47 protein-coding genes and 2 pseudogenes (2 of these 49 running past the window's edge) are annotated in these 57,671 nt (G+C 60.7%); 22 read left to right on the top strand and 27 right to left on the bottom strand.

The genetic code is table 11. The features are described from left to right. Both J3P76_RS11145 and J3P76_RS11150 read right to left on the bottom strand, forming a co-directional pair. Window positions 1-1,162, bottom strand: the 5' portion of a protein-coding gene (locus J3P76_RS11145; RefSeq protein ID WP_434701935.1) for an MFS transporter. It extends 137 nt beyond the left edge of the window; 1,162 of the gene's 1,299 nt are visible here — the first part of the coding sequence; its start codon is at window positions 1,160-1,162; the stop codon falls past the left edge of the window. 99 nt (window positions 1,163-1,261) lie between these two features. After that, window positions 1,262-2,011, bottom strand: coding sequence for an SDR family NAD(P)-dependent oxidoreductase (locus J3P76_RS11150; RefSeq protein WP_420763654.1), 750 nt, complete (start codon window positions 2,009-2,011; stop codon window positions 1,262-1,264). Between the two features lie 195 nt (window positions 2,012-2,206). Here J3P76_RS11150 and J3P76_RS11155 point away from each other — a divergent pair, with 195 nt between their 5' ends. Continuing rightward, window positions 2,207-3,124 (top strand): LysR substrate-binding domain-containing protein, encoded by a 918-nt coding sequence (locus tag J3P76_RS11155; RefSeq protein ID WP_420763655.1) that lies wholly within the window; start codon window positions 2,207-2,209, stop codon window positions 3,122-3,124. Window positions 3,125-3,190: 66 nt separating this feature from the next. On the opposite strand, the gene J3P76_RS11160 is transcribed toward J3P76_RS11155, so the two are convergent. The 10 genes from J3P76_RS11160 to J3P76_RS11205 all read right to left on the bottom strand — a co-directional run bounded on the left by J3P76_RS11160 (window position 3,191) and on the right by J3P76_RS11205 (window position 16,493). Then, entirely contained in the window at window positions 3,191-4,318 is a 1,128-nt protein-coding gene (locus tag J3P76_RS11160; RefSeq protein WP_434701936.1) for a glycosyl transferase, read from the bottom strand. Then, window positions 4,309-5,418 carry a non-hydrolyzing UDP-N-acetylglucosamine 2-epimerase gene (gene wecB / locus J3P76_RS11165; RefSeq protein WP_434701937.1) on the bottom strand — a complete coding sequence of 370 codons (1,110 nt, stop codon included), beginning with the start codon at window positions 5,416-5,418 and terminating at the stop codon, window positions 4,309-4,311. The genes J3P76_RS11160 and wecB overlap by 10 nt, the downstream gene beginning before the upstream one ends. Continuing rightward, window positions 5,415-7,001 (bottom strand): FAD-dependent oxidoreductase, encoded by a 1,587-nt coding sequence (locus J3P76_RS11170; protein WP_434701938.1) that lies wholly within the window; start codon window positions 6,999-7,001, stop codon window positions 5,415-5,417. The genes wecB and J3P76_RS11170 overlap by 4 nt, the downstream gene beginning before the upstream one ends. Then, window positions 6,991-8,265: an SDR family oxidoreductase gene (locus tag J3P76_RS11175; protein ID WP_434701939.1), complete on the bottom strand. Its 1,275-nt coding sequence runs from the start codon at window positions 8,263-8,265 to the stop codon at window positions 6,991-6,993. The genes J3P76_RS11170 and J3P76_RS11175 overlap by 11 nt, the downstream gene beginning before the upstream one ends. Before the next feature lie 3 nt (window positions 8,266-8,268). Then, window positions 8,269-8,670, bottom strand: coding sequence for a GtrA family protein (locus tag J3P76_RS11180; RefSeq protein ID WP_434701940.1), 402 nt, complete (start codon window positions 8,668-8,670; stop codon window positions 8,269-8,271). Beyond that, window positions 8,667-9,440, bottom strand: coding sequence for a class I SAM-dependent methyltransferase (locus J3P76_RS11185; RefSeq protein ID WP_434701941.1), 774 nt, complete (start codon window positions 9,438-9,440; stop codon window positions 8,667-8,669). Before J3P76_RS11185 ends, J3P76_RS11180 begins: the two co-directional genes overlap by 4 nt. A gap of 5 nt (window positions 9,441-9,445) precedes the next feature. Further along, window positions 9,446-10,468 carry a glycosyltransferase family 2 protein gene (locus J3P76_RS11190; protein ID WP_434701942.1) on the bottom strand — a complete coding sequence of 341 codons (1,023 nt, stop codon included), beginning with the start codon at window positions 10,466-10,468 and terminating at the stop codon, window positions 9,446-9,448. A 12-nt stretch (window positions 10,469-10,480) separates the two neighbouring features. Beyond that, window positions 10,481-12,790 (bottom strand): phospholipid carrier-dependent glycosyltransferase, encoded by a 2,310-nt coding sequence (locus J3P76_RS11195; RefSeq protein WP_434676399.1) that lies wholly within the window; start codon window positions 12,788-12,790, stop codon window positions 10,481-10,483. Between the two features lie 287 nt (window positions 12,791-13,077). Then, window positions 13,078-15,552 carry a glycosyltransferase gene (locus J3P76_RS11200; RefSeq protein ID WP_434701943.1) on the bottom strand — a complete coding sequence of 825 codons (2,475 nt, stop codon included), beginning with the start codon at window positions 15,550-15,552 and terminating at the stop codon, window positions 13,078-13,080. Between the two features lie 122 nt (window positions 15,553-15,674). Further along, the gene (locus J3P76_RS11205; RefSeq protein WP_434676401.1) at window positions 15,675-16,493 is read right to left on the bottom strand and encodes an ABC transporter permease; all 819 of its coding nucleotides are present in this window, start codon (window positions 16,491-16,493) and stop codon (window positions 15,675-15,677) included. A 181-nt stretch (window positions 16,494-16,674) separates the two neighbouring features. Here J3P76_RS11205 and J3P76_RS11210 point away from each other — a divergent pair. From J3P76_RS11210 to J3P76_RS11225, 4 genes and pseudogenes are all read left to right on the top strand, one after another. Then, a pseudogene (locus J3P76_RS11210) lies at window positions 16,675-17,931 on the top strand (ABC transporter ATP-binding protein); the annotation flags it as partial. Between the two features lie 153 nt (window positions 17,932-18,084). After that, window positions 18,085-19,398 (top strand): annotated as a pseudogene (locus tag J3P76_RS11215) (polysaccharide pyruvyl transferase family protein); the annotation flags it as partial. Next, window positions 19,392-20,078 carry a 2OG-Fe(II) oxygenase gene (locus J3P76_RS11220; RefSeq protein ID WP_434647836.1) on the top strand — a complete coding sequence of 229 codons (687 nt, stop codon included), beginning with the start codon at window positions 19,392-19,394 and terminating at the stop codon, window positions 20,076-20,078. The pseudogene J3P76_RS11215 and the gene J3P76_RS11220, both read left to right, overlap by 7 nt. After that, on the top strand, window positions 20,071-22,230 hold the full coding sequence (locus tag J3P76_RS11225; RefSeq protein ID WP_434701944.1) for a glycosyltransferase: 2,160 nt from the start codon (window positions 20,071-20,073) through the stop codon (window positions 22,228-22,230). Before J3P76_RS11220 ends, J3P76_RS11225 begins: the two co-directional genes overlap by 8 nt. On the opposite strand, the gene J3P76_RS11230 is transcribed toward J3P76_RS11225, so the two are convergent. From J3P76_RS11230 to J3P76_RS11240, 3 genes are all read right to left on the bottom strand, one after another. After that, complete coding sequence (locus J3P76_RS11230) at window positions 22,197-23,033, bottom strand: NAD-dependent epimerase/dehydratase family protein (RefSeq protein WP_434647831.1); 837 nt, start codon at window positions 23,031-23,033, stop codon at window positions 22,197-22,199. The genes J3P76_RS11225 and J3P76_RS11230 overlap by 34 nt on opposite strands. A 25-nt stretch (window positions 23,034-23,058) precedes the next feature. Continuing rightward, on the bottom strand, window positions 23,059-24,006 hold the full coding sequence (locus tag J3P76_RS11235; RefSeq protein WP_434701945.1) for a glycosyltransferase family 2 protein: 948 nt from the start codon (window positions 24,004-24,006) through the stop codon (window positions 23,059-23,061). A gap of 72 nt (window positions 24,007-24,078) precedes the next feature. Continuing rightward, the gene (locus J3P76_RS11240) at window positions 24,079-24,648 is read right to left on the bottom strand and encodes a hypothetical protein (RefSeq protein WP_434701946.1); all 570 of its coding nucleotides are present in this window, start codon (window positions 24,646-24,648) and stop codon (window positions 24,079-24,081) included. Between the two features lie 52 nt (window positions 24,649-24,700). Here J3P76_RS11240 and J3P76_RS11245 point away from each other — a divergent pair, with 52 nt between their 5' ends. Then, window positions 24,701-25,126 carry a YciI family protein gene (locus tag J3P76_RS11245; RefSeq protein ID WP_434559249.1) on the top strand — a complete coding sequence of 142 codons (426 nt, stop codon included), beginning with the start codon at window positions 24,701-24,703 and terminating at the stop codon, window positions 25,124-25,126. A gap of 23 nt (window positions 25,127-25,149) precedes the next feature. Continuing rightward, window positions 25,150-25,557 (top strand): VOC family protein, encoded by a 408-nt coding sequence (locus tag J3P76_RS11250; protein ID WP_434676406.1) that lies wholly within the window; start codon window positions 25,150-25,152, stop codon window positions 25,555-25,557. A 101-nt stretch (window positions 25,558-25,658) separates the two neighbouring features. Here J3P76_RS11250 and J3P76_RS11255 read toward each other — a convergent pair whose 3' ends face one another. Further along, entirely contained in the window at window positions 25,659-27,095 is a 1,437-nt protein-coding gene (locus tag J3P76_RS11255) for an amidase (RefSeq protein ID WP_434701947.1), read from the bottom strand. Between the two features lie 116 nt (window positions 27,096-27,211). Between J3P76_RS11255 and J3P76_RS11260 the strand changes: the two genes are divergently transcribed. Next, window positions 27,212-27,784 carry a TetR/AcrR family transcriptional regulator gene (locus J3P76_RS11260; protein WP_434701948.1) on the top strand — a complete coding sequence of 191 codons (573 nt, stop codon included), beginning with the start codon at window positions 27,212-27,214 and terminating at the stop codon, window positions 27,782-27,784. A gap of 27 nt (window positions 27,785-27,811) precedes the next feature. Next, entirely contained in the window at window positions 27,812-28,714 is a 903-nt protein-coding gene (locus J3P76_RS11265; RefSeq protein ID WP_434702033.1) for a LysR substrate-binding domain-containing protein, read from the top strand. Window positions 28,715-28,807: 93 nt separating this feature from the next. On the opposite strand, the gene J3P76_RS11270 is transcribed toward J3P76_RS11265, so the two are convergent. The 3 genes from J3P76_RS11270 to J3P76_RS11280 form a co-directional block, all read right to left on the bottom strand. Continuing rightward, window positions 28,808-30,364, bottom strand: coding sequence for a TerC family protein (locus tag J3P76_RS11270; protein ID WP_434701949.1), 1,557 nt, complete (start codon window positions 30,362-30,364; stop codon window positions 28,808-28,810). Between the two features lie 271 nt (window positions 30,365-30,635). Further along, entirely contained in the window at window positions 30,636-31,997 is a 1,362-nt protein-coding gene (gene chrA, locus J3P76_RS11275; RefSeq protein WP_434701950.1) for a chromate efflux transporter, read from the bottom strand. A 113-nt stretch (window positions 31,998-32,110) separates the two neighbouring features. After that, window positions 32,111-32,980, bottom strand: a complete 870-nt coding sequence (locus J3P76_RS11280) for an NmrA/HSCARG family protein (RefSeq protein WP_434559239.1) — start codon at window positions 32,978-32,980, stop codon at window positions 32,111-32,113. A gap of 117 nt (window positions 32,981-33,097) precedes the next feature. On the opposite strand from J3P76_RS11280, the gene J3P76_RS11285 reads away from it, so the two are divergent. After that, entirely contained in the window at window positions 33,098-33,973 is an 876-nt protein-coding gene (locus J3P76_RS11285) for a LysR family transcriptional regulator (RefSeq protein ID WP_434606115.1), read from the top strand. A gap of 19 nt (window positions 33,974-33,992) precedes the next feature. Here the strand turns inward: J3P76_RS11285 and J3P76_RS11290 are convergent, their stop codons facing one another. Then, window positions 33,993-34,346: a hypothetical protein gene (locus J3P76_RS11290; protein ID WP_420763678.1), complete on the bottom strand. Its 354-nt coding sequence runs from the start codon at window positions 34,344-34,346 to the stop codon at window positions 33,993-33,995. Between the two features lie 405 nt (window positions 34,347-34,751). Between J3P76_RS11290 and J3P76_RS11295 the strand changes: the two genes are divergently transcribed. The 3 genes from J3P76_RS11295 (at window position 34,752) to J3P76_RS11305 (ending at window position 37,921) form a co-directional block, all read left to right on the top strand. After that, entirely contained in the window at window positions 34,752-36,167 is a 1,416-nt protein-coding gene (locus tag J3P76_RS11295; protein ID WP_434606112.1) for an acyclic terpene utilization AtuA family protein, read from the top strand. Next, window positions 36,164-36,472 carry a DUF4387 domain-containing protein gene (locus J3P76_RS11300; protein ID WP_420763680.1) on the top strand — a complete coding sequence of 103 codons (309 nt, stop codon included), beginning with the start codon at window positions 36,164-36,166 and terminating at the stop codon, window positions 36,470-36,472. The genes J3P76_RS11295 and J3P76_RS11300 overlap by 4 nt, the downstream gene beginning before the upstream one ends. Before the next feature lie 75 nt (window positions 36,473-36,547). Next, window positions 36,548-37,921, top strand: coding sequence for an MmgE/PrpD family protein (locus tag J3P76_RS11305; RefSeq protein WP_434559233.1), 1,374 nt, complete (start codon window positions 36,548-36,550; stop codon window positions 37,919-37,921). Window positions 37,922-37,962: 41 nt separating this feature from the next. On the opposite strand, the gene J3P76_RS11310 is transcribed toward J3P76_RS11305, so the two are convergent. Further along, window positions 37,963-39,168 carry a citrate synthase gene (locus J3P76_RS11310; protein ID WP_434701951.1) on the bottom strand — a complete coding sequence of 402 codons (1,206 nt, stop codon included), beginning with the start codon at window positions 39,166-39,168 and terminating at the stop codon, window positions 37,963-37,965. 259 nt (window positions 39,169-39,427) lie between these two features. Here J3P76_RS11310 and J3P76_RS11315 point away from each other — a divergent pair, with 259 nt between their 5' ends. The 8 genes from J3P76_RS11315 to J3P76_RS11350 all read left to right on the top strand — a co-directional run bounded on the left by J3P76_RS11315 (window position 39,428) and on the right by J3P76_RS11350 (window position 49,453). Then, window positions 39,428-40,717 (top strand): CitMHS family transporter, encoded by a 1,290-nt coding sequence (locus J3P76_RS11315; protein ID WP_420763683.1) that lies wholly within the window; start codon window positions 39,428-39,430, stop codon window positions 40,715-40,717. Window positions 40,718-40,800: 83 nt separating this feature from the next. After that, on the top strand, window positions 40,801-42,198 hold the full coding sequence (locus J3P76_RS11320) for an OprD family outer membrane porin (RefSeq protein ID WP_434701952.1): 1,398 nt from the start codon (window positions 40,801-40,803) through the stop codon (window positions 42,196-42,198). A 30-nt stretch (window positions 42,199-42,228) separates the two neighbouring features. Further along, complete coding sequence (locus tag J3P76_RS11325) at window positions 42,229-43,257, top strand: phosphoglycerate dehydrogenase (RefSeq protein WP_434701953.1); 1,029 nt, start codon at window positions 42,229-42,231, stop codon at window positions 43,255-43,257. After that, the gene (locus tag J3P76_RS11330; protein ID WP_434701954.1) at window positions 43,254-44,237 is read left to right on the top strand and encodes an alpha/beta hydrolase fold domain-containing protein; all 984 of its coding nucleotides are present in this window, start codon (window positions 43,254-43,256) and stop codon (window positions 44,235-44,237) included. The genes J3P76_RS11325 and J3P76_RS11330 overlap by 4 nt, the downstream gene beginning before the upstream one ends. After that, window positions 44,234-45,487, top strand: coding sequence for a lipase family protein (locus J3P76_RS11335; protein ID WP_434701955.1), 1,254 nt, complete (start codon window positions 44,234-44,236; stop codon window positions 45,485-45,487). Before J3P76_RS11330 ends, J3P76_RS11335 begins: the two co-directional genes overlap by 4 nt. A gap of 178 nt (window positions 45,488-45,665) precedes the next feature. Further along, window positions 45,666-47,732, top strand: coding sequence for a maltose alpha-D-glucosyltransferase (gene treS, locus J3P76_RS11340; RefSeq protein WP_434647797.1), 2,067 nt, complete (start codon window positions 45,666-45,668; stop codon window positions 47,730-47,732). Window positions 47,733-47,852: 120 nt separating this feature from the next. Continuing rightward, a complete protein-coding gene (locus J3P76_RS11345; RefSeq protein ID WP_434701956.1) occupies window positions 47,853-48,548 on the top strand; it encodes a hypothetical protein in 696 nt (231 codons plus the stop codon). Further along, on the top strand, window positions 48,545-49,453 hold the full coding sequence (locus J3P76_RS11350) for a hypothetical protein (RefSeq protein WP_434627443.1): 909 nt from the start codon (window positions 48,545-48,547) through the stop codon (window positions 49,451-49,453). Before J3P76_RS11345 ends, J3P76_RS11350 begins: the two co-directional genes overlap by 4 nt. A 23-nt stretch (window positions 49,454-49,476) precedes the next feature. Here J3P76_RS11350 and J3P76_RS11355 read toward each other — a convergent pair whose 3' ends face one another. From J3P76_RS11355 to J3P76_RS11370, 4 genes are all read right to left on the bottom strand, one after another. Further along, window positions 49,477-50,007 carry a cupin domain-containing protein gene (locus tag J3P76_RS11355; protein ID WP_434647789.1) on the bottom strand — a complete coding sequence of 177 codons (531 nt, stop codon included), beginning with the start codon at window positions 50,005-50,007 and terminating at the stop codon, window positions 49,477-49,479. An 83-nt stretch (window positions 50,008-50,090) separates the two neighbouring features. Further along, window positions 50,091-50,825, bottom strand: coding sequence for a substrate-binding periplasmic protein (locus J3P76_RS11360; RefSeq protein WP_434647786.1), 735 nt, complete (start codon window positions 50,823-50,825; stop codon window positions 50,091-50,093). A gap of 23 nt (window positions 50,826-50,848) precedes the next feature. Further along, on the bottom strand, window positions 50,849-52,192 hold the full coding sequence (locus J3P76_RS11365) for a GGDEF domain-containing protein (RefSeq protein ID WP_434676572.1): 1,344 nt from the start codon (window positions 52,190-52,192) through the stop codon (window positions 50,849-50,851). Between the two features lies 1 nt (window position 52,193). Next, on the bottom strand, window positions 52,194-52,964 hold the full coding sequence (locus tag J3P76_RS11370; RefSeq protein WP_434701957.1) for a substrate-binding periplasmic protein: 771 nt from the start codon (window positions 52,962-52,964) through the stop codon (window positions 52,194-52,196). A gap of 229 nt (window positions 52,965-53,193) precedes the next feature. On the opposite strand from J3P76_RS11370, the gene J3P76_RS11375 reads away from it, so the two are divergent. Continuing rightward, window positions 53,194-54,930, top strand: coding sequence for an OPT family oligopeptide transporter (locus tag J3P76_RS11375; protein WP_434606085.1), 1,737 nt, complete (start codon window positions 53,194-53,196; stop codon window positions 54,928-54,930). Window positions 54,931-54,988: 58 nt separating this feature from the next. Here the strand turns inward: J3P76_RS11375 and J3P76_RS11380 are convergent, their stop codons facing one another. Continuing rightward, window positions 54,989-56,773: an IlvD/Edd family dehydratase gene (locus J3P76_RS11380; RefSeq protein ID WP_434559209.1), complete on the bottom strand. Its 1,785-nt coding sequence runs from the start codon at window positions 56,771-56,773 to the stop codon at window positions 54,989-54,991. 46 nt (window positions 56,774-56,819) lie between these two features. Next, window positions 56,820-57,671: the 3' portion of a fumarylacetoacetate hydrolase family protein gene (locus J3P76_RS11385; RefSeq protein WP_434559207.1), read on the bottom strand. It continues 330 nt past the right edge of the window; only the last 852 of its 1,182 coding nucleotides appear in the window; the start codon falls outside the window, past its right edge; the stop codon is at window positions 56,820-56,822.

The following is a 57,671-nucleotide window of genomic DNA, read 5'->3' on the forward strand; positions in this document are numbered from 1 at the left end:
AGCCGGCGAGGTTGGCGAAGCTGTTGACCGCCGCGATGCCTGCGGCGGCGGACACCCCGCCGAGCAGGGTCGTGGGCAGCATCCAGAACATCGAGGAGGCGGACAGGATGCCGGACGCCGCCAGGCACAGGCTCAGGATGGACAACAAGATGTTGCCTCCCAGCAGCGCGGCGAGCGTCAGGCCGATGGCACCGGCAATCATTGGTGCAATCAGGTGCCAGCGTCGCTCGCGGTGTTTGTCGCCGCTGCGGCCGATCAACAACATGGCCGCAATCGCGCAAAGGTAGGGCAGGCTGGTCAGGAAACCAATGTGCAGCGGATCGGAAACCCCGGCGTTGCGCACCAGCGTCGGCAGCCAGAAAGTAATGGCGTATTGGCCCATGACCACGCAGAAGTAAATACCGGCCAACAGCCACAGGCGGCGGTCCCGGACGAACTCGCCCACCGAGGCATGGGTGACCTTCTGCTGGTTGTCCTCGGCCAGCTCACGGCTGACCAGCGCTTTCTCTTCGTCGTCCAGCCAATGGGCCTGATGCACGCCATCCTTGAGGTAACTCAGCACCAGCAACCCGACAACGACGGTGGGAATGGCCTCGAGCACGAACATCCACTGCCAACCGGCCCAGCCGTGCACGCCGGCGAAATGGTTCATGATCCAGCCCGACAGCGGGCCGCCCACCATGCCCGACAACGGGATGGCGATAAACCAGAGCACGGTCATGCGCGCACGCCGGTAGGACGGGAACCAGTAGGTGAGGTACAGCAGCAAACCCGGTGCCAGCCCTGCTTCGGCGACCCCGAGCAGAAAGCGCAAGGCATAGAACTGCCAAGCGGTCTCAACGAAGGCGAACATCGCGGAAATGATGCCCCAGGTGATCATGATTCGCGCGATCCAGACGCGAGCGCCGACCTTGTGCAGGATGACGTTGCTGGGTACTTCGCAGAGGAAGTAGCCGATGAAAAACATCCCCGCGCCCAGTCCGTAGACGGTTTCGCTGAGCGCCAGGTCGTTCATCATCTGCAGCTTGGCAAAGCCGACGTTGACCCGATCCAGATAGGCGCACAAATAGCACAGCATCAGGAAGGGCATCAGCCGCCAGGCCGTTTTCCGGTAGGCATTGGAGCGCACGGTCGAAACCGCTTCGAGCGACAAAGTAGTCATGATGGCCTGATCTCTTGTTTTTATTGACCGCCAGGCAAACAGCCCGGCAGGGGTCTTCGATCCAGAACCGCACGGGCCGCACTGGCCCGCCCAGATACATCAGTGAATCAGCATTCCGCCGTTCACATCCAAGGTGATGCCAGTCAGGTACGAGGATAAATCGCTGGCCAGGAACAGGGCCGCGTTCGCGACGTCCTGGGCCTCGCCCAGGCGACCCAACGGAATGCCGTCGATGATGGCGTGGCGACGCTCATCCTGCATGAGGCCGCCGGTGATGTCGGTGTGGATCAGGCCCGGGGCGATGGAATTGACCCGCACCTTGTCCGGACCCAATTCGCGGGCCATTGCCTTGGCCAGGCCCAGCACACCGGCCTTGGCGGCGCTGTAGTGCGGCCCACCAAAGATGCCGCCACCACGTTGGGCAGACACCGAAGACATGCAGACGATGCTGCCGCCTTGCTGCTCGCGCATCAGTGGGATCACGGCTTGCGACATGAGCAGGGTGCCGCGCAGGCTGACGTCCAATACCTTGTCGTAGTCCGACCCGCGAATGTCGAGGGTTTTGAGGGGTTGGGTGATGCCAGCGTTGTTGACGAGAATATCGATGCGGCCGAAATGTTCGATGGCCCGTGAGACGGCCCGTTGGACCTGCGCTTCATCGGCGACGTTGGCCGCAAGGCCGAGATGGCCTTCGCCCAGAGCGTTGGCGGCATCGCGTGCGGCGGATTCGTCCAGGTCCAGAATCACGACGCGGGCGCCGTGCTGCGCGAACGTCGTAGCGGTGGCGCGGCCAATGCCACGGGCGGATGCGGCGCCAGTAATGATCGCGACTTTGCCTTGGAGAAGCATGGGGAGATACCTCGTATTTGTTTTTATTGGGTCGATTCGGAAAAACCGATGACTTAGCTTCGTCTTGGTCCCCTGGCTGAGCAATGGCCTAAAAGTCATTCAGTGCTGAAAAAAATTCAGCGCTCGTTTGCTTGCGGTTGGAAGGTTTCACGGCGAAGCTCAACAATCATTAGAACTATTGTCGAGTGATCTGCCATGCGTACCGACGCCGATGCACCCTTGATTCTCCCACCGCTGAAAGCCATTCAGGCTTTTGAGCAGGCGGCCCGGTTCAGCAACGTCGCCAGGGCAGCGGAAGTGCTGGACCTGACGCCCTCCGCGGTCAGCCATCAATTGGCGAAACTTGAAGCGATGATTGGCCGGCAGTTGTTTGTGCGTGCCGCGCGAGGCGTAACGCTCACGCCCGTGGGAGAGCAATACCTGAAGGAGGTTTCAGGGATCCTCCATAGCCTGGCCGTCGCCACCGAGCGCGCGGCCAGCGACGTGAGCCTGGATTGTTTGCGTCTGCACTCGGCGCCCAGCTTCGGGTTGTTGTGGTTGATGCCGAGGCTGGAAGCGTTCCGCGCCTGCAACCCTGACATCCAGATCAATCTTTCGTGCTCTTACGAATCGCTGCATTTCAGTCGGGACAAGATTGACGTGGATATCCGCCACGGCACTGCAAACTGGCCCAGTTATGAAGTGCGCACCGTCCAGAACGAAACCTTCGCGGTATTGGCTTCGCCGAAACTGCTCGCACAATGTCCGATCCGCAGCGCGTCCGATTTATTGAATTGCGACCTGGTGCTGTCCGAAGCCACTTTGCTCAAATGGCCGCAATGGTTTGCGCAACATGGCCTGGCGCGCCCGGAGAAGCCTTACGCCTTGAGTTTCGATCGGTCGTACATGTCGCTGGAGGCCGCCAGTCATGGATTGGGCTTCGCCTTGGAAAGCACATTGCTGGCGCAAAAATATCTGGCGACCGGCAGCCTGGTCGAGGTGGCGCCCGAGGCGCTCAGCGCGCCTGTGGCTGCCCACCACCTGGTATTCCCGAAAGCCCACTCGAGCTTCCCCCGCGTCCGGCGTTTCCTGGAGTGGATGGAAAGTGAGCTGGGGCAGGGCTTCGCGTATTAACGGGTCAGGGAGACTGCCCCTGGGCGGTGGCGGTCGACGGCTTTAGGGCAGTAACAGTCGGATCATTTAGGGTGCTTGCGGCGTTTCCAATGCGCAACCGGTGAGGTTTATCGAAGAAAAACGAACCGCCCAACGATGCGCCTCACGAAACTGTTGAATGGCTGATCGGTCGCTTCGACTGGCAAGCGCGTCAGTGGCGGCTTTTCGCAGGTCCGTGTCCTCATCCACGATCCAGACCCCCGGTTCCTTGTCTCGCAAGGCCATTTCACCGAAGCGGGTGGTGAGGACGGGCAGGCCGAGGGCGCGGTACTCGTAGTATTTGATCGGGTCGACCGAAGCGGTCAGGCGGTTGAGCTTGAACGGGATCAAACCCACCGAAAACGTGGCCATGGCGGCGATCGCACCGGCATGGGCACACTCGGGGAGTAGTTCGATGTTGGCGGGCAAGACGCGACGCGGTGGAGTGAACAGGGGGCCGATCAGTTTGATCCGGTTTCCAGGGTTGGCCTGGGCCAGCGCGATCACCAGATCCCAATCGAACCAATGACCCAGCGTGCCGACGTAGCCGATCACTTGTTGTTTGGGGCCCAGGTCGAGGCTTTCGACCGGTGCCAGTCGCTGCATGTCGCAGGCGTTGAGGGCCAGTTCTATCTGGTCGGTCATGCCCAGGAGCTTGTCGCGAAGGGGGCTGGACGATGCCAGCACTTTATCCACCCGTTGGATGAGCTGCGTCTGGCGACGTGCCATCGACCTGCGTGACAGGCCCTGGTAGAAGGCCGGAAAATCGTCCATGGCATCGTAGACGGCACGGCTTGCGGGTATGCGCGCCAACAGTTGCAAGGCCAGTTCCGAAGGCTTTGCAATACACATCATGCAGGGCTTTTCTGCGGAAAATGCCATGACCTCCCTGAACAGGTTGCGCCACAGCCGCTTGAGCACCAGCGCCGAGCCGGGAAGGGGTTCGATGGGAAGACTGTGGGGTTTGCAGACCCGCAACCAGGCAGGGGCGTTGGTGTTTTGCGGGTTGGCAACAGGTGGCTTGCGCCTGAAATCATCGAGTGTTGGCAAGCGCGTCGGATACGGATCGATCCAAAGCACCGTTGCCCCGGTCCGGTGGTGATACCAGTCGACGAAGTGATGGGGGCGCTGGCTGAAGCTGGCCCATGGCACCGGCGACAGGTAGATCATCCGCATGACTGCAAGTGCTGCCTCAAGACTTCGACGATGCGGGCTGCGGCCTTGCCGTCGCCATAGGGAGAAACCCCGCGTGCCATGCTCTGATAGGCCTGGGGATCATCGAGCAGGCGCTGTGCCTGTTCGACGATGGTGGTCCGGTTGGCGCCCACCAGCTTGACCACGCCGAGGTCGACCGCCTCCGGGCGCTCGGTTTCCTCTCGCAGCACCAGCACCGGTTTGCCCAGGGCCGGGGCTTCTTCCTGCACTCCCCCCGAATCACTGATGATCAAGTACGAGCGCTTCATCGCCGCGATGAACGGCGCGTAGTCCAAAGGCGCGCAGAGGAGGATGTTCGGGGTCTGGCCGAGCAGGCGGTGCGCGACATCCTTGACGTTTGGATTGGGGTGGACGGGATAGAGTATTTGAATGCCTGGATTGCGTTCGGCCAGGCGCTTGAGGGCCTGGCAGATATCCTGGAACGGCTCGCCGAAGTTCTCCCGGCGATGGGAGGTGACCAGTACCAGGCGTTTGCCGGGGTCCACTGGGACGTCCAAGTCGCAGTCTTGTGCCGCGGTCATCAGCAAGGCATCGATCACGGTGTTGCCCGTCAGGGTGACGGCGCTGGCGTCGACGCCTTCGCATAGCAGATTGTCGACGGCGCGCTGGGTTGGCGCGAAATGCCAGCGGGTCAGTTTGCCGGCGATCACCCGGTTGGCTTCTTCGGGGAACGGATTGAAGATGTCCCCGGTCCGCAGGCCCGCTTCGACATGGCCAAAGGGAATGCGCAAGTAGAAGCACGCCAGTGCGGCGGACATGACCGTGGTCGTGTCACCTTGCGCCAACACGATATCCGGCTTTTCCGATTGCAGCACGCCGTCGAGTTCAAGCAGCAAGCGTGAGGTCAATGTCGCTAATGACTGATCGGGCCGCATGATGTCCAGGTCCAGGTCGGCTGTGATTGCGAAGCCCTCCAGTACCTGGTCCAACAGCGCTCGGTGCTGGGCGGTGGCGAGCACCCGGCAAACGATATTCCTTTCGGCTTGCAGCGCCTTGATCACGGGAGCCATCTTGATCGCTTCCGGGCGCGTACCGACGATGCAAAGTACCTTACGAGTCATGCCTTCTGATTTCCTATCGTTGTGGCAAGTGAGCGGGCTATCCGGTCCGCGTTGGCCATGAGCGTCAGCGTGTGGGATTTTTCCGTCAGACTGGGCAGGCAGGCCCCGTCGACAATATGCACGCCGCCAAGGCCCGCGACTTCGCCCAGGTTATCGGTCTGTCCGATCTTGGGCACCGAGTGCATGGGCAGGGTTCCCGCGTAATGAATATCGGCCCCGGGCCCGCCGGGGGTAAAGCTCATGGGCATCAACAGCGCGCCCATTTTCCAGTAGATCCGCCGCAGCTTTGCTTCGGCAGCCTTCATGAGCCGGGGCAGCTCGGGGTGGATTTGGCCGGTGACGCTCAACGAACCATCGGGGCGCAAGCGCGCTGTGTTGTGGGACAAGTGCCCCGGCAGGAAAAGGTTCCCCACCAGGCAGGCGCTGAGCAGGTTCTTCAGCAGTTCGATGCTGTGGCGTTTGTCCAGGGGTATCCGGCTGACGAACTCGCTCATCGGCAAGCCTGTGGTGCTGAACGTCGAGCCAAAGGCTGTGGCATTGGCCGATAGCTCCAGGGCGAACGAAAGCTGCCCCAGGCCAAAGGTCGGCCCCCTTGGAGTGCCGAGCATTCTGGGCAGCCATAGCACAAAGGCCGCCGTTGGCGATGAGAGCAATGGTATCGGGGCCAAATGGTTCAGGCGCTTGAGGGCGAGCCGGGTCGAGGCCAGGGTGCCGGCCGCCAGCAGCAGGCGTGTTGCGCAGAAACGCCGGGCGGAACGACGATCACTGATCACCCATGAACCGTCCTGCCCCAGCAGGTCGTCCACCAGAAAGCCCTGGACATGCTGGAAGCCGGGGTACTGCTTGAGCTTTCCCAACTCTTGCGAGGCGCTGTACAGGGCCTGGTTGTGACAGCCCCACAAACAGTTTCCAGACAAGTCGCAGGCCCTGCGCTCGTCCAGGGGCTGGCTCAGCACGGCGACCCTGGAGCGGCCAAGGCGAAACCCCAGTTCAGGAAACGCCGGTCGGCGCCGCGCGTATCGATCGAGCAGGCGTTGGTGCAAAGCGTCCAGCGGCAGGGGCGGTTGCGACCACTCATCGAGGCCGAAGTAGTTCGACAGGTCATCGTCGATTCGGCCACTGATACCGATCCGGCGCGCGACCGTTTCGTAGGACGCCTGCATCTCGGAATAATCGATGGGCAGCCCGGCAAAGTCGCTGGCGCCAAGCGTCGCCACGCCGCAGCCCCAGGCATTGGACAGGCCACCCGTTGCCAGTGAGCCGACGCCGATGAAGTGGTCGGTCTGAATGCGGTTGCCGGCGCTGAATCCATCGAAGACATGGGCGTGGGTCGGTGTCTTCAGCTTGGGCGACACAGCCTCCTGTTGGTTCAGGGCGTGGAAGTTTTCGCCGATCATCCATTTCCATTGATGCTCGTCGTTTGCCCGTGCGTCGAGGAATGGGCGACTCGGTAGTACCGGTGAGCCGATGTCGGCCTGGGCATCGACCATGAGGACCTTCAGGCCCGCCTTGACCAACGGGTAGGCAGCCGAAGTCCCGGCCGGGCCGCTGCCGACGATGATCACATCGAATTCAGGCGTCACGGTGGGCTTCACTTTCACGCAGCAGTTGGCGGGCCAGGGGACGGCACGCCAGCGCCGCCAGTTTCCACGCCAGGGCCTTGAGCACGGCCACGCCCAGCGCAACCAGCGTCCCGACCAGTCGGCCCGGTGGCTGGGCGCCGAGAAACACCTGCGCGCCCCGGGGGCTGGCTTCGGCGATACCCAGTGCCACCTGCAGGCGCCAGGCCAGCTCCTGGCCATCGGATGACTGCTGGGGGCCAGGGTCGTCCAGCAGGGCCAGTAGAATCGGCCAGCGCATCAACAAGCGGGAGTGGACGACGGGTCGGGTTTTGCCAGCGTGCTCCAGTGCCCTGGCGTAGCGAATGACCAAGCTTGTTGGCGGGGGCCGTTTGAGCAGATAGCTCAAGAGCACCCCGGCTTCCCGAAGAAGGCCCCGACGTTGTCCATGGCCGGAGCGGTGCATGCCATGGGCAAGGGGACGCAACCGGATGCCTATTTCTTGCAGGGAGCGCTCGCTGTCCATGGGTGGCAGCTGGACCAGGGAGAAAATTCGCGTCAGGCCCAGTTTCGTACTCAAGGATTGCCCCAGTGACCGGCGCAACAGCCTGAGCAATGCCACCGGTACGGGGATGGGCAGGCGCATGGCACGGACCCGGTGCGTCGCGGTCGACATCAGGAAGTGGCCAAAGGTAATCGGTCGCGCGGCGCCCAGGTTAAGGATTTCGGCACGAATGTCGTCCCGCTCGACAACGGCCAGAATGGAGGCCGCGAGGTCGTCGACATGAATGGGTTGCACCCGAGGCGCCGGCAGGAGGACCGGTATGAACGGGCTTCGGCGAACCAGCCCGCACAACAGGCCGAAGAGCCCACGTTCGGGCCCGCCATAGACTTGGCCGGGGCGGACCACGGTGCCGCCGGCGGCGAGCACGTCTTGTTCAATGCGCCATTTCGTCCGGCCATAAACGCTGGGAGCCGCGGCCTCGGCGGTTTGACTGGAAATGAAAACAAACTTGGCCGAGCCTTGTCGGGCACAACGAATCAGCGCCTGGGCCGCCCTGAGTTCTTCGTCCGGGTCGGTGTGGGCAGTGTCGGCAGCCAGGTGGATCAGCGCCTGGGTACCGGCGGGGCATTCGGGGGCTGGGCCCCGCAGGTCATAGGGAAGCCAGGCATGAGCGGCGGCGCACGGCCGGCGGGTGGCGCAAATGACCTCGTGCCCGCTTGCCGCCGCAAGGGCTGACAAACGTTGTCCGATGTAGCCGGTCGCGCCGGTGATCACCAGTTTCATGCCTCAAATGCCCTCGGCTCGGTCAGCGGGCGTGCGCGTATTGGAATGAAAAACGAACAGTTTGCTGATCCAATAGGTCAAGGCCACGCAGACCACGTCGCAGACAAATTTCACCGGGGCCGGGCTGTCGACGAAATACAGCCCCACGCTGAACAGCACCGAAGCGACCGGGATATTGATGGCCAGCAAAGAGAAATAACGCACCGCTTGGGCCTTGGCGCTGCCATGGGACGACTGGAACGTGAAGTGCCGATGCAAGAAAAACGCGAACACGCCGGCGATGCCTTTGCCAGCGATGTTGGCCAGGATGGGGTGATATTCGAATAGCGCGACCAACAGCACGAAAGCGCCCATGTCCAAGGCATAGGCGATGAGTTGGATGGCGCCGTACTTGATAAAGGTCAAGACGATCTCCTGAGCACCACAATGTGATGCAGCGCCAGTAGCCGTCGCAACGGATGCAGTAGTTTCTCCATGACTTTGAGCGCGGGGATCAGTGCGTCAGGCAATAACTGGCGGAAGTTCAGGCCTCCGGAAATCAAATAGCGCAGGTAATTGCCGCATATCTCCTGATGGACGATTTCCAGGCCAGGGTACTTGCGTTCGAATGCTTGCCTGTCGCGTACGAAGATGATGTAGCTCAGGGCCTGGTTGGCGCCGTTCATGGGGCCGGTCGACGGCGTTTCCCAGGACGGGAAGTGCCGGTCGAACCCTTCCGACCTGAACAGGCGCTTGTAGAGAAACGCGGCAAAGGGACCGTGGAAGGGCTCGATCAAAATGACGCCGCCGCCAATCTTGAGGGTCCTTTGCAACTCGGTGAAAAACCGATCGGGATGAGGAAAATGGTGAAAACAGTTTTGGCCGTAAAAGGCCCTGACCGAATGATCGTCCAGGCTCATGGCCTCGGCATTGAGTGCCATGTCCAGTTGTTCGGTGCAGACAACGTCGGTGGCCAGTACCTCGGGGTATGAGTCACGCATGGGCGCGATGCCGGCGCCCAATTCCACTTCAAGGCCCTCGACTTTGAAGTAGCGCGCTGCCAGGCGATGAAACGTGTGGTGGAACTCCACGAACACTTCGCGCAGCATCCGCTTGCGCGCCAGTACTTTGCCGTGAAGATCAAGGCGCTCGATGCCGTCGACATCCAGTGCCTTGAGCGACGGGTCCGATAACAAATCCCTTAGCGCTTTAATGAGTTTTCTTCCCGCAGTGATGTGGCTTTACTACGCCTGGAATGTCGTGGCCTGCTAGGCACCGAGGCGATGTCGTAACCGAGGAACGCCATGATCAATTGCAACCCCATGAGCATAGGCAATGCGCTGAGCATCACGGTTCCGGCGGGTGTCGCAACGCCGTTCTGCGCCGAATCGAACCAGTGGTAACTGCCGAAGAGGATGCCGAACAAGAACATCAGGATCCCGATCGGCAACTCGATCGAAGCCAGGGACATGTCGCGCAAGTAGTAGTTATAGAGCACGCGCTTGGTGAAGTTGCGCAGATGTTTGAACAGGAACTCGCCAATGATTTTCGAGATCTTGAGGTGGCTGACTTCGTCGCCATATCGGGCCTCCATTGGAATATCCACCACCACGGCGCGCACGGTGTTCAGGCGGAACAGGATGTCCGTCTCGAAGAAATAGCGCTCGCTGACCTTGTCCAGGGGCAACAGCCTGGCGACGTCGCGGTGAATCGCCGTGTAGCCGTTGGTGGGGTCGAACAGATCCCAGTAACCCGTCGACAGTTTGGCCATCAGCGACAATATGGCGTTGCCAAACAGGCGAAGCCGCGGCATCGACTGGACTTCCTCCAGATTGAAAAACCGGTTGCCCTTGGTGTAGTCGGCTTCACCGGCGAGGATCGGCTCGATGAACAGCGGTATCAGGGCCGGGTCCATCTGGCCGTCGCCGTCGACTTTGACGATGATGCTCGCACCGTCGGCGAGGGCGGCCCGGTAGCCGGTCATGACCGCGCCACCCACGCCTTTGTTGACGTGGTGGGGCAGCACCTTGACCCGAGGGTCGTTACAGGACGCCAGTACGTGCGCGCCTGAATCGTCCGGGCAGGCATCGTCGATGACATAGATGCGCCACACCTCCGGCCCTATGGCGTCTATGACGCCGAGGATGTGCGCGGTGACCCGATAGCTGGGGATGACGACGGCGACGCGTTGTTCGTCCGTGAAAAGCGCTGTTTTTGAATTCATCGATATCGCCCGTTATTGCCTGAATGATAGTGACTTGAACTCCAGGGGAGTGTCTGTATGGCCGGACGCATAAATGATCACGGACGTGGCATTCGCGGGGGCAACGACATTCATCTCATGGGTCTCCCATTGCTCGGTGCATTCAAACGTCTCGATGCTGGCGGCAATGAAGTCACCTTTGGCATCCATCCAATTGGCCTGGATTCTTCCCGTGGTGGCTGTCGTTGCGCAGCGCGCAGACACGCCGTTGATGTACGTCAGCCCTGGTGTCACTTCGACCCGCTGTGTTGCAGGCGTCTTCACGTCGACCGTGAGGATCTTGCGCGACGGGTCATAGCTCGAAGGCGACGTCAGGTTCCATCCCTCGAGGCTGGACAGCGCCGGGTTGAGCAGGTGCTCGACGTGCGAGACGTTGAGTTTGCGCAGGTCCAGGTCACCCAGTCGGGCGTATGACGTGGACACATTGCGCAGAAGATCGAGTCGCGCCTGGGGAACTGACTTGAGGTCGATGATCAACCAGTTGACCTGGCGCTGGCGCAAGCGCCGTGCAAGTTCCGATGGAGACGTCGCTGTCTCGAACTCACCTTTCCACTTCAGGTTGTACCAAGACGCGTAAAGGGCATCGCTGCGCAGGCCCGCCATCAACGGAGCCGCAAAGACCGCCACGGGCTGATAGCTGGTGTTCAAGGCGTTGACGGTGTCGACCATTTTCCGGATGGGCAAGCGTTCCTGCAGATACCTCTCTCGACCTGCCTGGCTCAACAATGCAGAGGGTTTGATTTCGCCGTAGTAAGTCGCGGCCTGGATGAAACGGGTATTGGTCAGGATCAACAAGACACCGGCCCCGATGGCGAGGCTGCGTGGGAAGGTCTTGTCGTGGGAAAACGGCAGCGCGAGGATCACCGAGAACAGCGCGAAAGAGGGGAACACGTAACGCAGATAAGCCGTCGATTGAAACGTCATGAACATCGCGCCAGCACCCACCAGGAGAATGCACAGGGCTTTGCGGCTGCCGCTCAACAGCACGGCGAGGGCGGCCGTGGGCAGCAACAGCCACTGGAAGCCTGCCGCTCCGACTCGCCCCTCAATGAACTCGGGCGAGTCAAAGACCATTCGATAGAGGGTGTCCCAGGTCATCCCAGTGCCGAAAGTGGCTGGCGGCTCGAAGTTGATGTTCGGCCAGAGCGGCGAATGGAAGATGGCATTGAAAAACGGAAACACCGGATTGCCAGTCAAATACCCGGCCGAGACGTAAGGGGTCGCACCGGCCAGTATCAGGCCAGCGCTGCCCAGCAGCAGCGTTTTGACGATGCCTTGGATCGCCCAGGCCTTGTACTGCCACAAGAGAACCACCAGCAGGACCGGCAGGACGCTCAGGGTCACGGCCTTGGCCGCCATGGCGAAGCCCAGCAGGAGGCCGGCCAGGAGCAATTGCGACAAGCGCTCCCCAGGCTTGGGTGTGAAGCTTGAGACCTTCAGGATCGCCAGGGTCCCGGCCAGCAGGAAGGCGGTCCATGCCGACTCGATGTGCAGGCTGCTGCTCTCGGCAAAGGCGAGAGGCGTCGAGAGAAAAATCAGGCTTGCCCAGCGAGCACTGGAGGCAGAGCCTCCGGCCCAGAGCGTCATGTTGTGGATCTGCCAGGTCACCAATAGGGTGAATGCACAGTTGCTCAAGCGTGACGCCGTTTCGCCGGCGAGCAGATAGACAATGCTGTAGATCCAGTCGGCCAGCATCGGCATGACCGCCCAGACATAGGTGCTCGCGTCGAACGACCATTGATGCCGCTGCGCCAGTTGTGATGGAACGAAGAGGTGCATGGCCAATGCGTCGTGACCGACCTCCGGCATGAAGGCCACCAAGACGTAGAGGCAGGCGAAGCCGCAGATCAGTACGTCGAGCGCCGTTTGGATAGAGGTTTGTGCCGTGCGGAAGGCCTGGATGTGCCCCAGCAGTTCGCGACCTATCGACATGGCATGTTTGTGCCCCAGTAAAAGCGGCAATGACAGCAGCGCGCCATACAGTCCGGGGTAATTGATCGGCCAATAGGCCGCCAAGCCCGTGAACGTCCCGAGCGTACCCGCTCCCACCAGCAGGTGGACGCTCCAATCGGTCGCAAGGTGCCGGCTGAGCATCCACCTGCCGAGCACAGCAGCAGACAAACCGAAGACCGCGACGACGATCACCGGCCCTGCCTGCCCACAAATGACGGACAAGCACGCCAGCAAACCCAGGCAGAGGATAAACGGTGACTTGCGAGTGAAGACGCTGAGGGCGGCCAGGCTTGCCACCGACAGCAATATCGTCCGGGTGGCGCTGTTCATGGGCGCCAGCTCAAGCGTCGAAAAACCGTACGCGCCTACCGCCGCACTGGCCAACAGAACCACCAACACCATTGCGTATTTCAGGCTGTATCTCGGCAAAATATCGTCTCGGCTGAAGGGACAACGTTACTCATTCAGGGCTGCCCAAAATCCGTGGCGAGGGAGCTTGCTCTCGCTTGAGTGCGAAGCACTCATGAAAAGGGACTGCCGCACAGCCCAGCGGGAGCAAGCTCCCTCGCCATAGATTCCTCTGACTTCTTGAGTAAGCAATTACGAGCCAACGTCTGCTATGCATCTCGGTACCTGTGGGGGACCCAGGTGCCCCACTTGCTCTCGTAGATCGCCCGGTTCTTCTCGAAAAGTGCCTGTTTTTTACTGGCACCCAAGGCGTTGAACGAGGCGGACAGGTGATGGTGGACAAAGACGTCTTCGGCACAGGCCGCGCGCATGCCACGGCGCTGCACGCGGCGGCAGTAATCGTCATCCTCGAAGAACCCCAGGCCATATTCTTCGCAGAGACCGCCTATCTGCTCGTAGGTCGAGCGTGGAAGCATCACGCAGAAAAACGCCAGGGTGTTGATTTCGAACCACTCGCCCATGCGGGCGCGGGTCATTTGCGCGGCTTCGGCGGGCATGTCCTCTATTCGCTCATAGTGGGTGCCGACCTTGGCTTCATTGCCGATGTTGTTGGTGATCGGGCCGATGATGCCGATTTCCTTGTTGTCGCGCAGATGGCGGATCAAGCCCCTGACCCAGCCGGCGGTGACGACTGTGTCGTTGTTCAGAATGACCAGATAGTCGCCAGTGGCCGCCGCGAGGCCCAGGTTGTTGCCGGCGGCGAACCCCTTGTTCTCGGAGTTCAGGATGACGATCCGGTCAGGATGGCCGTCGGCCCAGGCCGTGAGGTAGCTCGGGGTCTGGTCGCTGGAGTGATTGTCGACGACGATGATCTCAAGGTTCGGGTATTGGCTTTGGGTCAGCAGGCTGTCGAGGCAGGCCTTGGTCAGTTCGAGGTTGTTGTAGGTCAACACCACGACGCTGACCTTGGGCAATGGCAACGTCGCGATGGCCTGGCGCAGGCTGGCGGCTCGATGCTGCCAGGTCTGGCCCTGGGCGAAGGATTGGCGCGCCTGTCGCGTGGCGCCGGCCTCTGGCAGCGCATCCAGGACGTTGCGGACGGCCGAGATGAACTGCGTTGGCTGTTCAACCGTCCAGACCAGTTCGCCGAACTGACTCAACTCCGGCAGTTTTACCGACACCACCGGTTTGCCCGCACTCAGGTACTCATAGACCTTGACCGGGTTGGTGGCGAGGGTCAGCGGCATGACCTTGAACGGAAGCAGGCACACGTCCATGGCGTGCAGGTAGTAGGGCAGGGAGGCATAGGGGACTTCGCCTTCAAAGACCACGTTCGGGCAGGATTTGAAGTATTTCCTTGCCTGGACGGTGTCGCTGCCGATCAACAGGATCAAGTGTTGCGCAAACGTCCGGGCGACTTGCTTGACCAGGTCCAGATCGAACCATTCGGCGATGACGCCGTAATAGCCGATGATCTTCCTGTTCTCGGTGTCCTGATAGACCTTGTCGGGACGCTGCCTGAAGAAGCTGAACTCGCAGGCGTTGCGGATCACCTTGACGTTGCGGTTTTCCCGTTTGCCGTGTTGTTCGATCCAGTCGGAGGTCGCCACCAACAGGTCCGCCCTGCGCATCAAGGCGATCTCAAGGTCGAGCAATTCCTGGGCGACATTGCCGAAGCCTTCGTGGTGGTCCATGCAGTCATAGACCAGCGTGGCGTTGGGGACACGCCTCGCCATGGGGAACCAGTAGGCGTGCTGGACGATGCAATCCACGGCGCCGACATTCGCCGATTCCAGCAGCATCGCCAGGCCTTGGCACAACTGATGGATCGCGGCGGCGGACGGTGGGGCGTGATAGATGGGCGGCGCGCCGCGCACCTTGAAACGGATCTGGAACAGCCGGTCGGAGCCTGCCAAGGGTTCTGCTTCGAAGCCTGGGGCATCATCGTCGATGAAGTTGTTGGAAATATAAAAAGTGGTCTGTCCGGCCCTGGCCAGCTCCTTGGCCAGGTTTTGCGGACGCTGGATGCGAAAGTGCCAATCGATCACCCCGAACATCAAAATCGTGGGCTGGCCTTGGCTCGACGGTACGGCTAGGTCTACGGGCGGTGGCAGCGATTGCAGCGGGATCAGGCTGGTGGCTGTCGCGGGCTCGCCCGGCGTCGCCTTGGGGCGTTTCAACCAGCTTCGAAGCCGATGCGCCAGCTTGCTTTTCTGGTGCGCGGTGAGGGGCAACCAGGCATAGACCCGGCGGGATATCCGATAAAGCTGCTTGCGTATGGAGTAACGCAGGGGGGCGCGTTCGATGGCGTTGCCCCAGTCCGAAAGCTTGAACAGCTCAGCCTGTTTCGCCGCCAACTGGGCGCGCAGGTCCACCGCCCAATCGGAAAGCGCGACCGCCTCGCTGTGTTTTGTCCGCAGCAGTGCCTCGGTTTCTTTGAGGCGCTGCTCGGCCACTCGCAGTTGCTCACGCAAGCGCCCGGTCTTGCCTTCCTGGAGCGCCAGGCGAGTGCGAAGCGCTTGTGAACCAAGACGCAGTTGTCTGATAAGCCGATCTCGGTTCTCGATTTCCTTGACCAACTGCTGGGCTTCAATGGATCTGGATTGTGTTGAGCGAGACAGTTGGTTAATGCAATCAACAAGACGGTTGATCTGGTCCATGCGTTTTTCGAGTCCTTTGGTCATTACGGCAACGCACCCCAAGTGTTTCAGGATCGTCGTCGACTTCAATTACCAGCCGCGCCCAGTCTCCAGTCGCGCCACGAATCATCATAGCGGTTGCTGGGCAGCGCGCCACGCCAACCCGCTCAAATGACATCGGCGAAGCCTTTGCGTGTCCTCTGGAACCACGCAAACCCGACGCAGGCAATCAGCACGGCGACTACCGAGTAAGTGGCCCATTGTTCCCATTGCGGCGGCCTGCCCCAGAACAACACGTCGCGAACCATCTCCACCGGCAGCGTCAGCGGGTTTGCCTGCAAGGCGACCTGGTAGTTTTGCGGAAGCGTCGAGCGAGGGTAGAAGATCGGCGACAGGAACAGCATCGCGGTGACGACGATGCCGATGAACTGGCCGATATCGCGCAGGTAAACGTTTATCGAGGCGAGAAACCAGGAGATACCCAGCGTCAGCAATATCAGCGGCAACAGCACCAATGGCAGCAGCAGCGCGGTTATCGGGGGAAGGCCGAACAGAAGCACATAAAAAAGCAGCCATGCCAGCACGCTGATAGCCATGTGGAACAGCGCTGCGCCGAGCGATACGAGGGGCAGGGTTTCCAATGGGAACACGATCTTCTTGACGTAATTGGTATTGGCCAGCACCAGGCCCGGCGCGCGGGTCAGGCATTCGGAGAACAGGTTGAAAACCAGCAGGCCGGCGAACAGCACCAGGGCAAATTCACTTTTGGATTCGCCGCCGCCGGACCACCGAGCCTTGAAGACGACACTGAACACGAAGGTATAGACCACGAGCATGAAAACCGGCGTGAAGAACGACCAAAGGATACCGAGCATCGAACCTTTGTAACGACCGGTCACTTCCCGGCGGATCAACACGTAGATGAGGATCCGATTGATCAAGACGCTCTTGATCATGGCGGCAGGAGAAATACTGAACGACTGCATGGGTGCTTGGTCCTCAAGACAATATCAATTGCTCCTTGGGTTGGGTCTCATGAAGGTTAGACCAAATCGGCTTCATTCAAAGTTTTTTATTCCATCTGTGCTTAACTCATTCGTAGCACCCAGCGAAGGACGGATTCAGTAGCGCCGCAATAGGGTCGTGATTCATGGAAGGGTTTTGCCGATGTCGTTTGAAGTGGCCATCAGTGCCGAGAACCTGAGCAAGTGTTATCAGATTTACGAGGCGCCCAAGGACCGTCTGTTGCAGATGCTGGTGCGCGGCAGGAAGCGTTTCTACCGCGAGTTCTGGGCCCTGGACGATGTTTCCCTGACCATCGCCAAGGGGGAGACCGTCGGCATCATCGGCCGTAACGGCAGTGGCAAATCCACCCTGTTGCAACTGATCTGCGGAACGTTGACGCCGACCCGGGGAAGCGTCCGCGGGCATGGCCGGATTGCGGCGTTGCTTGAGCTGGGGTCCGGTTTCAACCCGGAGTTCACCGGCCGCGAAAACGTCTATGTGAATGCGGCGGTGCTGGGCTTGAGTCGCGCGGAGATCGACGCTCGGTTCGAAGACATCATCGCCTTCGCCAACATCGGCGACTTTATCGACCAGCCCACCAAGATCTACTCCAGCGGGATGCTGGTGAGGCTCGCTTTCGCCGTTTCGGTTTGTGTGGAGCCGGAGATCCTGATCGTCGATGAGGCTCTTTCCGTCGGCGATGCATCCTTTCAATTCAAATGCCTGAATCGGCTCGAAGAGCTGGCGGCCAAAGGCACGACGCTGCTGTTCGTCTCCCATGACATGAGCATGGTCAAGCGCTTCTGCCACCGGGTGATCTATCTGCGCGGCGGGCGGGTCGTCGCCAGCGGATCGCCCGATGAAATGGCCGAGTTGCACTTGCTCGACATGCGTGATGAGCAACGGCGCTGGGCCAGTGGCGGTGCCACACAGGTGACGCGCAAGCCGTTCATGGGTGGCCAGGAGGGGATCGCCTTCGGGACCGAAGAGGGGCACATCAGCGCTGCCTGCTTCACCAATACCCAACAGCCTTGCTCCAGTTACCTGTATGGCGATGACATCGAGATCCGCGTCGAGGTGGTGCTGCATGAATCGATCACGCAACCCAACATCAGTTTCACTGTGCAAGAGGCAAGGCTGCTGGTGATTGGCGGCGGCAACTTCGCGCTGTCACCGGGCCCGGCCGAAAACGGCTGGCGGCGGTCGGCGATCACGGTGCGCTTCCCGGCCAACCTCGCCGAGGGACGCTATCATGTCACCCTCAAGCTGTTGCACGGCGCCACGGAAGAGACCTCGCAGTTGATCGAGAAACAGGTCGCGCCATTAGCGTTCGGTATGTTGCCAAACCACAGGAATTTTCTGGGCATGGTCGACCTGGGATTGCAGCGGGTCGGCTCGCGAGCGGTTGAGACGCTTGCCGAGGCTTGTCGGACTCAAGGAGAGGAAACGATGACGGAACACCCGGACGAGCACACATGGCAGGTTGCTATATGTGGCACTTTTGATGTCGAGAATTACGGCGACCTGCTGTTTCCGATCATTGCCGAGGCGGAGTTGGCCCAGCGCTTGGGTCGAGTCGAGCTGCATCGGTTTTCCTACCATGAAAAGAAACCACCTGAGTGGCCCTACGCGGTAACGTCGCTGACGGAGCTTCCCCATGTCGCGGCCCGCCTGGATGGCGTCTTGATCGGCGGCGGTTTCCTGATTCGATTCGATAAAGTCGTTGCCCACGGCTATGGTCCGACAACGCCCGATATTCATCACCCGACCGGCTATTGGCTGACGCCTGCGCTGATCGCGCTGCAGCACGCGATTCCGGTGATCTGGAACGCCCCCGGGATGCACTGCAACGGTGTCCCCGATTGGGCCAGGCCATTGTTGACGATGGCCCTGGAGCAAAGCCAGTACGTGAGGGTTCGTGATGCCCTCACGCGCGACACCCTTGGCGCGCTCACCCAGCGCGCCGAGATCGAGGTGCTGCCCGATACCGCGTTCGGCTTGCCCCGCTTGATCGACGAGCAGCAGCCCTGCGCTGAGTTCATTCGCCTGCGCGAGAGCGCTGGGCTGACGGGGCCCTACATCGTGATCCACGCCATCCACGTGGTGGAGTCCTTCGTAAAACTGTTCGAAGACCACCCCGAGGCGTTCCAGGATTATCAGTTCCTGGTGGTGCCGATAGGTCCGGTGTTGGGTGACGATCCGTCCGTCATTGCCGCGCGCCTGCCCGGGGCCATTACCTTGGCGGTCTGGCCAGAACCGTTGCTGATGGCAGAGATTATCAGCCAGGCGCAAGCGGTGATCGGCCATAGCTACCACTTGGCGATCACCGCCCTGGCGTTTGGCGTCCCGGTGTTTTGCTCGGCGGACCTGACCACGGGCAAGTACACGGCACTGGCGGGGTTCGACTCGCTTCATGCCTTGCCGGAGGCTGGGACGATCGACCCGCAATGGTTCGTTTCGCGCGTCGGCAAGACCCGTCCATCGCCGGCGGCGCTCGAGGCGGCGGATCGGTTGGTCGAGCACTGGGATCGGGTCGCGACGATCATTCGCCAGGGTAAAACCTCATCCCAACCTGCATTGGGCGCGTTTATGCAGCACCTGCCCAATCTGCTCGAAGCCGCCGTCCAGGGACATGAACCGTTGGCGGTTGAGTCGACGGCAAGCCACATCGTACCGGAGCCGGGCATCATCGAGCCGGCGCCAGACCTCGCTGCGCAGGACCTGGCCCAGCAACATCGGATAGTCCAGCTCAGCCAGCAGTTGGCCCTCAGTGACGCCAGGATGCTTGAGCTGCAGAATTCCAATTCGTTCCGAATGACCGCGCCACTGCGTTCCATCGCCCGTGGTATCAGAAACCTGACAGCGAACAGGAACAGACAATGCTAGATATCTCTCGTCTCACGCGTGCGGCGCTCAAAGCTCACCCGTACTCATGGGCGCAAATTGACGGCCTGTATTCGGCCGAGGATGCAACGGCGTTGGCGGCATCCTTTCCCCACGATCATTTCAAGACCGTGAGCGGATATGGTGGCGAAAAAAACTATGACTACGAGGCCCGCGCCCTGGTGGGCATGGGCACCAACGCGATTGCCTTCCCGCAGGAGCTGAGCGAAGCGTGGTTGCGGCTGGCGCGGGATCTCGGCTCGGCCGGCTATCGAGAAGCCATGTCGGAAATGACCGGGATCGATCTGCGTACCGTGCCCATGGAGGTCAACGTTTTTCATTACGGTCCCGGTGCGAGCCTCGGGGCCCATCCGGACCTGCCGGATAAACTGGTCACCCATATCCTGTATTTCAACGAGTCCTGGGACCGCAACGACGGCGGTTGCCTGAACATCCTGCATCGCAACGATCCCACCGCCGTGGCGGCCGAGATTGAACCGCTGGTGGGCAATTCGGCGGTTCTGGTGCGCTCGGATAATTCCTGGCATGCGGTCACTCCCGTGGTGAGCGGTTGCCATGCTTCCCGCCGTAGCCTGACGGCTACGTTCTATCGACCAGGGTCAGTCAGTTCCATGTGGCCGCCCGGCGACAACACACCGCTGCATGGGTACCCACGTGCTTGAGCTCGACCGAACCTTGATCGACCGCGACGCCGCGTTGGCCCAAAGAGACGCGGCCATCAATGAGCGCGACACTGCCTTGGCGAAAGTCGAGTTCCTGCAAAACACCCGTTCGTGGCGTTTCACCCGGCCACTGCGCTCGCTTTTCCGTGTGATGCGTTATGGTTTTGGCGCAGCAACGCAGGAACTTCCCGAACCCGCCGCCGCACTTGTCTACCCGGCGGCACCGGAGCCGTTGCCGAACGTTGAGGCGCAACCGGATTTCGCCACTCAAGGGCGCCTGGATATTCTCTGCTTCGCCAACATCGATTGGGCCGCACGCTTCCAGCGACCCCAGCAATTGATGAGTCAGTTTGCGAACCATGGTCATCGGGTTTTCTACATCGTCCCCTCCAGTGTGCCGGAGCAGGGAGAGCCCTATCGTTTGACGTCAGTGGCGCCCAATGTCTTTGAAGTTGCACTGCAGCGAGGGGCGCAAGAGGCGTATTACGAAAAAACAGTGACACCTGAAAATCATCAGGCGTTATCTGGTGCCTTGGCTGCGCTGATTGCCGATATGCGCATCAGGACCGCGCTCACAGTGGTGCATATAGCCTACTGGAGTCCCGTGGTGCTCAGCCTGCGTGCCGAACGTGGCTGGCGCGTCCTCTACGATTGCATGGATGACTGGGATGGTTTCCCGAACATCGGCGAACAGCTGCTGGACGAGGAAAAGACCTTGATCGCCCAGGCGGACGTCGTCACTGTTTCCGCCGCGCTGCTACACCAGAAATGGTCCGCCCATAACCCTCGTTGCGTGCTGGTGCGAAATGCCGTGGATTTCGCTTTTTTTCGCCAGCACTGTTTTAGCAACGATGTGCTGAGCGGGCTTTGCGGCCCGGTTATCGGGTACTACGGCGCCCTGGCGCAATGGCTCGATTACCCATTGCTGGCGGCGTTGGCGGACAGGCGCCCAGGGTGGAATTTCATTCTGGTGGGAGACGTTTTCGTCGAGGACATGGCGGGCCTGGAGCACAAGCCCAATGTGCAATTGCTGGGCCGCAAGCCTTACTCGCAAATGCCGCTTTACCTGGATCATTTCGATGCCTGCCTGATTCCCTTCAGGCTCTATAACGTGACGCATGCGGTTGATCCGGTGAAATTCTATGAGTACATCAGCGCAGGCAAACCGGTGATCTCCACGCCACTGGCGGAGATGAGCCTTTATGAAGACCTGCTGTACTTCGCAACCGGTGTCGATGAGTTCATCGAGCAGATCGAACGGGCCTTGGCCGAGCGCGACCTGGCCCTGTTCAAGCGACGTGTGGAACTCGCCCGGGCCAACGATTGGAAGGACCGCTACAACAGCATGCAACAGGCTATTGTCGGGCTGTACGAAAAAGTCTCCATCGTCGTGGTGACGTACAACAACCTCAACCTGACGGTTCAATGCGTAAACAGTATTTTGCGCAATACCGCCTGGCCCAACTACCAGCTCATCGTCGTCGACAACGGCTCGGAGGACGGCACGAGGGAGTATCTGGAGCGTCTGAGTCGAGAGGTGCCGACGACAAAAGTTATCCTCAATCCTGACAATCGGGGCTTTGCCGCGGCCAACAATCAGGGCTTGCGCGAAGCCGATGGTGACGTGTTGCTGCTGCTCAATAACGACACGGTAGTGCCTGACGGCTGGCTGGATCCGTTGGTCATGCATTTGAGGGATTCGAGCATCGGCTTGGTCGGGCCGGTCACGAACACGGTCGGAAACGAAGCGAAAATTGAAATTTCCTACACCGATATTCAACATATGCAGGCGTTTGCAGACCGTCACACCCAAGCTCACACCGGACAGTCGTTCGATATCCCGATGCTCGCAATGTTCTGTGTGGCATTTCGCCGAGGCATCCTCGACGAGGTGGGGTATCTGGATGAAGCATTCGGTATCGGAATGTTCGAAGACGATGACTACAGCCGTCGCGTGCAGGCGGCGGGCTATCGCACCGTCTGTGCCGAAGATGCGTTCGTTCATCACTACGGGCAGGCGTCCTTCAGGAAGCTGATCGCCAGTGGTGAGTACCAAGCCCTTTGGGATAAGAACCAGGCGTACTACGAAAGCAAATGGGGCGCTTGGCAGGCCCATGTTCATCGCCCAGGCAAGTCCTCATCCATCAAATGAAATGCCCTGGGAGCAAAGCCAAGCCGATCACGGGCATTCGAGTGGTCAAACACCAGGTCCTGATTCATCCGCGCCACCAATGCGCTTGAAAGGTGTCGGTAGCGGGGCAGGCAGCGCAGGATCGAAACGCCCAGGCTCACCGCTCCGGCGGGAAGAGGCAATGTTCGCGCCGGGCGTCCCATGGCCTGGAATATCCGGCCCACCATCGTGTGGTACGGCAGCGTTTCTCCTCCCGATAGGTTGTAGGCGCCACTGGGCAGCCCCGGCACGCTCAAGGCGCCCAGGCACGCCTGGATTACGTCCGCACCATGCACCGGTTGGCGCAACCCAGTCGCGCCGCCAATGAGCGGGAAAAATCCAAAGCGTTGGATGAAGCGCGCTATCTCTGAAATATTCTTGTCGGCGCCAAAGCCATAGATCAGGGTCGGTCGCAGGACCACCCATTCGATCCGCCGTTCGGTCGCCCACTGTTCCAACTGTTCTTCTGCGTTTATCAAGCGTTGCGCGACGTCCTTCTCCCGAACGTCAGGCGATGCTTGCTTGGCAAAGCGGCTCGTGGAGGACAGGGCCACAACACGTTTGACGCCGGTGCTGGCAAGACGCTCTAGATAATCGGGCAACACCCAAAGAGGAGCAAAGGATAGGAAAGTGTCCAGCGTCAGTCCGTGCCAGTCGCCGGTTTTTCGCCACGTCACACCGGGGCAGGGCGGCTTTGGCGGGCTTCGGGTGAATGATGTCGTCGAGTGGCCGGCCTGTGTCAGCAATGGCAATGCGCGCTCGCCCAGGAAGCTGGAGCCGCCCAATAGTCCTATCCGCACTTGAGCTCTCTTACCGTGGATTCCAGGTTTGTCCAAGCCGGTTAGTCGCGTGGCGAAGCACCACCAGGCCGAATCGAAGCCAGACCCCGATGATCACGCTGACCCATAGGACGGTTGGGTACTTGCGACGGAAAAACTTGCGATAGAAACGCAGGAACCCCAGGTGTTTGTGCCACTCGACGAAATAGGGACGGTGACGGCTGCAGCCGCCGAAGACGTGCATCACCCGGGCATGCGGCACGAACAGAACGCGCCAGCCGGCCTGATGGAACCGCATGCACCAATCCAAGTCCTCGCAATGAAGAAAATAATCCTCATCCCAAAGCCCGACGCTTTCGATCGCTTCGCGCTTGACCAGCATGCAAGCCCCGGAAATGGCCTCGACGGCAACGGGAACGCGGGGCAGCGGCTCCTTGTGCAGTAAAAAATCGGACAGCACCGATGGGAAAAGAGCCGAGAGCCGCGAAAGGCCGAAGGCCCGCATGAAAGCTCGCCTGGGCGTTGGAAACACCCTGCGCCCACCCGCTTGCTCGCTGCCGTCCGGATTGCACAGGAAGCCGCCGACCATGCCGATCCCCGGTGAGCTGCGCAGTGCCTGCAGCATGCGGTCTATGGCATCGGCGGCGAGCTCGGTGTCCGGGTTCAGGAAAAGCAGATTGGACGCCTCCGACAGGCGGGCACCTTGGTTGCACGCCGCAGCGAAGCCGAGGTTGGTGGCATTACGGACAATCCGAAGCGAGCCGGTCGCAGCGTCGATTCGCGCAAGCAGCATCAGGCTGTCATCGCGGGAGTCGTTGTCCACCACGATCACCTTGGAGGCACCGGCCGCAAACGCCGACCTGACACTCGCCAGCAAAAGGTCGCCGGCATTGTAGTTGACGATAATCACGTCACACTCGCTGTGTGGCGATGGCTTGGCCCATTCATCTATAGCGAGCAGTTCCACTGCTTCTGACATCATCACTCCATGAAGACCTGGATACGAAATAGATCGCAACTACTCAGGTCTTTATTGACGATAGCAGTTCCATTAACTTCGACCAGTTTCGTCTTGGGCCGTCAGGTAAACAGGCTTATCGCCCCGGTAAGCAACGACAAGCCCGTCATCAGAAGCGAAAGCAGCACCGCCCACTTGATCGTGCTTTTCTGGAAGTCGCCGAGGTCTCGATTGACCGAACGTGAATCGCTGACGTGGGACGACCTGACCGAGGTGGACTACATCAGCCTGGCGCAAGGCAGCGGCAACCGCTTTCTGATCGACCAGGCCCTGGCCAATCGCGATGTCCGGCCCCGGTCGTTCTGTGAAGTCAAGCACGCGCCCGCTGATGGATCCGGCGATCAGCCGGACCTTGGGGCTGATATCACGTCGCGGGCGAACATTGTCGCCCGTCGCGCAGTTGCTTTTCGACCTGCTGATAGCGATCAAGAAGTAATGATCTGCTGCGATACGCCGCACATATGGCAATTCCGGGCCCAGGCCCGGGGCCTTGCCAGGTTCAAGCGTCGCGCTTGGCGAAGATGCTCCAGCGGTCTGCATAAGCCATCTGAAAAATAATCGAGCGACCTTGTCGATTTCGCCTGCCCCCATTCGATTAGTCATGGAGCCCTCTCACGGACGGCTCAACAGTCCTCTACTCTAAGGAGATTCGAGCATGCGATTTATGGTTATCGTCAAGGCCAGTCCGGAATCGGAAGCCGGGGAAATGCCCAGCGCGCAACTGCTGGCCGCCATGGGCGCTTACAACGAAGAGTTGGTCAAGGCCGGGGTGATGCTCGCCGGTGAAGGCCTGCATCCCAGTGCCCAGGGCGTGCGCGTGCGCTTTTCTGGTAAGGACCGGAGCGTCGTCAAGGGCCCCTTCGCTGAAACCAGGGAGCTGATCGCCGGTTTCTGGATCTTCCAGGTCAGTTCATTGCAGGAGGCCATCGACTGGGTCAAGCGTTGCCCGAACCCGATGGTCAGCGATAGTGAAATCGAGATTCGCCAGATCTTCGAAGCCGAGGAATTTGGCGAGTCCTTTACCCCCGAGTTGCGCGAGCAGGAAGATCGCTTGCGGGCTCAGATGTCTGGTCAACAATGAAACGGTGACAGGAGAAAAGCACCATGAAAATCATTCCGTACCTGACCTTCGACGGCCGCTGCAAGGAAGCCTTTGCGTTGTACAAGGAGGTGCTTGGCGGCGAACTGTTTTCCATGTCCTTCGCCGACGCGCCAGAGGACGTGGGCATGCCCAAGGACCCAAACCTGATCATGCACGCCTGCCTGACGGTCGGCGATTTCAGCCTGATGGCTTCCGACTGCTCGCCTTGCCAGCCGTTCAGCAAGCCGCAGGGCGTGTCGGTTTCCCTCAACGTCGACAGCGCGCAGGAGGCTGAGCGACTCTTCAAAGGCTTGAGCGAGGGCGGCCAGGTACAAATGCCATTGGCGCAGACATTCTGGGCGGAACGTTTTGCGATGTTCGAGGACCGTTTCGGAGTGGCCTGGATGGTCAATTTCGAAGGGCGGAAATAAACCGGGTCGCGTGCAGCCAAAAAAACCACTCGAATGAGTGGTTTTTGCTGTGCGGACTTTATGTTTTCAAGTTGAAGCCGTCGTGGTGTAAGCCCCCCGCGTCAAAGCTTCCCAGCCCAAACCTCGGGTTTGCGTCCAGCCCAAGGCAACACACCCTCCAGTTGTCCCGCCAGACGCAGCAACCTGTCTTCCCGACCAAAACCCGCCGAGAACTGCATGCCGATTGGCAGGCCGGTATGCGGATCGAACGCCAGTGGCATGGACATGGCAGGGGACCCCGTCACGTTTGCCAATGCGGTGAACGGCGAATGGCTGAAGACCCGATCCATCCAGCCCCTGCCATCTAGGAACTCCTGGCCTTCGTTATAGTGGCCAATGGCAGGAGGCAGCGCTGGCAGTGTCGGGCTCATCAAGATGTCGAAGTTGCAGAAAAAGCTGCCCATGCTGCGAGTGACGAGGTTCCTTGAATGCATGGCCCCAAGCAGATCGATGGCAGTGAGTTCACTGCCCATTCGATGCAGCGAAAGCGTGGCGGGCTCCAGTGTGCTGTCATCGACGGGCCGGCCGGTTGCCGCTGCGATGGCATTGATCCAGGCTGCGGTGTTGGCTGACCAGAAGCGGGCATTCATTTCAACGAAGGCGTCCCAGCTCAGGCCGATGTCCAGGCGGATCTCTTCCACACGGTGCCCCAGGCCTTCGAGCTGGGCGGCAACCTGGCGAGTGGCTGTCGCGACCGGCTCGGCGCAGCGAGTGCCGTTCAGCGGATGCGGGAGCAGGCCGATGCGCAGTGACCCGGGGGCGCGATTCAATTCGGATAGATAGGGCTGCTGCGGTCTGGGGATCTCAAAGGGATCACCCAGGGCGGCGCCCTCGATGGCATCCAGTAAAGCAGCGCTGTCACGCACGGTTCGACTGACGACACCGTGCACCGCAAGCCCGGCCCATACTTCGTCCACCGCCGGGCCCATCGCAATCCTGCCCCGGCTGGGCTTGAGCCCGAACAGTCCGGTGGCGGCGGCGGGTACGCGGATAGAGCCGCCGCCATCGGTGGCGTGCGCCGCCGGTACGAGGCCGGCGGCTACAGCGGCGGCCGAACCACCGCTTGACCCGCCTGCGCTGCGACTCAGATCCCACGGGTTGCGTGTCGGCCCTGGAAATACGGCTTCGGTGGTGGTGCTGGCCGCCAGTTCCGGCGTGTTGGTCCTGCCGAGGGTCACCAGTCCCGCTTGGCGCAAGCGCGTCATCAGGGTGGAGTCTTCGTCGGCGATGCATCCGGCGGCCAAGCGACTGCCCAGCTCATTCAGACGCCCTTTGGCGGTCAGTCCGAGGTCTTTGACCAGGAACGGCACGCCCTGGAACGGCCCGGACGGAGCCTCGGGTTCAGTTTCCCAAACCTCTACCAGCCCATTGATTTTCGGGTTGAGCTGTTCGATAGCGGACAAGGCCGCGGCCCGGACTTCATCTTGGGTGACGTGACCGTTGGCGATCAGCTCAGCCAGGCCCAGTGCATCGTATTCGGCGTATTCAGCGCTTTTCATCACATTTCTCCGAGCCAATTGCCTGGCAAAAGCGTTATGATTTACTCGTCGGTATCGAGTGATACTGATTGGTATAGTAAGATACCGTCGAGTATCGATGTCAAGCGGAGAGCATCATGCGGCCCGAACGTATTCCCCAGTTAGCCCCCAAAGAAAGGATTCTCGATGCTGCCGAGGCGCTGTTTTTCAGCGAGGGCATCAGTCGGGTGACGGTGGATGCCATCGCGGCGAAGGCCAAGTCGACCAAGATGACGGTGTACCGGCATTTCGATTCGAAAGACGCGCTGGTGCTTGAATGGCTACGTTTGCTCGTCGAGAAATATGCCGAGGTCTTCGAGGCGCTGTCGGCGCAACACATCGACGATCCCAAGGCGCAGATTCTCGGGTTTGCCGAGTTCATCGCCCACGACCTTTCGGCGTTGTCATACAGGGGCTGTCCATTCACCAATTCGCTGGCGGAAATACCCGAGTCGGCCAATCCCGCCCGCGTTCTGATCGAGGAACATAAAAAGCGTCAGTTCTTGCGATTGGTCGCGCTCTGTGAAGAAGCTGGCCTGCCCGAGCCGGACGAAGTGGCAATGGAGCTCACGTACCTGATGGAAGGGGCCCAGGTCGTTGCGCAGAACAAAAGCATCGAGGACGTCGGCGCAAACCTCATGACAATGGTTCAGAAAAAAATTGCTGGATAAACCGAGAGACATGACAGCGTGAAAAGAATCATTCGAGTCGATGATCTCCAAGTATTTGTGACCACGACGGATGCCGGAAGCTTTTCAGCGGCAGCACGGTTGCTGGACATCTCTCCGGCATTGGCGAGCGTCGCGGTGCAACGACTCGAGGCCAGCCTGGGGGTGAGGTTGTTCGTGCGGTCCACCAGGCGGCTGCGTTTGTCGGATGACGGCGAGCGGTACCTGAGCCACGCGCGGCAGGCGCTGGAGGCCTTGGAAAATGGGGAGCTTGCCCTGGCCCAGGGGCGCGATGAAATTTCCGGGACGCTGCGCTTGTCCATGCCCTCGGACATCGGCCGCAACCTGCTTCTGCCATGGCTGGATGAGTTCCAGCAGTTGCATCCCAAGGTCCTGTTGCAGTTGCGCGTCAGCGACCAGGTGGCTGATCTGTTTACCGAACACCTGGACGCGAGCATTCGTTATGGCCAGTTGGCTGATTCAAGTCTCGTGTCCCTGGCGCTCGCGCCGTCCAACAGACGGACGGTGTGTGCCTCGCCCGACTACATTGCACGCCATGGCCGCCCAGAAACGCCCGGCGAGCTGAGCAGGCATAATTGCCTTCGTTATGTGATGGGCGAGCAGACCTTCGAACGCTGGAGTTTCCAGACGCCGCAGGGGGTGGAAACCGTCCAGGTGCTGGGCAACCGCATCAGCGATGACGCTGACATCGTCAGGCGTTGGGGGGTGTCGGGACTTGGCGTCGTCTACAAATCCAAGCTCGATGTGATGGACGATATCCGCAGCGGGCGCCTGGTGGAAATCTTCCCGCCGGACTATGGCCAGCCCGCGCCGCTGCAACTGGTGTGCGCCCACCGGACCTCGCTGACGCCGGCGGTCCAGGTGTTGAGGGCGTTCCTGGTGGCGCGTTTCGAGCGTTACATCAGCGGGTGAGCGACAGCGCTGCAGCGCATACCCTGGCTACCGAACGGCCATGGTATGCGCTTCGCGGCCGCCGGCCCCGGCTGCTGGTCCCGGACAATCAGGTCAGCCCTGGTCCTCGACGCGTAACAACACCCGGGTCACCCGCCGCTCTTCCACCTCGACGACCGTCATGCTCCATTGTTCCCAACGCAGGCTATCGCCGATGATGGGCAGACGGTCCAGCAAGCTCATCACCAAGCCGGCGAGCGTTTGGTAGTCCTCCGTCGCTTTCGCCTGGAAGCCGATATGTTCGCGGACCTGGCTGAGATTCAGGGCGCCGCTGACCAGAAAACCTCCCTCCTGGGCAACGATGTTCGGACCCTCGATTTCACTGGCATCGGGCAGTTCCCCGGCGATGGACTCGAGAATGTCAGTCATGGTCAACAGGCCGACGAAATCACCGAACTCGTTCACCACGAAGGCGATGTGGGTTGACTCCTTACGCATTTGTTCCAGTGCGTTGAGGATCGTGAAACTGTCCAGCAGGTTGATGGCCTTGCGCGCCATGGTTTCCAGATTCGGCGGGTTGCCCGCCAGCATTTCCTTAAGCAGCTCTTTCTTGTGGACGAAGCCCAAGGGTTCGTCGACGCGACCTTCGCGGATCAACGGCAAGCGTGAATACGACGAATGCATCAGTGTCGTACGGATTTCCTGCGCAGTGTTCGCCAGGTCAAGGTGATCGATCTGCGCGCGATGAGTCATCACGCTGCGTATCGGGCGCTCCGCCAATTGCAGCACGCCACTGATCATCACCCGTTCCCGCCTATGGAAAACCTGTTCGGGTTCTTCGCCGGCCAACATGTCGGCTATTTCCTCGCCGACTTCGTCGGGGCCGAGCTTCTGGCCGCCCAGCAAGCGCATCACCGCGTGGGCGGTACGCTCGCGCATCGGCCGCAAACCCTGCAGGCTTTTCTTGCGCCGCGAGCGTGCCAACTGGTTGAACATTTCGATCAGGATCGAGAAGCCAATCGCGGCGTACAGATAGCCCTTCGGAATGTGGAAGCCCAGCCCTTCGGCGGTGAGGCTGAAGCCGATCATCATCAGGAAGCCCAGGCAGAGCATGATGACGGTCGGATGACTGTTGACGAAGTGGGTCAGCGGCTTGCTCGCGATCATCATCAAGCCGATGGAGAAAATCACCGCGATCATCATGACCGACAGGTGCTCCACCATGCCCACGGCGGTAATCACCGCATCCAGGGAAAAAACCGCGTCCAGCACCACGATCTGCGCGACGATGGGCCAGAACAACGCATAGGCAGCATTGCCGGAGCGTTGCGCCACGTGGCCTTCGAGGCGCTCATGCAGTTCCATGGTTGCCTTGAACAACAGGAACACACCGCCGAACAGCATGATCAAGTCTCGGCCCGAGAACGTCTTGCCGAAGATTTCGAACAGCGGGTTGGTCAGGGTCACCATCCACGAAATGCTCGCCAGCAGGCCCAGGCGCATCAGCAATGCCAGGGACAAGCCGATGACACGGGCACGGTCGCGTTGTTCGGGGGGAAGTTTATCGGCCAGGATGGCGATGAAGACAAGGTTATCGATGCCGAGCACCAGCTCCAGCACGATCAACGTCAGTAGGCCCAGCCAGGCCGTGGGATCAACGATCCATTCCATGGTTTATTTGCTCCCTCGACCGGTCAGTGCGAGGGCAAGAGGCTGCGACGAGCCTGCCCAGGGCGCGGCGACGGGGGAGAGGCGGTTGTTCGTTGAACGGCGACTGGGGGGTTCCTGAAGGGTTTTCATACAGACCTGAGGTTAAATGGGGAAGAAATCCTACAATGGTTTCCAGCGTTTCCCACGAGACGATTTATTACAGGATCTGACGAAGCAACGGCGAAGCGCAGCAAACCGTGTGATTTTCATGGCGGGTCGGGCCAACATCAATCTAGCGAAATAAGTGCACGGCCAAGCCAACAAGCCCACAGCCGAGCAATACCTGGATCACGCCCCGCTTGAAGCGAAACAACGCAATCGCCGCCCCGATCGCTATCAACGCCGAAGGCCAGTCGAGGCTGCCGCTGAACCCGGTTGGCCAGAGCACGTGGTAACCAAAGAAACACGCCAGGTTGAGGATGACCCCGACCACCGCCGCGGTGATGGCGGTCAGCGGCGCGGTGAACTTGAGCGCGTTGTGAGTCGATTCCACCAACGGCCCGCCCGCGAGAATGAACAGGAAGGAGGGCAGGAAGGTGAACCACGTCACCAACGCTGCCGCAACGGCACCGGCCAGGAACACTTGATCGGCGCCAAACACTTGCGAGACATACGCCCCGATGAAACCTACGAAAGCCACGACCATGATCAGCGGCCCGGGGGTGGTTTCGCCGAGCGCAAGGCCGTCGATCATTTGAGTCGGAGTCAACCAGCCGTAATGGCTGACCGCGCCTTGGTAAACATAGGGAAGCACCGCATACGCACCACCGAAGGTCAGCAGCGCGGCCTTGGTAAAGAACCAACTCATCTGGGTCAGCGTGCCTTCCCAACCAAACAGCGCGGTCAGGGCGGCCATTGGCAAGGCCCACAGCACGGCGCCAATCAATCCCAGCAATGCCAGCCTTGGCCAACTGAACCGGGCATGCTCGGGCGTGGGTGTCTCGTCATCGATCAGGGCCGGGCCGAATGACTTGTTGGCGGCGCTGTGCCCACCAACCTGGAATTTTCCTGGTGCCAGGCGGCCACCGATGTAACCGATCAGCGCCGCACCCAGCACAATCAGCGGGAACGGAACATTGAAAGCGAAGATCGCCGTGAACGAGGCGGCGGCGATGGCCCAAAGCCAATTATTCTTCAACGCCCTGGAGCCGATTCGATGCGCCGCCTGCACGACGATCGCGGTCACTGCTGGCTTGATCCCGTAGAACAGGCCGGCCACTACCGGAACTTCACCAAAGGCGATGTACACCCAGGACAAGACGATCAGGATGAAAAGAGAGGGCAATACAAACAGGGCGCCGGCGATTACGCCGCCCCAGGACCGATGCAATAGCCAGCCGATGTAGGTCGCCAACTGCTGGGCCTCCGGCCCGGGAAGCAACATGCAATAGTTGAGGGCATGAAGAAAGCGTCGCTCGGAGATCCAGCGCCGTCGCTCGACCAACTCCTGATGCATGATCGAAATCTGTCCCGCTGGGCCGCCGAAGCTGATGAAGCCCAGCTTCAGCCAGAACCAGAAGGCGACGCGCAAGCTGATCGGTTCAGGTCTCGCAGGATCATTTTCAAGGGCAGATTCGGCAAGCTTGGGGTTCATGGGCGATAGCTTGGAAAAATGAGGATGCCGCTACAGTATCGGCTGCATATGAAATTGAAAGCTATTTGTCGCAAGCCGGTGAAAGGTCATCGCCTCCCACCGGCAGCGGTCATTCAAGCGCCGCCGACGGCCTCGCGAACGAAGTCTTCATAGCTGCGCAACGGACGGCCCAGAATGGCTTGGAGTCGCTCCACCGTTCCTGCCTCGGCTTGCATGCCGAACGCCTGGATACCGGCCATCATCAGGCGCATGTCGTAGGCCAGCCAGCCAGGGCCGAACGACGCCATCTGGGTTTCGAAGGCGGCCACGTCGTCACCGCCATAAACCACCTCCCGGCCCAACGCCGAACCCCAGGTTTGCGCCACGGCTGCGCCAGTCAGGGCCCGGGGGCCGACCAGTTCCAGCGTGAGCCGTTCGAGGGCAGCGGGAGCCCGGTCGCGTCGCAGCAATTCGGCGACGGCGATGTCGGCGATGTCTCGCGCATCGATCATCGAGACCCCGGCCGAGCCGATCGGCATCGGGTATACGCCATAGTCCTGGATGGTCTGCCGGACCATGAGCTCGTTCTGCATGAAATACGCCGGACGCAGGATGGTCGCCGGCATGTCGAGGCTTTCGAGCATGCGCTCCACCGTATGCTTGCCGGTGAAATGCGGGACATTGGTGAACCTGTCGGCATGTATCACCGACAGGTAGACGATGCGCTCGATACCGGCTTCACGCGCCAGGTTGAGTGTGATCAAGGCCTGTGTCACTTCGTCCGGCGTGACGGCGTTGAGTAGAAACAACGTGCGTACCGACGCGAGCGCGGCGCGCATCGAGGCTACGTCGGTCAGGTCGCCAACGACTTCCGTCACGCCAACCGGGAAGTCGCGCTTGCCGGGCTGACGCACCAGGGCCTTCGCTTCGGCGCCTTTCTCGGCAAGTCGTGTGGTGATGAGAGAACCGATGGTGCCCGTGGCGCCGGTGATCAAGATGCTCATGTGAATCTCCTGTCGCTGATATCAAGGAATGGCATTGCAGTGACCAGACGATAGGGCGTTGCAGGGATAAAACGAAGGCGCCAGAATGCAAACACCTCGTTTCAAAAATGGAACAACATGAACCTGAATGCGCTCATTGATTTCGCGCTGGTCGCCACCAACGAAGGATTGGGCAAGGCAAGCCGCGCGAGCGGCCGGTCGAAAGCCACCTTGTCGCGGCGCATCGCCGAATTGGAGGAACAGCTGGGCGTCAGGCTGATCGAGCGTAGCGCCCGTGGCCTCAAGCTTACCGAAGCCGGCGAAATGCTGATTGCCCGGACCGAAGGGCCGCTGGGGGAGGTGATCGAAGCCATGACGGCGACCCAGGAAGGCGTGTCGACGCCTAACGGACGCTTGCGGGTGGCGGCGCCGGTCCTGTTTTCCCAATTGACGATGGGGCGCATTGGCGCGGATTTCTGCGCGGCCTATCCGCAGGTGACGATCGATGTGCGGGCGGAGGACCGCCTGGTGGATCTCGTCGAGGAACAATTCGACGTCGCCATCCGAGTCAACCCAAGCCCGGACAGCAATCTCGTCGGACGTTGCTTCGCCAAGGACCGGTTGGTAGTCGTGGCCGCGCCTGGCGTGGCCAAGCCTGAACCCGGAGCGGTCAGGCCAGTCCCCAGTATCGTGCCTTCCAATTTCCAGCCGACCCACTGGAATCTTGATGATGGGCGCTTGATCCTGGAGCCCATCCCCAAGCTGTGGTTCTCTTCCTACCTGATGATTCGCGACGCCGCGGTCGCGGGTGGGGGCGCCGCGCTGCTTCCGAAATCGATTGCCTGGAATCAATTGGCCCGCGGCGAGTTGGTCCAGTGGGGGATGGTCGCAAGCGCCGAGCGACAGTTGTGGGTCCTGCACACCTCCAGGCGCCTGGCGGCGCCGAAGGTTCGCGCGTTTGTGGACTTCCTGTGCGCCCGTTACCCGGATATGTCATTGACACTGGAAGGATAACGGAGCGGTTTGCGCCCACTCAAGGTAAGGGCTGTTCCTTGACCTTGGTTGAAACGACCGCGTCGTAACCGCCCGGGCTCTGCACTTCGTCGGAGACCCATAACCGCTCGCTGCGGCATTTGTATTTCACGCCTTTGCGCGGTGCCATGACTTGCGCGCTTTCAATACACATCTGTCTGGATGCATAGGTCGGCCCGGGGTTTCGCTCTTCCACACAGCCTTCCATGCCACTACAGATCCTCATGACAAGAAAATAGACAGTCATCATCCTAATGTTGCTCCAGCGAGCGATGCGGTTGGTTACGTCCTGTGTCAGCGCGGTTTTAGCGCCTGAACGCACAGCGATCATGCGGCGGATGATGAGCCCGCTCACAAATCTTCAGCAATGGGACATCAGTGCCATCTGTCGGAAAAATGGCGCTTCATATAAAAGTTTTTATAGGGAGGTTTTTGGTGACGGATTGTTGACGTCACGGAGGGCGTCATGTCGCGCTTTTTCCCGTCCCTTGAAGCGATGGCTGGGAAGAGCCACGGGTGGGACAGACGGCCGTTTTGAACGTGTTGCCATGTGCGCTTCGAGCGCCTTCGAACAGATATCTGTACTTGATTTTTTTCTTCGTTAGTTATGCAGGATAAACACGATTAATCATTAAAAGTTATCTTGCGGTAGCCTTTCGAGAGCATTAATTCGCAGGGCTATATGGACAAAATCTGTCCACTTGTCAACGTAATTGCAGCCCCTATTATTGGCGCACTGAGTCGCCAAGAAGAGGGTGTCATGAAGCAGTTATTTGAAGGTTGTGTAAAAGTGATTGTCCCCTGTGGTTCATTGGGAGCGGGTGTACGAGAAGAAGAAATTGCTTATGGGCTGGCGGCGGGGGCGCAAGTAATTGCCACGGACGCGGGTTCAACCGACAGCGGCGCGGCTTATCTTGCCCTTGGCAAATCGAAGAATAACCGAGGCGCGGTCAAGCGCGACCTGACTATTCTGATGAAGGCCCAGGCGCAATCCGGCGTGCCGATTATTGTCGGGACTTCGGGGCAGGCGGGCGGCGATCTGAATCTTGATTGGACGCGTGATATTGCCTTGGAAATTGCCGGGGAGTTGGGTGTGTCACCAAAGATTGCGCTCATTTATTGCGAGCAAGACAAGCAAACCATTAAAAAGCTGAACGCTGAAGGTCGTATCAAACCATTGCCGCCCCACGCCGAGTTGGACGACGCGACAGTGGACGCCTGTGAGCACATTGTCGCTGCCCTAGGGGTTGAACCCTTCCTCGCCGCGCTGGACGCGGGCGCCGATATCATATTGGCCGGCCGTTCGACCGACACAGCCGTCATAGGCTGCTATCCCATTTGGAAAGGCGCGCCATGGGGACCGTCCTGGCATGCCGGCAAGACCGGTGAATGCGGCGTGCAATGCGCCGTCAACCCGACGCTAGGGTCGGGGATCCTGCTCAGTGTTGACGCGAACGGCTTCGAAGTCGAGCCGTTGAGCCTGGACAACCAGTGCACGCCCCATAGCGTATCGGCCCATATGCTCTACGAAAACAGTGACCCGTTCCGGTTGTTGGAGCCCGGTGGAATCTTGAACGTGGCCCAGGCGCGCTACACCGATTTGAATGGGCGGGCTGTTCGGGTAGAAGGCTCGCAATGGGAGCCGATGCCTTACACCATGAAGTTGGAAGGCGCTGCCGCCGGTTTGTACCAAACCATCATGCTGGTGGGCATCCAGGACCCCGATGTGCTAAAGGACATCGATGGTTTTCATGACCGTTTGCTGGACGCGCTATATAAGAGAACACGTCAGTCGATTCCCGCTGAAGAGTTGGGCGAGTTTCATATTTCCCTGCGCATGTACGGGTGGAATGGCGTGACCGGTGTCAAACCCGCAGCCGGAACGTTACCGCCACCGGAAATAGGGATGTTGTTTGTCGCCACGGCTGCAACGCAGGAAATGGCCAATACCATTGCCCAGGCGTGTAATCCGTACTTCTTCCATTATCCAAGCGTGATGGGTAAGGAGTTGCCTTCCTATGGGTTTGCCTTTACACCGGCCGATATACCTCGCGGGCAAATATTCGAGTTCAAGTTGAATCACGTGGTGCAACTTGAGAATCCCCTTGAATTGGTTCGTTTGAAGTGGATTGATCTGTCGGACACCACAATAGCTGTGAAGGAACTTGCACAATGACTAAGTTGCGTGATGTATGCCGGCACGTCCGATCCAAACAAGCGGGGCCGTTCTGGGTTACGTTCGATATCTTTTTCAACGGACGCGAGAATTTCGAACGTTATTCCAATTGCGCGGCACTCTCGCCGGCTCAATTCGCAACGCTCTATGGCACCGACCCGGAACGGGTCAAGCGCATCCCGGTGCCGGATCTGGAAATGGTCAAGATCTCCTATCCCCGTGCGACGCCCCAGGGCGGAATGGTCGAGCGCGACATGCACGCCGGCCAGCAATACGTCCGTCTGCTGGACGTGATCGTCGACTGAGGCCGGGCGCCCGCTCGAGCCTTGATTTGTGCGCCTCAAGGACGAGGACCGACCCCCTGTTTACCCGAGGTAACTATGACGGACCCGACCGTTGCGATGCGCCTTGCGCAATATGCCCATGAATTTCGTAGCCAACGCCTGCCCGAAGACATCATCAAACTGGTACGCCAGCGTTTCATCGACAGCCTGGCGTGCATACTGGGCGCCTACGGGGCTGACCCGGTCAAGGCTGCCCTCTGTTACGCCGCTGCAAACACGGCGCAATCATCCAGCGTATTCGGCACCAACCTCAGAACAACGACGGAAATCGCAGCTTTCGCCAACGGCTTGATGGTTCGTTTCCTGGACTACAACGATGGCTACATGGGCCTGGAGCCCGGCCATCCGAGCGATAACATCCCGGCCTGCCTGGCGGTGGCGCAAGCCGAAAACGCATCCGGGGCTGAGTTGGTCTCGGCCATCGTCCTGGCGTATGAGATCCAAATGCGCTTGCAGGATGTGGCGAGCCTGAACAAACGTGGCTGGGACCACGTGAACTACATCAACGTCGCGATGGCGGCGGCGGCTTCCAACTTGATGAAGCTGGACGTGGCGCAGACCGAGCAAGCGATCAACATCGCCCTGAGCGGGCATTTGGCGATGCGGCAAGTGCGCAGCGGGTCGTTGTCCGATTGGAAGGGCTGTTCCGCGGCCAATGCCGCTCGCAACGCGATTTTCGCCGCGCAACTGGCGCGCCATGGCATGACCGGGCCGTCGCCGATCTTCGAAGGCGAGATGGGCTTCTTCAAACAGATTAGCGGACCGTTCGACCTGGACATCAGTCGTTTCGGCACGCCCGGCAACGGCGACTACGCGATACGGCGCTCGCTGACCAAGACGTTTCCCACCAATGGCGAATTGCACACGGCCGTCTGGGCCGCGCTGGATATCCGCAAGCGGATTGACGGCGTGCAGGACATTGCCGCCATTTCAATCGAAACGTCTGAATTCAACCGTCGGGTACTCGCCGATACCCCAGAGAAATGGCTGCCGAAAACCCGCGAAACGGCTGACCACAGCCTGCCTTACAACGTCGCCCGGGCCTTGCTCGATGGCGATATCACGGTCGGCTCGTACGCCGCAGAAAAGATCGCCGATCCCGCAGTGATTGCCTTGATGGAGAAAGTCAGCGTCGTCGAAGATCCGGCGCTCACCGCGCTGTTTCCGCGGCACCTTGCCAACCGTGTTTGCGTAACCCTGAAATGCGGCGAGCTGGTCGTGAGCGAGATGATCACCGGTCCCGGTTCGGTCGAAACGCCAATGACCGATAGCGACTTCGAGCGCAAGTTCCGGCGCATGGCGATGCCGCATCTCGATGCATCGGCACAGGCTGCGGTGCTTGGATTCGTGGCGGGGCTCGAGCATCAAACCGAGTTCGAGACATTGTTTGCGGCGATGGTTGCCTCCTAGGGTCGCCAGCGCCCCAATGGCATCGCCAACGAATGCCCCAATCAGCGGCGTCCGGTATCGGTCGCCGTTGGCAGCGTCCCGGTGTAGCGAGCGCGAGGGCGGCCCTCGTGGTGTTGGTTGTATTGCTCGCTGGCGTGGGCGATCCAGCCGATGGATCGACCTACGCCTCCCAATGAAATTTCCTGCCCGCGCAATCCCAGTTTCCTGCCGATGAAGCTCACCATGAGAATGAATTCCGGTGGGTACGCCACGAGCTCCGAGGCCACCGAGAAGGCTTTTTGCAGCTTGATGAACTCACTGTCGCCATCAAAGGCAGCCGTGAGCGCCGCCAAAAGATTGCTGGCACGCGGGTCGTTGATCGAGTGGACATTGGGACCGAACCCGACAATGTGTCCGTCCTGGTTGTAGCGCTGCAAGATCGGTCGCGTAGGGTCCACGGCGGTACAAATCTCTTCGATCATCCGACTGGCGGCTTCATTCCTGCCATAGGCGATTTTATGGCCCCGTGCGGCGGCGAGTGCAGCGATGACCGCGTAGTACGGAGTGGCGCCGGTGGTGGCGGCGACGCGGACGCTGTGGGTGGTGTGATCCAGCTCATGGTCGATACTGAGGATCAACAGGCGCCGGATCAGATCGGCGTGGGCCGGCGGGGCGCCGCACGACTGGGTGATGAACTCATGCAGGGGTTGCGTACTCGGTTCGGTCGTCCCCACGACCAACGCGGCAAACCACCTCACGACATCGGCGCCTGTACGGGCGTAGCTGTCCGGGGAAAGGTCGAACGCTTTGGGATTCTCTCGCTGAACCAAGGGGAAAAGCGCGATGGCTTTTTCCTGGGCAGACATGTGCTCGTAAATCTGCAACAGCTTGGCGCTGTCCTTCGGGGTGCGAGGCAGCGAATCGCCGAACGCCGAAGGCACCTGCCAGATCAACTCGGCCACCTCTTCGACGGTGGCCCGGTCCGCGAGCTCGACGACGTCATGGCCACGATAAAACAGCCCATCGTCGGTGATCAGCGTAATCGCACTGTCCGAGGGCGATGAGCGCTTCGCCACGGGTTTCTCCGCCGCCGGCACTTTCACCAGCCGCTGAATATCCTCTGCCCAATAGCGACGCTTGGGCGTCCCGGCGATTTTGATGGAGCGGATATTCTTGCGACTGACGTAGGCGTACAACGTCGGCAGGCTGATCCGGAGCAGGGCGGCTGCCTCGTCTGCCGAGAGGTAAAGGCCTTCTTGTTCTGGCATGACGGGCCCACTCGGGTGATTGGAAGTCGTACATGTTTATTAGATATGCAGTCAGGTCGTCAATGTGTATTGGCGGATAAATTTCAACACGTGTTTTTTAGACGAATGATGGCGGGATAGGCCCGATTAAGCCGGGATGTTGACGAAAAAAATCAAGATTTACAGCGTTTCAGCCCCTATGTAGATTTCGGCTGCGCAAGAGTTGTTCACATTGATTTTTTGATGCATCGATAACAATAAAAACGAAAAGGTGAAACGCATGGCTTGGTTAGGTTTCGCAATGGTCGTCACGTTTATGGCCTTGATCATAAGCAAACGACTTTCTGCTGTGACGGCACTCATCCTTATTCCGGTTGCCTTCGGGCTGGCCAGTGGGGCAGGACCGGAACTGGGCGCGATGGTGATGAACGGCGTCAAGCAAGTTGCGCCCACCGCGTTGATGCTGATGTTTGCAATCCTGTATTTCGCGATCATGTTCGACGCCGGGCTCTTCGAACCCGCCGTGAGGAAAATCCTGCGCCATGTAGGAAATGATCCTCTTAAAGTCGTACTGGGCACTGCATTGCTGGCCACCGTCATCTCCTTCGACGGCGATGGCGCAACGACTGTGCTGATCGTCACGACGGCGTTCCTGCCGCTTTACCTGCGGCTGGGGATGAACCCGCTGATCCTGGCATTGATGCTTTTGCTGACGAATACCGTGGTCAATCTCATCCCTTGGGGAGGACCGATCGCCCGCGCCGCCAGCGCCCTTCACCTTGATGTGGCAGAAATGTTCCTGGGGCTGGTGCCGGCGATGCTGGTGGGGCTTGCCTATGCGTTTGCCGTGGCGTTCTGGATAGGCCGCAAGGAGCGGCGCCGCTTGGGATGGACGCCCGGCACCCAGGACGCCGCACCGCAGGAGGTCGCTTTGCCGACCGTACACGCCGAAACCCATCGGCCGAAACTCTTCTGGGTCAACCTGGTGCTTACCGCGGGGCTCATGTACTCCATGGCCACAGGGCTGGCACCCTTGCCGTTGCTGATGATGGTGGGTTTTTCCCTGGCGCTGCTGATCAACTATCCACGCTTGGCGGAGCAGAAGGCTAGAGTCGCGGCTCACTCGGAAAGTGTGCTGATGGTCATCGCGCTGATATTTGCCTCAGGTGCGTTCACCGGCATCTTGTCCGGCACCGGGATGGTTGATGCCATGTCAGGGAAGATCGTCCAGCTGATTCCCGACGGCGGTGGCCAATACTTCAGCATCATTACTGCGCTGGTGGCCTTGCCGCTCAATTTCCTGCTGTCCAATGACGCGTTTTTCTTCGGCATCTTACCGGTGCTGGGGGCCGCGGCTGCCGAATATGGCATCGACCCGATGCATATCGCTCGCGCGTCGGTGCTGGGGCAGCCGGTGCATGCATTGAGCCCATTGGTTGCAGCGGTCTATCTCATCAGTGGAATCATCAAGCGCGACATGGGCGACATGCAACGCTATTGCCTGCTCTGGGCGATCGGCAGCAGCGTTGTCCTGATTGTAACGGCAGTTATTACCCGGGCGATTTATTAATTAATTAGTTCGCTGCGCCGAAGTTCAAAGGACGCCAGTTCGCGTCTGCTCACGTCAAAATAAAAATAATAGAGAGGTGGTCGATGAAATCGATTAACGCCGTCGCTATGACGTTCCTGTCGACATTGTTAATGTCTGAAGTTTGCCTTTCGGCAACCATCAGTGATCCTGACAGGTTCCAGCATGAAGGGAAGTTGAATGCTTATCTTCGTTCGGTCTATATCAATACGCGTATCGCCAACGATTTGATCGAAGATCGCTTTGGCGGTTTTCCGGACGGTGCCGAGCTGGGTGGCACAGGCGTCGGTGCGATCCTGGATTACAACTCCAGTTATTGGGCCGGGGTTGTAGGGATTGATGCCTCTTTGTATGGCGTGGCAATGATCGATTCAAAAGACAATGGCCGGGACCTGTTCGATGATACTGACGGCACCAACGGGGGCTTTGCCAAAGTTGGACAGAGTTATTTCAAGTTGCGTTACGAGGGCAACGGCTGGAATGCCGATTCCCAAGTAGGTCGGGGGCGGTTCGACGCCGGAACGTTGGTCACGCTGGACACTCGGATCGTGCCCGGCTCCTACCAGGGAGGCCGCGCCCATTTGAACTTCACCGAGATGGGAATCGGTCCGCTTCCTGGCACGTTGGGGTTCGAAACCGCCTATATCAACCGCACCTCGCCTCGGGACAGGGAAGACTTCGAGCACCTGCTGAGCCAGACGGGCGAGGAAATCAAGGATCTGTATACCTACGGCATCAATTACGACTTGAAAGCTGTCGAGCTGGGTTACGCCCACGGGGTGGCGCGGGACTTCAATGAAAACACCCGTTATGGGCTGACATTAAAAGCGCCGCTGGGCGACAAAGCCGGTGTGGTATTGGACACCCAATATTATGAGTTCCAGAAAGCCGGGCGAATCTGGGAGCGTGACTGGGAGGCGGGTGAGGCGGCTTACGATGATGACGCGACATGGTTGAATATCAACCTGGGTTTATTGCTCGATAAACTTCGCCTGGGTCTTTCTTTTTCCGAGACCCAGGCAAAGTTGAGCAACGGGCAACTGGGTTATGCCTACTTCGACCACGGCGATAATGTTGACGGCCGGATGGATGCCTGGACACGCTCCGGCAATGATTTCAATAACGACGGTGAGCGAACCTGGCAGATTGGCGCCGAATACGACTTGGGCGGGCATTCTTTATTGGGCGCTTCGCTGGATGGTTTCAAGGTCATGACTATTTATAAACAAGGTGAGTTTGATGCGACCGACCCGTTCAGCGGTCGACGCACCGACGTGACCGAGCGACAAAATGAATATCGCCTCTACTATCGCTTTGACGAAAAAGAATACGCAGGACTTTCCGTGGGCCTGATTTATATCAACTACCGGATTAATCAGGACTTCGTCGCACTGGTTTCCGCTCAACCCGATAACGTGGTGAGCGGTTCGGAAGCGCGGGTCTATCTGGACTACGCATTTTAGAAGTTCAACCGCTCTATCGAGAGGCTCGAGATGTCTACACTTCGTCATAAAATAGTGGTCACGCAGCGATTCTTCGATGCCATGGCGACCGACTTCCTGAAGAGCCGCGGCTGTGATGTAGTCGTCGCCGACCTGGCGCCCGGGCAAGCGGACGGCGACCTGAGTGAACAGCAACTGACCGACATCTTGAAGGACGCTGATGGCTGGATCGTCGGGCACGCGACTATCACGTCCAGCCTGTTGGGCTCGCTCCCGCGCTTGCAGGTCATCGCCCGTCGCGGTGTGGGTTACGAACGGGTTGATACGGCGGCGGTGGAAGCGGCGGGGAAGGTCGCGACCATAGCGATCGGCGGCAACGACGCAAGCGTCGCCGACCACACCGTGGCATTGATGCTCGCTGTGTGCCGCCAACTCAAACGCTGCCAATCGGGATTGTCCGCAGGGGATTGGTCGATCCCCCTGGGCGGCGATTTGTACCGCAAGACGGTGGGCGTCGTCGGGATGGGGCGGATCGGCCGGGGCGTTCTGCAGCGCTTGTCCGGGTTTGAAGTTACACCGTTGATTTTTACCCCTGATCCTCACAAAACACAGCTCGACGGTATCGCCCACGGTAAATTCGTTGGTCTGGAAACGCTGCTCGAGGAAAGCGATTTCGTCACCCTTCATGCGCCTCTCAATCCTCAAACCCAAGGGTTGATCGACGAGCACGCATTGAGACTGATGAAGGGGTCCTCGGTGTTGATCAACACCGCGAGGGGCGGGTTGGTGCGCGATGCGGATCTGCTCTGCGCGCTGCGGGAGAACCGGTTGGCAGGGGCGGGGCTCGATGTCTTCGAAAGCGAGTCTGACCCCACGCTTTTACCTGTGACCGAACGATTGATCCAACTGCCGAACGTGGTCGTGACGCCCCACGTCGGGGCCTCCACGGTCGAGGGGCTCAATCGCACCAACCTGGTTGCCGCCCAGTGCGCGGTGGCCGTCCTGCAAGGGCGCAGTCCGCCCAGCCATTGCGTTATCGCGGACGGACGACGACCCGCCGGCACGCAGGTGTGGCCATGAGTCGTAGCGAAAACCCGTCGCCGGACTCACGCCCGCCGGTTCATCCCGACTTGCTCGCGGTGGCGACGTCGCTGCGCCAACAGGGCCTGCTTCCGATTGTCCAGGGCGATGTGCAGAGCGTCCGGGGCCAGTTGGAGCGGATCGATGCGTGGGCGGCGCACCGCAGCGTGCCCCTGAGCTACGAGCGCACGCTGGGCTTTTGCGTCAACGGCCGAACGGTTCCCTGCAAGCTTTATTGGCCGGAGGGCGATGAGACGCCTTGCTTGATGTTCTACTGCCATGGCGGCGGATTTCGCCATGGTTCGCTGGCCGGCTGGGACGCGCCGCTGCGTCAGTTGGTTCGCAACAGTGGCCTGGCGGTGCTCTCCATCGACTACGCGTTGTCGCCGGAGCATCGCTTTCCCGTGGCGTTCAACGAGGTGGTAGCGATCGTCAGCCGTGTCATCAAGCTCGGGGCAATCACCGACTGCCCGGTGCGCGGCTATGCCCTGGGCGGCGATTCGGCGGGCGCGAACCTGGCCCTGGGCGCGGCCATTGCGTTGCGTGACGCGGGGATCGATGCGCTGCGCCAGTTGTTGCTGTTCTACGGCAGCTACTCGCGGGACATGACCTCCAACTCGTGGCAACGGTTGGGCGGATACGCAGGGCAGAATCTGTCGGTCGAAACCATGAGCGCCTATTGGGCCAGCTATCTGGCCAATGATGAGGACGACTGGCGGGTACAGCCAATCACGGCTGACCTGACGGACCTGCCGCCGACGCGATTGGTCATTGGCGAGCTGGACCCACTGCTGGACGAAAACCGAGGGTTGGCGCAGCGCTTGAAGGACGCAGGTGTGGTGACGAGCCTGCAAGTCCTGGCGAACATGACCCACGGTTTTATCCGTTTCAACGAAGTGGCGCCCATCGCGCGCAACGTACTCGCTGCTCAGGGCAACGCGTTGCGCAAGGCGCTTTCCAATCAGGCGAACCTCCCATGAATGTTTTCCGAATCGCCGCCTTTGCATGGGCCTGCGTCGCGGCATCCGTTGGCATGGCCGCCGGTACGCTGCCTGTCGGGCCCGTTGCCGGGGATGTGCAGTTGTCGGCGTTTTATCGCTGGCCTGAGGCAATGCCCGAATCGCCGGGTACGCTGCTGCGAAACGAGCGCATGCCAGTGCAGGCACTAATGCCTGCCGCCGCGCAGGCGATACGCCTGCTCTACAGTTCGGTTGACGAACGCTGGCATTCCGGCCTCGTTCCGGTCAGCGGCGCGTTATACCTGCCTGCGGGCAATCCCCCCGCCGAAGGCTGGCCGCTGCTGGCCTGGGCCCACGGTACGCTGGGGATCGCCGATGCGTGCGCGCCCTCCTGGACCGGGCTGCGCGACCGTGACGCGGCGTACATCAATCGTTGGCTGGCGCGAGGGTTCGCGGTGGTCGTGACTGACTACCAAGGACTGGGCGGGCTGGGGCCGCATCCCTATACATTCTGGCAAGCCGAGGGACGTTCCGTTCTCGACTCGATTCGCGCTGCCCGCGCCATCAGACCAGGGCTGATCGCCCCTCGCACGTTCCTCGCCGGGCAATCCCAGGGCGGCGGGGCGGCGTTGGGCGCGGCGATACTTGCAACAACCTACGCACCCGAACTGCCTATCCTGGGGGCGATACTCACGGCGCCGAACAGCACGTTTCCCCAAGGCCCCATTGCGCTGCCGCCACGCCAATCCAACACCGTGTTCCTGGTCCTGGCGTCCGGTGGCCTGCGCGAAGACGGACCGCCAATCGAAACCATCCTGACCGCCAAGGGCCTCCAATTGCTGGACGTCGCCCGGCAGGGCTGTACCCGTGACATTGCGCTCAAATCCAAGGCGTTGCGGATCGGTTCGTTTGCAGAGCTGTTGACAATCACCCCCGAGGCATTGAACGCAGCGCGCATCCCGTCCACCGACATGCCGCAGGCTTCGATTGCGTTTGCGTTGTTCATCGCCACCGGCCAGGCAGATCAGACGATCACGCCAGAGCGGCAGTACGCGGTCGCGGCGGCGTTGTGCGCCGCCGGCAACCCCGTCACTTGGCGCACCTATGAAGGCCTGGGGCATGACGGGGTGTTGCACGGTTCGCTGGAAGATGCCTTCGCATTCGTCAGGGCCCGACTCGATGGGCAGGGCGATGGTTCGAATTGCGCCACCTTGCAAAGACCTGGTCCGCCGGGGGAGAGAGACGAAGGAGCGCTGTTCAACGACGACTGAGTGCTGAGTACACCTATGTGGCAAGGGAAGTTGCTCCCTCTCCACGGTTTTGGCGGGTTTGCCATCTCGCGAACCGTCCCAATGCAACGATTGCCAGGCCATGGCCTCATATGAGTCATAAGCGGCGCCTTGGATACCAGGCGCCGGGCCGATTTCCTTATGACGGGTGATTGTTTTCATGACGATGGCTGAGAAAAACCATGTCGACTGGCTGGTGGAGCAATCGATGCTCAAGGCGGCAAGGCAGCGGGCCAAGCTTTACTCGGGACAAGGGCGCCTGTGGCAACAGCCCTTCGCACACACCCGGCCCCGTGACGCCTGCGCGCTATCCTCCGTTTGGTTCACCGCGTACCCGGCCTCCATCGTCACCCGGGAAGATGGCACGGTGCTCGAAGCGCTGGGGGATGAAACCTTGTGGCATGCGCTGTCGAAGATCGGCATCCAGGGCATCCACAACGGCCCCTTGAAAAGGTCCGGAGGCCTGCACGGCACTGAATTTACGCCGACGATCGACGGCAACTTCGACCGCATCAGCTTCGACATCGACCCGGAACTGGGCACCGAGGCCCAGTTGCAGGCATTGACACGCATGGCCGCTGCCCACAATGCCGTGGTCATCGACGACGTCATCCCGTCCCACACCGGCAAGGGCGCGGATTTCCGCCTGGCGGAGATGGCCTACGACGACTATCCAGGCCTCTACCACATGGTGGAGATCCGCGAGGAAGACTGGCCGCTGTTGCCTGAAGTCGAGGAGGGGCGCGACGCGCAGAATCTCACCGCGCAGCAGGTGGACGCCCTGCGCGACAAGCACTACATCGTCGGCCAGTTGCAGCGGGTGATCTTCTTCGAACCCGGCGTCAAGGAAACCGACTGGAGCGCAACCCCCGTCGTCATGGGTGTGGATGGCAAGCCGCGGCGTTGGGTCTACCTGCATTACTTCAAGGAAGGGCAGCCGTCGCTGAACTGGCTTGATCCAAGCTTTGCCGCGCAACAGATGATCATTGGCGATGCGCTGCACGCCATCGATTGCATGGGGGCGAAGATCCTGCGCCTGGACGCCAACGGTTTCCTGGGCGTCGAGCGCAAGCTCGATGGCACTGCATGGTCCGAGAGCCACCCGCTGTCGATCACCGGTAACCAGCTGCTCGGCGGTGCGATTCGCAAGGCAGGGGGTTTCAGTTTCCAGGAATTGAACCTGACGTTGGATGACATCGCCGCCATGTCCCACGGCGGGGCGGACCTGTCCTATGACTTCATCACGCGACCGGCCTACCAGCATGCCTTGCTGATGGGCGATACCGAATTCCTGCGCTTGATGCTGCGCCAGATGCACGCCTTTGGCATCGATCCGGGGTCGCTGATCCACGCGCTGCAAAACCACGACGAATTGACCCTTGAGTTGGTGCACTTCTGGACGCTGCACGCCCATGACACCTACCTCTACCAAGGCCAGACGTTTCCCGGCAACATCTTGCGCGAGCACATTCGCGAGCAGATGTATGAGCGCCTGTCCGGTGAACATGCGCCTTACAACTTGAGGTTCGTGACCAACGGCGTGTCCTGCACCACGGCCAGCATCATCACCGCCGCGCTGGGCATCCGCGACCTCGATGCCATCACCGCCGCCGATATCCAGCAGATTCGCCAGGTGCATCTACTGCTGGTGATGTTCAACGCCATGCAGCCGGGCGTGTTCGCCTTGTCAGGCTGGGATCTGGTGGGGGCATTGCCGTTGCCGGCGGAGCAGGTCGAGCATTTGATGCGCGACGGCGACACGCGCTGGATCCATCGCGGCGCCTACGACCTTGTAGACCTCAACCCGCAAGCGCCGATGTCTGCCGGGCAAATGCCCCGCGCCAGGACGTTGTATGGCAGCCTGCCGAGCCAATTGAAGGATCCGGATTCGTTCGCCTCGCAACTGCGCAGAATCCTGGCCGCGCGCCGGGCCTACGACATCGCCGCGAGTCGCCAGATATTGATTCCGGACGTTGAGCATCCAGGGTTGCTGATCATGGTCCATGAACTGCCGGCCGGCAAAGGCACGCAGATCACCGCGCTGAATTTCGGCTCGACGCCCATCACTGAAACCCTCCATCTGCCAGATATCGCGCCGGGACCGGTGGTGGACATCATCAATGAGCGAGTCGAAGGGGATCTCACGTCGGAAGGCGAGTTCACCATTACCTTGGACGCGTTCGAGGGGCTGGCGTTGCGGGTGGTGAGCAGTTCGCCGATGATCTGAGGCAGTCGAAGTCTTTGATCTGTGAGGAAGATTGGAAAGATAAATATCAATATGCCACTATTGTTATTGCCGCAGCTGCCGATATGAGCAGCATCGATTTTAATCATAGGGACTTGATACATGTCTTTTCGTACGCTTCGCACCCTCGCGACACTGACCGTTCTTGCCTGCCTGACCCTCACCGGTTGCGCCCACGTTCAACCGCCGGTACCGCTGGACCATCAATTCTGGGACGCCAAGGAGCCGACCATTGGCGTGGCGATCAACGTGGTGCCGGAGCCGGTGCTGGCGCTGACCGGCAATCAGGGGTTGCTGGACCTGGCCATCAATAAAGGCGTCAACAGCAAGCTCAGCGATAACGTTGAAAAATGGCAAGTACGCGACCTCAACACCTTGCCGGACGCCATCGTGGCCAAATTGCAGGCCAAGGGTTACAAGGCCAAGCGCATCAACGAGCCGGTGGACCTGACTAAATACAAGGAAGTCAGTTTCCGCGAAGGCTACACCACCCGTGACCTGACGCCGATCAAGGCCACCTACGGTGTCGATCGCCTGCTGCTGGTGAACGTGATGGGAACGGGCGCTACCCGCAGCTATTACAGCATCGTGCCGACCAGCGTCCCGATGGCGCAGGTGGGCGGGCAGGGCATGGTGGTCGATCTGGCCAACAACCGGCTCCTGTGGTTCAAGCCTTTCTCCGTTGTGCAGGCAGCCCAGGGCGAGTGGGACGAACCGAACTACACCAATCTGACCAACGCCTTTTACCAGGCGATGGACACGAGTCGCCAGCAAATGATCACACCGTTCGAGCAATGAAGCGCGGATTGATAGCGCTCGGCTCGGTGGCCTTGCTGATAGTGGCGGGTTGCGCGCAGAAGCCAGCCCCGCCGGCCGGTTTCAAAACGCTGGACGCGGTGTCCTATGTCCAGACCCACGGGGTGAAGGTTGACCTGCAACTGCCCCAGGCGTTTGTCGGCGCCAGTACCGTGGTGGACGCCGAGGCCGCACAGAAGGCTGCTTCGTCGAGTCATAACCTGGTCGCCAGTTCCGGCAACGCTGCTGGGCTTGCCGGTTTGCTGGTTGCCAGCCTGATCAATACCCAGATGGGCAGCGGTAGCTTGCAACGCGATGCCGAACAAACCGCCGCGAAGGAGTCCAGGCCGTTGGCGGACCTGCTTGCCGGCGTGCCGTTGCAGGAGCGCCTGCAACAGCGTTTCCAGCAGGCTTCGCTGGCAGCGGGTCTCAAGCAGGGCGCGGGAGATATCAGTGCCCGCCTGGTGATCGAGCCCAAGCTGATGCTGACGCCTGATCGTGGCAGCTTCGTATTGATCAATCAGGTGCAGGTCCAGGACATCGCCGGTTCGGCGTTGTATCGCATGCGCATTGAAGTCTCCAGCCAGCCGATCCGGCGTTGCGGCAAGCGTTGTGTCGACGACGGCTCGCTGGACCTGGCGCAAGTGACGACGGCGCTCGACGAATGTATCGATGAGTCGATGCGTGTGCTGGCTGCCGACCTGATGTTGCCGGCGCCGCCGGAAGCGGCCCAGGAAACCCTGCGCTATGTGCTTGATGGGCAGCGTGTAGTCGAGCGCGGTTATCAGTTGGCCAACAATGGGAATTACTGGCGCTACCGCAACCTCTACGGCGCGGTGAAATCAGTGCCGGTGCCGTTCGAAGACGCGTTGACTCAGGAGCAGTTGCGCCAGGTATACGGCCGCTGACCGCTCACATGTTCGGCCAGATGTCAGCGTTGGTCCGTCCAAAACCGGCTGACGCCGCCGTTGGCACCCTGCACCGGATCCCGATCCGGAAACGGCAACCCTTCGATGTTTGCCAGTTGCGCCTCGCTCGGCGCTTCGCGGCAGATGTCGGCCTGCTGGCCGGGTGGATACGCGCCGACCACCAGGAAGTCCTCGCTGGAGCCCAGGTTGCAATGCCCGGTGCCGGCGGGGAGAAGCAGCGCATCACCGGCCTTGACGTCGATGACTTGGCCGTTGGGGCCACCGATCATCAAGCGAGCCTTGCCGCTGGCAACACCGAGCACTTCGTGGCCTTCAGTGTGATAGTGGTGAAAGTCGTAGATCCCGTAACGCCATTGCGGTGGCCAGCCGTTGGCGTGGAAAGTCTGCTCCAGGCGGGCGGCCAGATCGTCGGTATGGGTCGCGACCGCATCACGGTAAATGATCACCGGCAGGCGTGGGTTGTTGGGTACCCAATCGTTGCGTTCCAGCAACAAGGTCTGGATTGAATCCGGGAGTGCGTTGAACGTGCTCATCGAAGAACCTTCAAATCTTTGCCTTTATGGGCTAGACGGTGCCTTCGATGGGAGAGTTCAACGTCGCTGACCGGTGCCGCCCGTCAGCGCTTTTCCTTCATGATCCGCTCCACTTCACCCGAAGCCTTGAGCTGTTCGAAAGCGCGTTGTGCCTTGGCGACCGTCTCGTCGGGTGTGCTCAGGCTGAACGCCAGGTAAACCCGATGGGGCTGCTCATCCAGCGCGTAGACCTCCTCCAGCAGATTGAAGTCAATCCGGGCATCCTGGCTCATCAGGCGCGCGGTGTTCTCCGGCATCGGCACCAGCTGGACCTGACGGTTCAACAGTTTCTGGAAGTTATCGTGGTTATTCGCTGAAACGACCAGTCGGCTGAAGCCACGACCTTGCAGATAAACCTGCTTGGCGTCATTTCGTACCACGCCGATGCTGTACTGCTTGGCCTCTTCCAGGGTGCCAATGGCGATGGAGGCCGTGTCGCGCAGCTTGTAGAGCCGGCTGGTGGAGCGATGGATTTCACCGACCCACTTGAACAGCTGTTCACGGGCCGGGGTGCGATCCAGCGGGAAGATCAGCACGTTGGGCTCGCGCAGCGCCATTTCATAGGCCCGCGCCCAGGGGTAGAGGGCCATGTGGAAATCGTCGAGGTCGGCCTGCTTCAAGGTATCGGCGGCGATATGGATACCGGGGCCGACCAATTTCTCGTCGCGCAGATAGGCATACAACGAGTCCTCGGTCACGACCTCGATGGTTTCGGCCTGGCTTTGAAGGCTGTTCAAGGCCAGGAATACCCATGAACAGAGCATCAATGAGTGGCGCATACAGACCTCGGTTTTGGCGATGATTAGAGGGACGCGCAGTTGCGGCCCTGGTGCTTGGCCCGGTACAGCGCCTGGTCGGCGCGTTGCATCAATTGGTCGAAATGATCCATGGCCTCGGGGTCCAGCTCGGCGACGCCGATGCTCAGGGTGACGAATGGGGAGATCGATGAGCCGCTGTGGGGCAGTTGGCGTTCGGCCAGGGCGCCACGCAAGCGTTGGGCCGCCTCCCAGGCCTGCCCTGCGTCGATATTGGGCAGCAGGACGACAAATTCCTCGCCACCGACCCGTGCGGTCAGCTCGCCAGAGCGGCCGAAGACCTCGCGCAGGGTTTCAGCGATCTGTTGCAGGCATTGGTCGCCGTTCATATGGCCATAGGTATCGTTGTAGATCTTGAAGAAATCGACGTCGCACATCAGCACCGCAAGCGGCGTCTTGTGGCGCATGGCGCGGCGAAACTCGACTTCCTTCAGCTCGTCGAAATGGCGACGGTTGGCCAGGCCCGTCAAGGCGTCGTGACGGGACAAGGCTTCGAGGGCCTGGTTGGCGGCCTTGAGCTCAGCGGTGCGCGCCTCGACCAGCTCGACCAGTTGGTCGCGGCTGGCGGCGATCGCCAGCTCGTCCGAACGCTGGCGCTCCAGGTGGGCGTGGAGATTGTCCTGGAGTTCATTGACCTGGGATTCGAGCAAGCTCAACTCGTCCTGGCGATCCACCGAACGCTGCAGCTTGAGGTGGTGCTTGAGTGTTTGTGGCTCGAGCTCGCCCAGGTGCCGGGCGATATGCACCACGTGGACCGTCACCAGGCGGTTGAACATGGTCATGACCAGGCCCGCCAGCAGCATGGATTGGATGATCTGGGTGATGACGATGCTGCGCGCTTCGCCCCACAGGCGCTGCCACAGCAGTTGGTTATCGCCTTCGATGATGAGCTCGCCGACTTTTTCGTGGGCGCCGAGATAAGGCTGCGCGATGAGCTCGCGGTGCAATACCGGTGCTACCCCTTCGTTACCGGTGGTGTAGCGATTGAGCTCGATGATTTCCGGCGACCGGCCGGGCCGCAGGACATTCAGCGCCACGCGTCCGACCGGCGCGGCCTTGGCGACGCTGGCAAGCTGTTTGTCCAGGGAGTCGCGGTCCATCTCCCAGATCGCATGAGCCAAGGTGTCGCGGAAAACCTGGTCGATCAGCCCCAGCTCGGCATTCATGTCCGTCAGGTTGCTTTCCCAGGCCAGCCAGGTGCGCCAGGTGACCATCGCCACTGTGAAAAACAGGCAGAACAGCAGGGTCGCCAGGACCAGGCGCCGACCCAGGGAGCTGAGGGTCTTGGCCTGTGCCCGTTGAGAGGGTGGGGGTGTGAGATGGCTGTCCATCTCATAACCACTTGCGCGCGATGGCATCGTAGACGCCGTTGCGACGTATGGCTTGCAGGCCTGCGCGGAATTTTTCGACGGTCTGCGGCGGCGTGTTGCGGCTGAACGCCATACTCAGGCCGTCGGCACTGCTCAGTTCGGGCAGCGCCAGCGACTTGATCAATACTTTGTCCGGGTCTTCGCCGTTCTGACGGGTCAGGTACAGCGCATTGAGCTCGTTGGAAATCCACAGCTCCACGTGGTCGACCTTGAGCTTGCGGTAATTGTGTTCATATTTGGTGCTGGACTGAAGTTCTTCGCCGATGCGGAAGCCCTTCGAGACGAGAAACTGCTCGCCCACATCCTGATTGACGGTAGCGATCTGGTGCCCATGGGCATCGGCCAGGGAGTCGAGTTTCACCGGCCGCTCGGCCAGTGAATAGATATACCACTGGGTCGGGGCGATGGCGCCGATCCACTGGAACAGCGATTCGCGTGCCGGGGTGCGCACGATGGAATAGATCAACACATTGCTTTCATTGAGCGCCAGTTCATAGGCCCGCGCCCAAGGCATGGGCTGGATCGACGCTTCGACGCCGATCTCCTTGAGCACAGCCTCGACCACTTCGGTGCTCATGCCGGTCACCCGGCCGTCCTGCGTCATGTTGTAGGGCGGCAACTCCTCGGTGACGATGCGCAGTGGCGGCTCAGCCGCGATGGCCAACGCCGATCCACCTGCAACCAGGAGCATCAGGGCGCCACACATCAGTAAGCGGTTAACCAGCGAAGCCATTGATCATCACCCTATGCAGCCAGCAGAGCCTGGCGAGGCCTGAGGGCCTTCGTCATCCAGGTTATCGGCTGGGTGAGGGTGTTGCTTGAGCGCAGCTACGCATCTTCCGGGCGACCGCTCTATCACGCGGACGCCAGGACGCGCCGGTGAACCTTCCGTCAATACAACGCTCACTTGTTAGGTCGTCGCCCCGGGTGAACGCGCTGTTTTCTGCCGATAAGGAATTCGCATGGATCCAACCTCGACCTCCCACGTGCGCCCCGTAGAGCGCGAGTTCAGCCCACGCGCGGTAATCACCGGGATCGTGCTGGGTATTTTGCTGACGCCCTCCAATGTCTATGCAGGATTGAAGATCGGCTGGTCGTTCAACATGTCGATCATCGCCTTGCTGGTTGGCTACGGCATCTGGCAGGGCCTGGCCAAGCGATCGTCCGGCCGGCTGCCCTGGACGCTCCACGAGAGCAACATCAACCAGACCGTGGCGTCGGCCGCGGCATCGATCATTTCCGGCGGGCTGGTGGCGCCGATCCCGGCGTACACCTTGCTGACCGGCCAGCAACTCGACGCGTTGCCCATGGTCGCGTGGGTATTTTCGGTGAGTTTCCTGGGTATCTGGATTGCCTGGTACCTGCGGCCCTCGTTGCTCAACGACAAGGCGCTGAGGTTTCCCGAGGGCATGGCGACCCTGGAGACCTTGTTGCATATCTACAATCACGGCCACGAAGCCGCGACGCGCCTCAAGGTGCTGCTCGGCGCAGCCGTGCTGTCCGGGTTCGCCAAGTGGGTCGATACCTTCGTCTGGGCCATCCCGCGTTGGTCGCCGAGCGCCCAACTGGAGCGGCTGACATTTACCGCGGATCCGTCGCTATTGCTGGTGGGATTTGGCGGCATCATCGGCATCCGTGTCGGCCTGACCCTGTTGCTCGGCGCGCTGTTGGCGTGGGGTGGGTTGGCGCCGTGGCTGTTGGAAAATGGCCTCGTGCACTTGCCGCCCGGCAGCAGCGGCCCGCAATTCGCCGTGCTAGTGGAATGGCTGCTGTGGCCGGGCGTGAGCCTGATGGTTTGCGCGACCCTGGCTTCCCTGGCGATCCGCTTGTGGTCGCTGCACCGCTCAACCAAGGCCAGTGGCGCGGCGTCCTGGGCGGTGCCCAAGGCCGGGCCCGCCGTTGGATTTCTGCTGGCAATCGTCTTGGTGGTCAGCTTGCAAGCCATGTTGTTCGGCATCAATCCCTGGATGGCGTTGCTGACGATTCCCTTGGCCATTTGCCTGGCGGCGGTGGCAGCCCGGGTGGTCGGCGCCACCGGAATTCCGCCCATTGGCGCCATTGGGCAACTGTCCCAGCTGAGCTTCGGCATCGTTGCACCGGGGCAGGTGCCGATCAACTTGATGAGCGCCAACACCGCCGGCGGTTCGGCGGGGCAATGCACGGACCTGATGAATGATTTCAAGGTCGGCCGGGCGATCGGCGCGACGCCGCGCAAGCAACTGCTGGCCCAGACGCTGGGGATTTTCATCGGCAGCATCGTCGGCGTGCTCGCTTACCTGGCGTTGATCCCCGACCCGCAAACCATGCTGCTCACCGAAGAATGGCCGGCCCCGGCCGTCGCCACCTGGAAGGCCGTGGCGCAAACCCTGACCCATGGCTTGGACTCGTTGTCGGTGAGCATCCGCTGGGCGATCTTCATCGGCGGCGCCGTCGGTTTGCTGCTGGGCATCCTCGACAGCCTGCTGCCGGCCCATCGCGCCCGCTACCTGCCCAGCACGGCTGCCCTGGGCCTGGCGTTTGTCCTGCCGGCCTCGGTGTCGTTGATGATGGCCCTTGGCGCCGTGCTGACCTGGCTGGTGAGCTGCCGCTGGCCGAGCCTCACCGAACGCTTCGCCATCACGGCGGCGGCGGGGTTGATTGCCGGGGAGAGCATTACCGGGGTGGGGGCTTCGTTGTGGGAGATGCTCGGTAATCTGTGAGCCCCCCATGGCGAGGGAGCAAGCTCGCTCGCCACTGGAAGCGGTGGGTGGCGCCGAGTCAGTGTGAATGTCGAGGCTCACCACTGCGGGCGATCACCCTCAGGTGCAACGTGGCCGGCTCCAGGCAACCTCCCGTGGAAAGCTGGCCGACCAGTTGCCGGTACAGTTCCTGCCAAGGCGTTTGCGACGGCGGGAAGTTCGGCGTCCAGGCGCGGCGGCGCCGCTCCATCTCGGCGTCGTCCACCAGCAGGTTCACGGTGCGGGTGTTCAGGTCGACTTTCAGCCGGTCATTGGTCTGTAGCAGCGCCAGGCCGCCGCCAACGGCCGCTTCCGGGGACATGTTGAGGATCGACGGGCTCGCCGAGGTGCCGCTCTGGCGACCATCGCCCAGGCACGGCAGGGAGTCAATGCCGCGCTTGATCAGCGCGGCGGGCGGAGCCATGTTCACCACCTCGGCGCTGCCGGGATAGCCCACGGTGCCAGCGCCGCGGATGACCAGGATGCAGCGCTCGTCGATGTCCAGCGCCGGGTCGTCGATGCGTGCGTGGTAGTCCTCCGGCCCCTCAAATACGATGGCCCGCGCTTCGAAGCTGTTCTCGGCGCCGGGTTCGGACAGGTAAGTCTTGCGGAACGCTTCGCCCACCACCGACATCTTCATGATCGCGCTGTCGAAAAAGTTTCCGCTGAGTACGATGAAACCGGCGCGGTGCTTGAGTGGGGTGTCGAAGGGGTGGATGACGTCGGCGTCGCAGGTCAGGCTGCCGCTGACGATCTCGCCGATGGTCTTGCCGCTGACCGTGGCGCAGTTCTCATGCAGGCGGCCGGCCTTTTGCAATTCGTGCATGACTGCCGGCACGCCGCCCGCGCGGTGGAAGCCTTCGCCCAGGTATTTGCCAGCGGGCATGCAGTTGACCAACAGCGGCACGTCCTCGCCGATTTTTTGCCAGTCGTCCAGGCTCAACTCGACGCCCATGTGCCGGGCGATGGCGATCAGGTGCGGCGGGCAGTTGCTCGATGCGCCGAGTGCCGAGGCGACGGCGATGGCGTTTTCGAAGGCTTCACGCGTCATGATCTGGGAAGGGCGCACGTCCTGGCGCACCAGTTCGCAGATGCGCTTGCCAGTGGCGTAGGCCATCTGCCCGCGCTCGCGGTACGGCGCCGGAATGCTTGCGCAACCGGGTAACGACATGCCCAGGGCTTCGGCCAGCGCGTTCATCGACAGGGCGGTGCCCATGGTGTTGCAGTGGCCCACGGAGGGCGAGGCCGCCGTGGTCATTTCCATGAAACCTTCGTAGTTGATCTCGCCAGCGGCCATCAGGTTGCGAGCGTGCCACAGCACTGTGCCGGAGCCGATCAGCTCGCCCTTGTGACGACCGTCGAGCATCGGCCCGCCGGACAGCACGATGGACGGCAGGTCGGTGGTGGCTGCCGCCATCAGGCAGGCGGGGGTGGTCTTGTCGCAACCGGTGGTGAGCACAACGCCGTCCAGGGGATAGCCGTGGAGGATTTCCACCAGGCCCAGATACGCCAGGTTTCGGTCCAGGGCCGCCGTTGGGCGACGCGACTGTTCGGCGATGGGGTGCACCGGGAATTCCATCGGAATGCCACCGGCGTCGCGGATCCCGGCCTTGACCCGTTGCGCCAGTTCCAAGTGATGGCGGTTGCAGGGTGTCAGGTCGCTGCCGGTCTGGGCGATGCCAATGATCGGCCGGCCCGATTGCAACTCTTCGCGGGTCATCCCGTAGTTCATGTAGCGTTCGACATACAGCGCGGTCATGTCCGCGTGGGCCGGGTCGTTGAACCATTGCTCGCTGCGCAGGCGGCGTTTTGGCGTGTCACTCATGATTCATTTCTCTCTTGTAATTGGGTGAATCGACGATCAGTCGGGCTCAGCGATCGAGCAGCCCCCGCGCGGCGAGGTTACGCAGCAGCGCGCCGACGCCGAAGGTCCACGGCGCGGCGTCGCAGCTATGGGTCACCTGATTATGCAGGCTGCCCAGTAGCGGGCTGCTGATACTGACGCGGTCGCCGAGTTTGTGGGTGAAACCGCTGCCGGCATGATCACGGTCCTCGGTGGGGGCGAACAGCGTACCGAGAAACAGCAGGAAGCCATCGGGGTATTGATGGTTGGCGTTGAGTGTCTGGCCGGCCAGGTCCTGCGGATCGCGGCTGATCTGGCTCATGGAGCTGCAACCGTGCAGCCGGTAACCGTCTTCGCCTTGTACGTGCAGATCGACTTCGCAGGCGCGCACATCGTCCAGGCTGAACTGCTCGTCGAACAGGCGAATGAACGGCCCAATGGCGCACGATGCATTGTTGTCCTTGGCCTTGCTCAACAACAGCGCACTGCGGCCTTCGATGTCCCGCAGGTTGACGTCGTTGCCCAGGGTGGCGCCGTGGATCTGGCCACGGCTGTTCACCGCCAGCACCACTTCCGGTTCCGGGTTGTTCCATTGCGAGGCCGGGTGAATGCCGATCTGGCTGCCGCTGCCCACGGCGGCCAGCACCGGCGCCTTCGTGAAAATTTCCGCGTCCGGGCCGATGCCCACTTCCAAATACTGCGACCACATACCTTGTTCGATGAGGTACGCCTTGAGGCGCATCGCTTGCTCGGAGCCTGGCACGATCGAGCGCAGGTTGTCGCCGATCACGCCGTGGACCGTGGCGCGCACGGCTTCGGCGCGGGCCGCGTCGCCGCCGGCCTGTTCCTCGATGACCCGCTCGATCATGCTCGCCGCGAA

It is taken from the genome of Pseudomonas sp. D1-36 (genome assembly GCF_051132205.1).
Classification (GTDB): Bacteria; Pseudomonadota; Gammaproteobacteria; order Pseudomonadales; family Pseudomonadaceae; genus Aquipseudomonas.

Excerpts from the sequence above, each read along its gene's own strand:
- J3P76_RS11150 (WP_420763654.1), bottom strand. The coding sequence starts at position 2,011 with ATGCTTCTCCAAGGCAAAGTCGCGATCATTACTGGCGCCGCATCCGCC.
- J3P76_RS11155 (WP_420763655.1), top strand. The coding sequence starts at position 2,207 with ATGCGTACCGACGCCGATGCACCCTTGATTCTCCCACCGCTGAAAGCC.
- J3P76_RS11160 (WP_434701936.1), bottom strand. The coding sequence starts at position 4,318 with ATGCGGATGATCTACCTGTCGCCGGTGCCATGGGCCAGCTTCAGCCAG.
- wecB (WP_434701937.1), bottom strand. The coding sequence starts at position 5,418 with ATGACTCGTAAGGTACTTTGCATCGTCGGTACGCGCCCGGAAGCGATC.
- J3P76_RS11175 (WP_434701939.1), bottom strand. The coding sequence starts at position 8,265 with ATGAAACTGGTGATCACCGGCGCGACCGGCTACATCGGACAACGTTTG.
- J3P76_RS11190 (WP_434701942.1), bottom strand. The coding sequence starts at position 10,468 with ATGAATTCAAAAACAGCGCTTTTCACGGACGAACAACGCGTCGCCGTC.
- J3P76_RS11195 (WP_434676399.1), bottom strand. The coding sequence starts at position 12,790 with ATGAACAGCGCCACCCGGACGATATTGCTGTCGGTGGCAAGCCTGGCC.
- J3P76_RS11200 (WP_434701943.1), bottom strand. The coding sequence starts at position 15,552 with ATGACCAAAGGACTCGAAAAACGCATGGACCAGATCAACCGTCTTGTT.
- J3P76_RS11205 (WP_434676401.1), bottom strand. The coding sequence starts at position 16,493 with ATGCAGTCGTTCAGTATTTCTCCTGCCGCCATGATCAAGAGCGTCTTG.
- J3P76_RS11220 (WP_434647836.1), top strand. The coding sequence starts at position 19,392 with ATGCTAGATATCTCTCGTCTCACGCGTGCGGCGCTCAAAGCTCACCCG.
- J3P76_RS11235 (WP_434701945.1), bottom strand. The coding sequence starts at position 24,006 with ATGTCAGAAGCAGTGGAACTGCTCGCTATAGATGAATGGGCCAAGCCA.
- J3P76_RS11240 (WP_434701946.1), bottom strand. The coding sequence starts at position 24,648 with ATGACTAATCGAATGGGGGCAGGCGAAATCGACAAGGTCGCTCGATTA.
- J3P76_RS11245 (WP_434559249.1), top strand. The coding sequence starts at position 24,701 with ATGCGATTTATGGTTATCGTCAAGGCCAGTCCGGAATCGGAAGCCGGG.
- J3P76_RS11250 (WP_434676406.1), top strand. The coding sequence starts at position 25,150 with ATGAAAATCATTCCGTACCTGACCTTCGACGGCCGCTGCAAGGAAGCC.
- J3P76_RS11255 (WP_434701947.1), bottom strand. The coding sequence starts at position 27,095 with ATGAAAAGCGCTGAATACGCCGAATACGATGCACTGGGCCTGGCTGAG.
- J3P76_RS11260 (WP_434701948.1), top strand. The coding sequence starts at position 27,212 with ATGCGGCCCGAACGTATTCCCCAGTTAGCCCCCAAAGAAAGGATTCTC.
- J3P76_RS11270 (WP_434701949.1), bottom strand. The coding sequence starts at position 30,364 with ATGGAATGGATCGTTGATCCCACGGCCTGGCTGGGCCTACTGACGTTG.
- chrA (WP_434701950.1), bottom strand. The coding sequence starts at position 31,997 with ATGAACCCCAAGCTTGCCGAATCTGCCCTTGAAAATGATCCTGCGAGA.
- J3P76_RS11280 (WP_434559239.1), bottom strand. The coding sequence starts at position 32,980 with ATGAGCATCTTGATCACCGGCGCCACGGGCACCATCGGTTCTCTCATC.
- J3P76_RS11285 (WP_434606115.1), top strand. The coding sequence starts at position 33,098 with ATGAACCTGAATGCGCTCATTGATTTCGCGCTGGTCGCCACCAACGAA.
- J3P76_RS11295 (WP_434606112.1), top strand. The coding sequence starts at position 34,752 with ATGAAGCAGTTATTTGAAGGTTGTGTAAAAGTGATTGTCCCCTGTGGT.
- J3P76_RS11300 (WP_420763680.1), top strand. The coding sequence starts at position 36,164 with ATGACTAAGTTGCGTGATGTATGCCGGCACGTCCGATCCAAACAAGCG.
- J3P76_RS11305 (WP_434559233.1), top strand. The coding sequence starts at position 36,548 with ATGACGGACCCGACCGTTGCGATGCGCCTTGCGCAATATGCCCATGAA.
- J3P76_RS11310 (WP_434701951.1), bottom strand. The coding sequence starts at position 39,168 with ATGCCAGAACAAGAAGGCCTTTACCTCTCGGCAGACGAGGCAGCCGCC.
- J3P76_RS11315 (WP_420763683.1), top strand. The coding sequence starts at position 39,428 with ATGGCTTGGTTAGGTTTCGCAATGGTCGTCACGTTTATGGCCTTGATC.
- J3P76_RS11320 (WP_434701952.1), top strand. The coding sequence starts at position 40,801 with ATGAAATCGATTAACGCCGTCGCTATGACGTTCCTGTCGACATTGTTA.
- J3P76_RS11325 (WP_434701953.1), top strand. The coding sequence starts at position 42,229 with ATGTCTACACTTCGTCATAAAATAGTGGTCACGCAGCGATTCTTCGAT.
- J3P76_RS11330 (WP_434701954.1), top strand. The coding sequence starts at position 43,254 with ATGAGTCGTAGCGAAAACCCGTCGCCGGACTCACGCCCGCCGGTTCAT.
- J3P76_RS11335 (WP_434701955.1), top strand. The coding sequence starts at position 44,234 with ATGAATGTTTTCCGAATCGCCGCCTTTGCATGGGCCTGCGTCGCGGCA.
- treS (WP_434647797.1), top strand. The coding sequence starts at position 45,666 with ATGACGATGGCTGAGAAAAACCATGTCGACTGGCTGGTGGAGCAATCG.
- J3P76_RS11345 (WP_434701956.1), top strand. The coding sequence starts at position 47,853 with ATGTCTTTTCGTACGCTTCGCACCCTCGCGACACTGACCGTTCTTGCC.
- J3P76_RS11350 (WP_434627443.1), top strand. The coding sequence starts at position 48,545 with ATGAAGCGCGGATTGATAGCGCTCGGCTCGGTGGCCTTGCTGATAGTG.
- J3P76_RS11355 (WP_434647789.1), bottom strand. The coding sequence starts at position 50,007 with ATGAGCACGTTCAACGCACTCCCGGATTCAATCCAGACCTTGTTGCTG.
- J3P76_RS11360 (WP_434647786.1), bottom strand. The coding sequence starts at position 50,825 with ATGCGCCACTCATTGATGCTCTGTTCATGGGTATTCCTGGCCTTGAAC.
- J3P76_RS11365 (WP_434676572.1), bottom strand. The coding sequence starts at position 52,192 with ATGGACAGCCATCTCACACCCCCACCCTCTCAACGGGCACAGGCCAAG.
- J3P76_RS11370 (WP_434701957.1), bottom strand. The coding sequence starts at position 52,964 with ATGGCTTCGCTGGTTAACCGCTTACTGATGTGTGGCGCCCTGATGCTC.
- J3P76_RS11375 (WP_434606085.1), top strand. The coding sequence starts at position 53,194 with ATGGATCCAACCTCGACCTCCCACGTGCGCCCCGTAGAGCGCGAGTTC.
- J3P76_RS11380 (WP_434559209.1), bottom strand. The coding sequence starts at position 56,773 with ATGAGTGACACGCCAAAACGCCGCCTGCGCAGCGAGCAATGGTTCAAC.